This is a genomic window from Kribbella sp. NPDC051586, assembly GCF_044453965.1.
Lineage (GTDB): Bacteria > Actinomycetota > Actinomycetes > Propionibacteriales > Kribbellaceae > Kribbella.
The window spans coordinates 1318408-1374353 of the sequence record NZ_JBITDF010000001.1 but is presented as its reverse complement, the minus strand read 5'-3'; the positions used below and the strand labels follow the sequence as shown (position 1 = coordinate 1374353).

At 68.5% G+C, this 55946-nt stretch carries 58 protein-coding genes, 2 tRNA genes and 1 pseudogene (2 of these 61 only partly in view); 32 read left to right on the top strand and 29 right to left on the bottom strand.

The annotated features are described in order from the left end of the window. On the top strand, positions 1 to 632 hold the 3' portion of the coding sequence (locus tag ACIA58_RS06835; RefSeq protein ID WP_396402623.1) for an ABC transporter permease. Its footprint begins 94 nt before the window's first position; 632 of the gene's 726 nt are visible here — the last part of the coding sequence; its start codon lies off the left edge, out of view; its stop codon occupies positions 630 to 632. A gap of 4 nt (positions 633 to 636) precedes the next feature. On the opposite strand, the gene ACIA58_RS06830 is transcribed toward ACIA58_RS06835, so the two are convergent. From ACIA58_RS06830 to ACIA58_RS06820, 3 genes are read right to left on the bottom strand one after another with little or no spacing between them, the layout of a single operon-like run. Further along, the gene (locus ACIA58_RS06830) at positions 637 to 1641 is read right to left on the bottom strand and encodes an S-adenosylmethionine:tRNA ribosyltransferase-isomerase (RefSeq protein WP_396402622.1); all 1005 of its coding nucleotides are present in this window, start codon (positions 1639 to 1641) and stop codon (positions 637 to 639) included. After that, positions 1638 to 2357, bottom strand: a complete 720-nt coding sequence (locus ACIA58_RS06825; RefSeq protein ID WP_396402621.1) for an SDR family NAD(P)-dependent oxidoreductase — start codon at positions 2355 to 2357, stop codon at positions 1638 to 1640. The genes ACIA58_RS06830 and ACIA58_RS06825 overlap by 4 nt, the downstream gene beginning before the upstream one ends. 40 nt (positions 2358 to 2397) lie before the next feature. Continuing rightward, positions 2398 to 3981 (bottom strand): FAD-binding oxidoreductase, encoded by a 1584-nt coding sequence (locus ACIA58_RS06820; RefSeq protein WP_396402620.1) that lies wholly within the window; start codon positions 3979 to 3981, stop codon positions 2398 to 2400. A 118-nt stretch (positions 3982 to 4099) separates the two neighbouring features. On the opposite strand from ACIA58_RS06820, the gene ACIA58_RS06815 reads away from it, so the two are divergent. Genes ACIA58_RS06815 through ACIA58_RS06805 form a run of 3 tightly spaced genes read left to right on the top strand, consistent with a single transcriptional unit; the run spans position 4100 to position 7282 of the window. After that, positions 4100 to 4720: a TetR/AcrR family transcriptional regulator gene (locus tag ACIA58_RS06815; protein ID WP_396402619.1), complete on the top strand. Its 621-nt coding sequence runs from the start codon at positions 4100 to 4102 to the stop codon at positions 4718 to 4720. Then, positions 4717 to 6291 (top strand): glycerol-3-phosphate dehydrogenase/oxidase, encoded by a 1575-nt coding sequence (locus tag ACIA58_RS06810; protein ID WP_396402618.1) that lies wholly within the window; start codon positions 4717 to 4719, stop codon positions 6289 to 6291. Before ACIA58_RS06815 ends, ACIA58_RS06810 begins: the two co-directional genes overlap by 4 nt. A 40-nt stretch (positions 6292 to 6331) precedes the next feature. After that, positions 6332 to 7282 (top strand): DUF4328 domain-containing protein, encoded by a 951-nt coding sequence (locus ACIA58_RS06805; protein WP_396402617.1) that lies wholly within the window; start codon positions 6332 to 6334, stop codon positions 7280 to 7282. Here the strand turns inward: ACIA58_RS06805 and ACIA58_RS06800 are convergent. Continuing rightward, the gene (locus ACIA58_RS06800) at positions 7270 to 8025 is read right to left on the bottom strand and encodes a protein phosphatase 2C domain-containing protein (protein WP_396402616.1); all 756 of its coding nucleotides are present in this window, start codon (positions 8023 to 8025) and stop codon (positions 7270 to 7272) included. The two genes, ACIA58_RS06805 and ACIA58_RS06800, sit on opposite strands and share 13 nt — an antisense overlap. Positions 8026 to 8029: 4 nt before the next feature. Beyond that, the gene (locus ACIA58_RS06795; RefSeq protein WP_396402615.1) at positions 8030 to 8926 is read right to left on the bottom strand and encodes an NAD-dependent epimerase/dehydratase family protein; all 897 of its coding nucleotides are present in this window, start codon (positions 8924 to 8926) and stop codon (positions 8030 to 8032) included. A gap of 111 nt (positions 8927 to 9037) precedes the next feature. Here ACIA58_RS06795 and ACIA58_RS06790 point away from each other — a divergent pair, with 111 nt between their 5' ends. Further along, complete coding sequence (locus ACIA58_RS06790; protein WP_396402614.1) at positions 9038 to 9640, top strand: pentapeptide repeat-containing protein; 603 nt, start codon at positions 9038 to 9040, stop codon at positions 9638 to 9640. Positions 9641 to 9732: 92 nt separating this feature from the next. Here ACIA58_RS06790 and ACIA58_RS06785 read toward each other — a convergent pair whose 3' ends face one another. Continuing rightward, the gene (locus tag ACIA58_RS06785) at positions 9733 to 10383 is read right to left on the bottom strand and encodes a VanZ family protein (RefSeq protein WP_396402613.1); all 651 of its coding nucleotides are present in this window, start codon (positions 10381 to 10383) and stop codon (positions 9733 to 9735) included. A 245-nt stretch (positions 10384 to 10628) separates the two neighbouring features. Between ACIA58_RS06785 and ACIA58_RS06780 the strand changes: the two genes are divergently transcribed. The 4 genes from ACIA58_RS06780 to ACIA58_RS06765 all read left to right on the top strand — a co-directional run bounded on the left by ACIA58_RS06780 (position 10629) and on the right by ACIA58_RS06765 (position 13854). Then, entirely contained in the window at positions 10629 to 11456 is an 828-nt protein-coding gene (locus ACIA58_RS06780) for an endonuclease/exonuclease/phosphatase family protein (protein ID WP_396402612.1), read from the top strand. A 127-nt stretch (positions 11457 to 11583) separates the two neighbouring features. Further along, complete coding sequence (locus tag ACIA58_RS06775) at positions 11584 to 11997, top strand: hypothetical protein (RefSeq protein ID WP_396402611.1); 414 nt, start codon at positions 11584 to 11586, stop codon at positions 11995 to 11997. 1 nt (position 11998) lies between these two features. Next, the gene (locus ACIA58_RS06770) at positions 11999 to 13225 is read left to right on the top strand and encodes a sensor histidine kinase (RefSeq protein WP_396402610.1); all 1227 of its coding nucleotides are present in this window, start codon (positions 11999 to 12001) and stop codon (positions 13223 to 13225) included. After that, the gene (locus tag ACIA58_RS06765) at positions 13222 to 13854 is read left to right on the top strand and encodes a response regulator (protein ID WP_396402609.1); all 633 of its coding nucleotides are present in this window, start codon (positions 13222 to 13224) and stop codon (positions 13852 to 13854) included. The genes ACIA58_RS06770 and ACIA58_RS06765 overlap by 4 nt, the downstream gene beginning before the upstream one ends. On the opposite strand, the gene ACIA58_RS06760 is transcribed toward ACIA58_RS06765, so the two are convergent. The 3 genes from ACIA58_RS06760 to ACIA58_RS06750 all read right to left on the bottom strand — a co-directional run bounded on the left by ACIA58_RS06760 (position 13851) and on the right by ACIA58_RS06750 (position 17101). Then, complete coding sequence (locus ACIA58_RS06760) at positions 13851 to 14462, bottom strand: FMN-binding negative transcriptional regulator (protein WP_396402608.1); 612 nt, start codon at positions 14460 to 14462, stop codon at positions 13851 to 13853. The two genes, ACIA58_RS06765 and ACIA58_RS06760, sit on opposite strands and share 4 nt — an antisense overlap. 88 nt (positions 14463 to 14550) lie before the next feature. Beyond that, a complete protein-coding gene (locus tag ACIA58_RS06755; RefSeq protein WP_396402607.1) occupies positions 14551 to 15189 on the bottom strand; it encodes an SDR family NAD(P)-dependent oxidoreductase in 639 nt (212 codons plus the stop codon). A 55-nt stretch (positions 15190 to 15244) separates the two neighbouring features. Continuing rightward, positions 15245 to 17101 (bottom strand): glycoside hydrolase family 127 protein, encoded by a 1857-nt coding sequence (locus tag ACIA58_RS06750; RefSeq protein ID WP_396402606.1) that lies wholly within the window; start codon positions 17099 to 17101, stop codon positions 15245 to 15247. A gap of 161 nt (positions 17102 to 17262) precedes the next feature. Here ACIA58_RS06750 and ACIA58_RS06745 point away from each other — a divergent pair, with 161 nt between their 5' ends. From ACIA58_RS06745 to ACIA58_RS06720, 6 genes are read left to right on the top strand one after another with little or no spacing between them, the layout of a single operon-like run. Continuing rightward, a complete protein-coding gene (locus ACIA58_RS06745) occupies positions 17263 to 18303 on the top strand; it encodes a LacI family DNA-binding transcriptional regulator (protein ID WP_396402605.1) in 1041 nt (346 codons plus the stop codon). Then, on the top strand, positions 18300 to 19226 hold the full coding sequence (locus tag ACIA58_RS06740; RefSeq protein WP_396402604.1) for an ABC transporter permease: 927 nt from the start codon (positions 18300 to 18302) through the stop codon (positions 19224 to 19226). Before ACIA58_RS06745 ends, ACIA58_RS06740 begins: the two co-directional genes overlap by 4 nt. Further along, positions 19226 to 20092 carry an ABC transporter permease gene (locus ACIA58_RS06735; RefSeq protein WP_396402603.1) on the top strand — a complete coding sequence of 289 codons (867 nt, stop codon included), beginning with the start codon at positions 19226 to 19228 and terminating at the stop codon, positions 20090 to 20092. The genes ACIA58_RS06740 and ACIA58_RS06735 overlap by 1 nt, the downstream gene beginning before the upstream one ends. 35 nt (positions 20093 to 20127) lie before the next feature. Then, entirely contained in the window at positions 20128 to 21639 is a 1512-nt protein-coding gene (locus tag ACIA58_RS06730; RefSeq protein ID WP_396402602.1) for an ABC transporter substrate-binding protein, read from the top strand. Beyond that, entirely contained in the window at positions 21636 to 22649 is a 1014-nt protein-coding gene (locus ACIA58_RS06725) for an ABC transporter ATP-binding protein (RefSeq protein WP_396402601.1), read from the top strand. Before ACIA58_RS06730 ends, ACIA58_RS06725 begins: the two co-directional genes overlap by 4 nt. Next, the gene (locus ACIA58_RS06720; RefSeq protein ID WP_396402600.1) at positions 22642 to 23391 is read left to right on the top strand and encodes an ABC transporter ATP-binding protein; all 750 of its coding nucleotides are present in this window, start codon (positions 22642 to 22644) and stop codon (positions 23389 to 23391) included. Before ACIA58_RS06725 ends, ACIA58_RS06720 begins: the two co-directional genes overlap by 8 nt. Here ACIA58_RS06720 and ACIA58_RS06715 read toward each other — a convergent pair. Next, a complete protein-coding gene (locus ACIA58_RS06715; RefSeq protein ID WP_396402599.1) occupies positions 23388 to 24167 on the bottom strand; it encodes an LLM class flavin-dependent oxidoreductase in 780 nt (259 codons plus the stop codon). The two genes, ACIA58_RS06720 and ACIA58_RS06715, sit on opposite strands and share 4 nt — an antisense overlap. A gap of 37 nt (positions 24168 to 24204) precedes the next feature. Beyond that, positions 24205 to 24756 (bottom strand): TetR/AcrR family transcriptional regulator, encoded by a 552-nt coding sequence (locus ACIA58_RS06710; RefSeq protein ID WP_396402598.1) that lies wholly within the window; start codon positions 24754 to 24756, stop codon positions 24205 to 24207. A gap of 54 nt (positions 24757 to 24810) precedes the next feature. Here ACIA58_RS06710 and ACIA58_RS06705 point away from each other — a divergent pair, with 54 nt between their 5' ends. The 5 genes from ACIA58_RS06705 to ACIA58_RS06685 are packed head-to-tail and all read left to right on the top strand — an operon-like array spanning position 24811 to position 27482. Further along, on the top strand, positions 24811 to 25203 hold the full coding sequence (locus ACIA58_RS06705) for a nuclear transport factor 2 family protein (protein WP_396402597.1): 393 nt from the start codon (positions 24811 to 24813) through the stop codon (positions 25201 to 25203). 39 nt (positions 25204 to 25242) lie between these two features. Next, positions 25243 to 25938, top strand: coding sequence for a VOC family protein (locus tag ACIA58_RS06700; protein ID WP_396402596.1), 696 nt, complete (start codon positions 25243 to 25245; stop codon positions 25936 to 25938). A gap of 10 nt (positions 25939 to 25948) precedes the next feature. Then, positions 25949 to 26425 carry an NUDIX hydrolase gene (locus ACIA58_RS06695; RefSeq protein ID WP_396402595.1) on the top strand — a complete coding sequence of 159 codons (477 nt, stop codon included), beginning with the start codon at positions 25949 to 25951 and terminating at the stop codon, positions 26423 to 26425. Between the two features lie 41 nt (positions 26426 to 26466). Beyond that, positions 26467 to 26997 (top strand): DinB family protein, encoded by a 531-nt coding sequence (locus ACIA58_RS06690; protein ID WP_396402594.1) that lies wholly within the window; start codon positions 26467 to 26469, stop codon positions 26995 to 26997. Positions 26998 to 27029: 32 nt separating this feature from the next. After that, positions 27030 to 27482, top strand: coding sequence for an NUDIX hydrolase (locus ACIA58_RS06685; RefSeq protein WP_396402593.1), 453 nt, complete (start codon positions 27030 to 27032; stop codon positions 27480 to 27482). 51 nt (positions 27483 to 27533) lie between these two features. On the opposite strand, the gene ACIA58_RS06680 is transcribed toward ACIA58_RS06685, so the two are convergent. Beyond that, on the bottom strand, positions 27534 to 27965 hold the full coding sequence (locus tag ACIA58_RS06680) for a phosphotransferase (RefSeq protein WP_396402592.1): 432 nt from the start codon (positions 27963 to 27965) through the stop codon (positions 27534 to 27536). Positions 27966 to 27972: 7 nt separating this feature from the next. Between ACIA58_RS06680 and ACIA58_RS06675 the strand changes: the two genes are divergently transcribed. Then, a complete protein-coding gene (locus tag ACIA58_RS06675) occupies positions 27973 to 28320 on the top strand; it encodes a VOC family protein (RefSeq protein WP_396402591.1) in 348 nt (115 codons plus the stop codon). 50 nt (positions 28321 to 28370) lie between these two features. Here the strand turns inward: ACIA58_RS06675 and ACIA58_RS06670 are convergent. The 6 genes from ACIA58_RS06670 to gyrB all read right to left on the bottom strand — a co-directional run bounded on the left by ACIA58_RS06670 (position 28371) and on the right by gyrB (position 34446). Beyond that, positions 28371 to 28446: transfer RNA gene (locus tag ACIA58_RS06670), tRNA-Ala, on the bottom strand. 10 nt (positions 28447 to 28456) lie between these two features. Further along, on the bottom strand, positions 28457 to 28588 hold the full coding sequence (locus ACIA58_RS06665; protein ID WP_233714837.1) for a DLW-39 family protein: 132 nt from the start codon (positions 28586 to 28588) through the stop codon (positions 28457 to 28459). 51 nt (positions 28589 to 28639) lie between these two features. After that, positions 28640 to 28713, bottom strand: a tRNA-Ile gene (locus ACIA58_RS06660). Positions 28714 to 28810: 97 nt separating this feature from the next. Next, a complete protein-coding gene (locus tag ACIA58_RS06655; RefSeq protein WP_396402590.1) occupies positions 28811 to 29686 on the bottom strand; it encodes a DUF3566 domain-containing protein in 876 nt (291 codons plus the stop codon). Continuing rightward, positions 29686 to 32343 (bottom strand): DNA gyrase subunit A, encoded by a 2658-nt coding sequence (gene gyrA / locus ACIA58_RS06650; RefSeq protein WP_396402589.1) that lies wholly within the window; start codon positions 32341 to 32343, stop codon positions 29686 to 29688. Before gyrA ends, ACIA58_RS06655 begins: the two co-directional genes overlap by 1 nt. Positions 32344 to 32385: 42 nt before the next feature. Then, entirely contained in the window at positions 32386 to 34446 is a 2061-nt protein-coding gene (gene gyrB / locus ACIA58_RS06645) for a DNA topoisomerase (ATP-hydrolyzing) subunit B (protein WP_396402588.1), read from the bottom strand. A 365-nt stretch (positions 34447 to 34811) separates the two neighbouring features. On the opposite strand from gyrB, the gene ACIA58_RS06640 reads away from it, so the two are divergent. Genes ACIA58_RS06640 through ACIA58_RS06630 form a run of 3 tightly spaced genes read left to right on the top strand, consistent with a single transcriptional unit; the run spans position 34812 to position 36606 of the window. Next, entirely contained in the window at positions 34812 to 35450 is a 639-nt protein-coding gene (locus tag ACIA58_RS06640) for a hypothetical protein (RefSeq protein ID WP_396402587.1), read from the top strand. Then, positions 35447 to 36052, top strand: a complete 606-nt coding sequence (locus ACIA58_RS06635) for a hypothetical protein (protein ID WP_396402586.1) — start codon at positions 35447 to 35449, stop codon at positions 36050 to 36052. The genes ACIA58_RS06640 and ACIA58_RS06635 overlap by 4 nt, the downstream gene beginning before the upstream one ends. Beyond that, positions 36049 to 36606, top strand: a complete 558-nt coding sequence (locus ACIA58_RS06630; protein ID WP_396402585.1) for a hypothetical protein — start codon at positions 36049 to 36051, stop codon at positions 36604 to 36606. Before ACIA58_RS06635 ends, ACIA58_RS06630 begins: the two co-directional genes overlap by 4 nt. Here the strand turns inward: ACIA58_RS06630 and ACIA58_RS06625 are convergent. The 6 genes from ACIA58_RS06625 to dnaA form a co-directional block, all read right to left on the bottom strand. Continuing rightward, positions 36596 to 37942, bottom strand: a complete 1347-nt coding sequence (locus ACIA58_RS06625; RefSeq protein WP_396402584.1) for a hypothetical protein — start codon at positions 37940 to 37942, stop codon at positions 36596 to 36598. The two genes, ACIA58_RS06630 and ACIA58_RS06625, sit on opposite strands and share 11 nt — an antisense overlap. Before the next feature lie 48 nt (positions 37943 to 37990). Further along, positions 37991 to 38542, bottom strand: coding sequence for a DUF721 domain-containing protein (locus ACIA58_RS06620; RefSeq protein ID WP_396402583.1), 552 nt, complete (start codon positions 38540 to 38542; stop codon positions 37991 to 37993). Further along, the gene (recF, locus tag ACIA58_RS06615; RefSeq protein ID WP_396402582.1) at positions 38535 to 39674 is read right to left on the bottom strand and encodes a DNA replication/repair protein RecF; all 1140 of its coding nucleotides are present in this window, start codon (positions 39672 to 39674) and stop codon (positions 38535 to 38537) included. The genes ACIA58_RS06620 and recF overlap by 8 nt, the downstream gene beginning before the upstream one ends. Before the next feature lies 1 nt (position 39675). After that, complete coding sequence (gene gnd, locus ACIA58_RS06610) at positions 39676 to 40599, bottom strand: phosphogluconate dehydrogenase (NAD(+)-dependent, decarboxylating) (RefSeq protein ID WP_396402581.1); 924 nt, start codon at positions 40597 to 40599, stop codon at positions 39676 to 39678. Positions 40600 to 40624: 25 nt separating this feature from the next. Then, positions 40625 to 41770: a DNA polymerase III subunit beta gene (dnaN, locus tag ACIA58_RS06605; RefSeq protein ID WP_396402580.1), complete on the bottom strand. Its 1146-nt coding sequence runs from the start codon at positions 41768 to 41770 to the stop codon at positions 40625 to 40627. Positions 41771 to 42238: 468 nt separating this feature from the next. Then, on the bottom strand, positions 42239 to 43900 hold the full coding sequence (gene dnaA, locus ACIA58_RS06600) for a chromosomal replication initiator protein DnaA (RefSeq protein ID WP_396402579.1): 1662 nt from the start codon (positions 43898 to 43900) through the stop codon (positions 42239 to 42241). Positions 43901 to 45457: 1557 nt separating this feature from the next. On the opposite strand from dnaA, the gene rpmH reads away from it, so the two are divergent. The 8 genes and pseudogenes from rpmH to ACIA58_RS06560 all read left to right on the top strand — a co-directional run bounded on the left by rpmH (position 45458) and on the right by ACIA58_RS06560 (position 51292). After that, positions 45458 to 45595, top strand: coding sequence for a 50S ribosomal protein L34 (rpmH, locus tag ACIA58_RS06595; protein WP_130386492.1), 138 nt, complete (start codon positions 45458 to 45460; stop codon positions 45593 to 45595). Between the two features lie 26 nt (positions 45596 to 45621). Next, a complete protein-coding gene (gene rnpA, locus ACIA58_RS06590) occupies positions 45622 to 45963 on the top strand; it encodes a ribonuclease P protein component (RefSeq protein ID WP_396402578.1) in 342 nt (113 codons plus the stop codon). Then, positions 45963 to 46292, top strand: a complete 330-nt coding sequence (gene yidD, locus ACIA58_RS06585) for a membrane protein insertion efficiency factor YidD (protein WP_396403316.1) — start codon at positions 45963 to 45965, stop codon at positions 46290 to 46292. Before rnpA ends, yidD begins: the two co-directional genes overlap by 1 nt. A 66-nt stretch (positions 46293 to 46358) precedes the next feature. Then, positions 46359 to 47282 (top strand): annotated as a pseudogene (gene yidC, locus ACIA58_RS06580) (membrane protein insertase YidC); the annotation flags it as partial. A gap of 316 nt (positions 47283 to 47598) precedes the next feature. Further along, complete coding sequence (locus ACIA58_RS06575; RefSeq protein ID WP_396403315.1) at positions 47599 to 48111, top strand: protein jag; 513 nt, start codon at positions 47599 to 47601, stop codon at positions 48109 to 48111. Positions 48112 to 48157: 46 nt separating this feature from the next. After that, entirely contained in the window at positions 48158 to 48793 is a 636-nt protein-coding gene (rsmG, locus tag ACIA58_RS06570) for a 16S rRNA (guanine(527)-N(7))-methyltransferase RsmG (protein WP_396402577.1), read from the top strand. A 521-nt stretch (positions 48794 to 49314) separates the two neighbouring features. Further along, a complete protein-coding gene (locus ACIA58_RS06565) occupies positions 49315 to 50250 on the top strand; it encodes a ParA family protein (RefSeq protein WP_396402576.1) in 936 nt (311 codons plus the stop codon). A 79-nt stretch (positions 50251 to 50329) separates the two neighbouring features. Continuing rightward, complete coding sequence (locus ACIA58_RS06560; protein WP_396402575.1) at positions 50330 to 51292, top strand: ParB/RepB/Spo0J family partition protein; 963 nt, start codon at positions 50330 to 50332, stop codon at positions 51290 to 51292. A 328-nt stretch (positions 51293 to 51620) separates the two neighbouring features. Here ACIA58_RS06560 and ACIA58_RS06555 read toward each other — a convergent pair whose 3' ends face one another. The 5 genes from ACIA58_RS06555 to ACIA58_RS06535 form a co-directional block, all read right to left on the bottom strand. Next, a complete protein-coding gene (locus tag ACIA58_RS06555) occupies positions 51621 to 52496 on the bottom strand; it encodes a class I SAM-dependent methyltransferase (RefSeq protein WP_396402574.1) in 876 nt (291 codons plus the stop codon). Positions 52497 to 52536: 40 nt separating this feature from the next. Then, positions 52537 to 52890: a DUF3817 domain-containing protein gene (locus tag ACIA58_RS06550; RefSeq protein ID WP_396402573.1), complete on the bottom strand. Its 354-nt coding sequence runs from the start codon at positions 52888 to 52890 to the stop codon at positions 52537 to 52539. Further along, positions 52887 to 53723 carry an SURF1 family protein gene (locus ACIA58_RS06545; protein ID WP_396402572.1) on the bottom strand — a complete coding sequence of 279 codons (837 nt, stop codon included), beginning with the start codon at positions 53721 to 53723 and terminating at the stop codon, positions 52887 to 52889. The genes ACIA58_RS06550 and ACIA58_RS06545 overlap by 4 nt, the downstream gene beginning before the upstream one ends. Positions 53724 to 53731: 8 nt before the next feature. Next, entirely contained in the window at positions 53732 to 54679 is a 948-nt protein-coding gene (locus tag ACIA58_RS06540; protein ID WP_396402571.1) for a D-alanine--D-alanine ligase, read from the bottom strand. 144 nt (positions 54680 to 54823) lie between these two features. Continuing rightward, positions 54824 to 55946 carry the 3' portion of a PLP-dependent aminotransferase family protein gene (locus tag ACIA58_RS06535; RefSeq protein ID WP_396402570.1) on the bottom strand. 188 nt of this gene lie beyond the right edge of the window, so only the last 1123 of its 1311 coding nucleotides appear in the window; its start codon lies beyond the right edge, outside the window; it ends in the stop codon at positions 54824 to 54826.

Below are 55946 nucleotides of genomic sequence, written 5' to 3'. Positions count from 1 at the left end.
TTCCGCTGATCTTCTCCGTGCAGCCTCTGATCACCGTCTTCGCGCTGTCGTCATCGGCCTCGGAGCCGCTGCGACACGAACACGTGCTGCTGTACATGCTCGGCATCCCGGCCCTCGTCCCGTCCCTGGTCGCCTCGTACTCGGTGGTCGGCGAGCGCGGGCAGGGCACGCTCGAGCCGCTGCTGACCACGCCGATCCGCCGCGAGGAACTGCTGCTCGGCAAGGCACTCGCCACATTCGTCCCCGCGGGCATCGTCGCGTACGCCGTCTTCGCGCTGTTCCTGATCTGCGTCGAGCTCTTCGCTCAGCCTGGTGTGGCGGCAGCGCTCATCCGCCCGTCCGACGTGGTCGCCCAGGTGGTGTTCACGCCACTGCTGGCCGGCTGGTCGATCTGGGTCGCCATATTCATCTCCACGCGATCCAACGACATCCGCGTGGCGCAGCAACTCTCCACCGTGGCCAGCCTGCCGTCCGTGGCGCTGGCGATCCTGATCGCCCTCAACGTCATCGAAGTGTCCCTGCTGACCGGAGTAGTCGCGGCAGTAGTTCTGCTTGCGCTCAACCGCATCGGCTGGCGCGTCGCGTCAGCGGTGTTCGACCGCGAGCGTCTGATCATCGGGACGAAGGCATGACCCATCAGCCCCGCAGCAGCAGGGCGCTGTCCCCGAACTCGTGCCAGAGGTAGTTCTCCTGTACTGCGGCGTCGTACGCGCGCTGCACCAGTTCAGTACCGGCAACAGATTCCAGCAGAAGCAGATGCGACGCCTCAGGCGCGTGCCAGCCGGTGATGAGCCCGTCTACTACGTGCGGCGGCCGGTCCGGGCTGAGAACCAAGTCAGTCCAGCCGTGGGTGGGGTTGACCGAGCCGTCGTACGCGGACTCGATGGCTCGGACAGCAGTGGTGCCTACGGCGATGACGCGTCCGCCGTTCGCCTTGACCCAGTTGACCAAACGAGCCGTGTGCGCGGGTACGTCGTACCGCTCGGGCTGGGGCGCCTCGTGGCTCTCCAGTGAGGACACACCGCAGTGCAGCAGGATCGGCGCGATCAGTACGCCCTGCGACGCCAGATGGCTCACCAGCTCGAAGCTGAACGGCCTTGCCGCGCTTGGCATCTCCGCACTGCCCGGCTCGCGCGCAAAGACAGTCTGGTACGCCGCCAACGGCCAGCGCCTGCCGATGTAGTTGTAGGTGATCGGACGCCCGTGCCGCTGCAGATACCCGAGTACGTCAGGCACCGGTGGCCTGGCGATCCACAGGCGATTGCTCTCCGGCTCGTACGGCGCCAGCAAGGTCAGCACGCCTTCCGGCAGCTTCACCTGGTCGCCCGGCGTACCGTCGAACTTCGGTGCACTGCCGTTCCGCAGCTCGACCACCCAGGTGCCGTCGTCGAGCGCCGTCGAGAAGTGCACGGTGACCGCTGGACCGTCGACCGCCGCGGGCAGTGTGCCGGAAGTGTTGACCAGCAACAGGTCTCCGGGCCGCAGGTGCTCTCCGATCCGGTCGAAGCGGGTGTGCGAGATGGTCGACCCCTCCGCGACCAGCAGCTTCACCTCGTCCCGGCGCAGGCCCCGGGCCTCCGGTGGTTCGCCGGCGTTCAGCGCGTCCGGGAGGACGAACCTGGTGTGTGGGTGCACTTTCACGACGTCACCGCCGGCGCGAACTCGGCCGCGCGGTACCGGCCACTGGCGGGCCGGCTGTCCAGCAGCTTCAGGAACGCAGGTACTGCGGTCGCCGGCTCAGGCCGGTCCGAGATGTCTTCGCCCGGGAACGCGTCCTGGTGCATCGCCGTCCGCAGATCACCCGGATCGACCGCATACACAGACAGCGTGGGGTGCTCGGCCGCCAGTACTCGCGTCGCGTGGTCGAGTGCGGCCTTGGCCGATCCATAGCCGCCCCAGGTCTCGTAAGCCTCCACTGCGGCGTCGGAACTGATGTTGATCAGTACGCCGGACGCCGCGGTGAGTGCGGGCAGCAGCGCCTGCGTCAGCGCGATCGGTGCGAGTACGTCGACCTCGTAGACGCGACGCAGTTCGTCGAGGTCTGCCGCCTCGAGCGCCTGCAACGGGCTCGGGCCGAGGTAGCTGGCGTTGTTGACGAGCAGGTCGAGCCGACCGAGTTGATTCACCACGTCGACCAGATCGAACCTGTGCTCGGGATCGGTCACGTCGCCGGCGAGCGGGACGACGTCGGTGCGGTTGGCGAGGGCATCGGCCGCGTCCTTCAGCGGACCGGCGCCGCGGGCGTCGATCACCAGCGTCCAGCCGCGGTCGGCCAGCCCGTGGGCCAGCGCGAGCCCGAGTCCGGCGGACGCACCGGTGATCAGCGCGACAGGACGGTTCGAGGTATCAGGAGTCATGTCGACACCGTCATACCTCAAGCAAACTTGAAGTCAAGCGTCAGATCAGGATGCCCGGGTTGAGGACGCCGTCGGGGTCGAGGGTGTGCTTGACGGCCTGCAGGGCTTCGACCGCGAGCGATCCGATCTCCGAGTGGTACGCCGTCCGATGGTCGGTGCCGACGCCGTGGTGGTGGGAGATCGTGCCGCCGGCGTCGGCGATCGCCTGGTTGGCGGCGTACTTCGCGGTCCGCCATTGCTCGACCGGGTCGGCGGCTTGTGCGCAGATCACCGTGAAGTAGAGCGAGGCGCCGGTTTCGTACACGTGGGAGATGTGGCAGAGGACCAACGGCGGTGTCGTGCTCAATGCGCCCACGAGTGCTTCGGTGACTGCGGTCTTCAGTGCGGGGATGCGGGACCAGAAGGCCGCTGTCTCGAGGGTCTCGACGAGGGCGCCTTCGTCGAGGAGCGGATCGCGGAGGTACGGCGCGCGGTAGCGCCCGGTGCGCCAGGTCTCACCAGGGCCTTCGCCGAGGTTCTGCCCGCCGGCTGCCGTCAGGGCGTCCGCGGTCGCGGGGTTGTACGGGCCGTCGAAGCCGATGATCGCGAGGACGCCGCCGGATCCGCCGCCGAGGACGTCCGGGTCGGCGAGGTTCACCGCGGTCTCCACCTCGTCGGACAAGCGCAGCACGGTCGGGAGCGGTCCGTCCTGCGCGAGGCGTCGTACCGCGGTCAGACCGGCGTCGAAGCTGTCGAACCGCCAGCCCTCGAAGTGGCGCTCGGTCGGGCGGGGGCGAATCCGCACGACGACCGACGTGATGATGCCGAAGGCGCCTTCGGAGCCGAGGACGAGCTGGCGGAGATCGGGCCCGGCCGCGGACATCGGCGCTCGGCCGAGCTCGATGGTGCCGCGGGGCGTGGCGAGGGTCAGGCCGACGACCATCTGGTCGAAACGGCCGTACCCCGCCGAGGACTGTCCGCTGGAGCGCGCGGCCGCGTAGCCGCCGATCGAGGCGCCTTCGTAGGACTGCGGGAAGTGGCCGAGGGTGTACCCGCGCTCGGCGAGCAGGCGCTCTGCCGCGGGTCCGCGTACTCCTGCCTGCAGGGTGGCGGTCCGGGACACCTCGTCGAGCTCGACCAGCTGATCCAGCCGGAGCAGGTCCACGGTGATGAAACGGCCGGACGGAGCGAGGCCGCCGACGACGGAGGTGCCGCCCGAGTACGGCACGACGGCGAGGCTGACGAAAGCACAGCCGGCGAGCAGGGCGGCCACCTCGTCGTGCGTGCCTGGGTAGACGACCGCGTCCGGCATGTCCGAGGCGTCGCCGGCCCGGAACCGCAGCAGATCCGTCGTCGAATACCCCCGCGTGTGCGCCCAGCGAGAGTCCAAGTCGGACTTCACGTGCTCAGAGCCCACGATCGACGTAAGGAAGGCCAACTGCGGACCGGTCAACTCGGGCCGATCCACAGCACTTGGTCTCGACGCGGCGGCCGGAGCGGCTGCGCCGTCTGGCTCAGCGGGCGGGCGGTGGACGCCCAGTTGCTTCAGGGCCTCGAGGGCTGCGGTGGGCAGTTCGACTACCTGGGCGGGGTCGCCCCAGCGGCCGGGCGTGAGTTGTGCCACCGGGAGGTCTGATTCGGTCACGGGTGGCTCCCTTTCGGCGGTCGTGCGGGGTAGCGTCCAGGGGAGGTGGAACCCCCTGGCTCCCACCTCCCCTGGACAGTTCCGGGATGCCCGAGTCGCTGATACACTCTGACATGTGATGTCTCAGCGTAGCAGCGAATCAGAGCAGGAGACCAGCACCCGTCCCACGCCCGCGAATGCGATCGGCGAGGAACGGATCCTGGATGCGGCCTACGAGCTGTTGCTGGCGATCGGGATGCGCCGGATGACGATGGCCGACATCGCCCGGCACGCGGAGGTCTCCCGCGCGACCCTGTACCGCCGCTGGCCCAACGTGCAGGCCGTCGTCGCCGCGCTGATGACGCGCGAGTGGACGATCGCGCTGGTGTCCGCGTTCCAGCCGGACGCCGCCGACGGCCGGGCCCGCCTGGTCGAGGGCGTGGTCGAGGTCGTCGCCAAGACCCGGGTCCACCCGTTGATGCGCAAGATCATCGAGCTCGACCCCGAGTTCCTCACGCCGTACCTGCTCGAGCGCCGCGGCAGCAGCACGGTCGCGCATCTCGCGCTGGTCGAGGAGGGGATCCGCCAGGGGCAGGCCGACGACTCGATCCGCGACGGCGACCCGGTGTGGCTGGCCCGGCAGATCATCCTCGTCTCACTGGCATCCGCGGTGTCCGGGCCGGTGATGGCGGAGAAGGACGAGTACACGAAGCTCGACGAGGAGCTGCGGATGATGCTGACCAGGTATTTGACCCCATGATCGACCGGGGCGGTGGGGCGGGGAAGGCATTCAGCACCGTGGGCAACGCGAGTCTCAACGCGGCCCGGCGGTCCCGCGAGCTCGACTGGCTCGGTGCGACGGGGCAGGTCGACGTGCTCGTCGTCGGCGGTGGGGTCACCGGTGCCGGCGTTGCGCTGGACGCGGCCGCCCGCGGACTCACGGTTGCCCTGGTGGAGAAGCACGACCTGGCCTTCGGGACCAGCCGCTGGAGCTCCAAGCTGGTGCACGGCGGCCTGCGCTACCTGGCCTCGGGCCACGTCGGGATCGCGTACGAGAGCGCGGTCGAGCGCGGCATCCTGATGAAGACGACGGCGCCGCACCTGGTGCACCCGATCCCGCAGATCGCGCCGTGGTTGCCGCAGGCAAAGTTCGCGCAGGCCGCGATGCTGCGGTCGGCGTTCCTCGGCGGCGACGTCCTGCGGACCTTCGCGCGGACCAGCGACGACTACCTGCCCCACTCCCGCCGGGTCAGCTCGGCCGAGATCCTGCGGTACGCGCCGACGCTCAGACCCGAGGGGATGCGCGGCGGCTTCCTGACCTGGGACGGCCAGCTGTACGACGACGCCCGGCTGGTGGTCGCGATCGCCCGGACCGCGGCGCAGTACGGCGCTCGCATCCTGACCAGGGTCGCCGCCACCGAGGTGACCGGGCGCGGCGCCGTCCTGGTCGACCAACTGACCGGCGACCGACTCACGGTGGACGCCCGGACGGTCATCAACGCGGCCGGGATCTGGGCCGATCAAGTTGCCTCCGGCATCAAACTCCGGCCGAGCCGCGGCACCCACCTGGTCCTGCCGCAGTCCGTCTTCGGCGGCCTGTCCGCCGTGCTCACCGTGCCCGTGCCGGGCGAGCTCCGCCGGGTGGTGATGGCGATCCCGGCGCCCGACGACCGGGTGTACGTCGGCCTCACCGACGAGGACGCGCCCGGCCCGGTGAACGACGTACCGCACGCGACCGAGGCCGAGATCGACTTCCTGCTCAACACGATCAGCTCCGCGGTCCAGCAGCCGGTGACGCGGGCGGACCTGCTCGGCACGTACGCCGGGCTGCGGCCGCTGCTCGACACCGGCCACCACAAGGGCGAGGACAAGACCGCGGACATCTCCCGGCGGCACGCGGTGATCACCAGTCCGGACGGCGTGGTGACGATCGTCGGCGGGAAGCTGACGACGTACCGCCGGATGGCGCAGGACGTCCTCGACAAGGCGCTCGCGCAGTCGCACCTCGAGGTGCGGCGCCATTGCGAGACGCACCGGATCCCGCTCGTCGGGGCAGCCGACCGCGTGCGGCTGGCCGCGGTCCGGGCCCCGGCGCGGTTCGTGCAGCGGTACGGCGTCGAAGCACCGCAGGTGATCGCCGGCCCGCCCGAGTTGCAGCGGCCGATCGCGCCAGGCTTGCGCACGACGTACGCCGAGCTGCAGTTCGCCGTCCGGCACGAGGGCGCGCTCACCGAGGACGACGTACTCGACCGGCGGACGCGGATCGGGTTGTCCGCTGTGGACCGGGAGCTCGCGTTGCCCGCCGTACGGGAGACTTTCGCCGCCGTGTGAGTTGGGCGTGGGGTTAACTTGGCTGCGGGGAGGTGGAAGGGTGACTCAGCCTTATCCGGGGCCGAACAGGGGACCGTGGCCGTACCCGGTGCCGTACCAGCCGCTGCCGTACCAGCCGCCGCCTCGGTACCGGCCGCTGCGGAAGGTCGCGATCGTCAGCATCGTGCTGATGGGGCTGACCGCGCTCGCGGCGGTGATCCAGTCGGTGCTCCTCTGGCGGTCGTACGACGACGTCAAGCGTCTCGTGTACGGGTTGCTCTCCGAGGAGGAGATCGATCGCGGCGTCGAGTCGATCTCCGGCACCGGCCCACTGCTGAACCTGGTCAGCTACCTGCTGATGGGGACCGGGATCGCCTTCCTGATCTGGCTGTGGCAGGCCCGCGAGAACACCGACTTCCTGCACTCACCCTTCGCACCGCGCCCCGCGATCCCCGCTGACCCGATGCGCGGTCCGCACCGGCGGGCCACCGGCTGGGTGGTGGGGGCCTGGTTCTGCCCGATCGTGCAGTTCTGGTACCCGTTCCAGATCGTCCAGGACGTCACCAGGGCCAGCGAACCGACCGGCGAGGGCCGGCCGCGGTCCGGCCGGGTCCGCGCGTTGCTCTACAGCTGGTGGGCGACGTGGACGGCGTTCTGGGTGATCCTCGTCGGCGGTGGCGCCGTCGCGGTGATCGGCTTCATCGTGTGGTTCGTCCGCCTGATCCAGGTGTCGGAGAGCAGCGACGCGAGCAGTCCGTACGTCGACATCTACGACATGCAGGACTTCATGGTCCGGGTCGCGCTGGGTGTCGACATCGGCTTCACGGTCGCCACCGTCCTGCTCATCGTGGCCGCTGTCGCCGCGTCCCTGCTGATGCTCCAGGTCACCGGCTGGCAGCACACCCGGGCGATGCCGCCACCGATCCAGGACCTGCCGCGCCCGGTCGGGCCGCCGCAGTACGCCCCGCGGTACCACCGGCCCGGCCCGAACTTCCCGACCTACGGTCCCTGAAGCAGTACGACGCTCGCATCGTCGTACTGCTTGCCGCTCGTGGTGGCTGCGGCGTCGTGCGCCCGCACCCGCTCGACCAATCGACGGGGGCCTTCGCTGCTCAGTACGTCGAGCAGCTCCTCCCACGAGTGCCCGTACCGCTCGGTGTAGCGCGACGCCCCGTCGGTGAGGAGTGCGATCGCCTCGACGTCCGCGCGGTCCGTGGTGCCGACGACGGCCTCGTACGCCGCCTTGGGCTCGGTGCTCGCCACCCAGAAGCCACCGGGCTGGTTACGCAGCCGTCGTACGGTCTCGAGGGAGCGGTCGGGGAGAAGGTCGATGCGGTCATCGCTGTGGACGGTGATCCGGCCCTCGGGCGAGCGCATCACGACGGGTGAGTCGGCGAGGACCAGATGCTCCACGTGGTCAGGCCCGAAGCGGACCATCGCGACCGTGGACGACGGGCTGTCGGGATTGGCGACGTCGCAGGTGCCGGCGTGGGACGCGCGGACCGCCGTGATCGCGCCGGCGAGGAGGTCGGTCAACGGGGCGGACGAGTGCGTCAGGAGTGGGGTCGCGAGCTCGGTTGCCAGCCGCATGACCAGCCAGGCGACCGTGTGCCGGCAGCCAGAGTCCACCCGCACCCGAGGAGGACTGGCGCCGTCGAGGACGACGGCGAAGTCAGGTCCGGTCAGGACGAGGTCCTCGTTGACCGCAGGTGGTCGCCGGTCCGGCGCGGCCTCAGTGAGCGAGCGGATCTCCACGGCCCTATTGTCCAGAGGTAGCCGCCCAACTGTCGGCGAGGGACTGGTCGAGGGCGATCTTCGGCGACCACCCGAGCTGCTCCCCGATCAGCGTGGTGTCGGCCTGCTGCCACGGTGCACCGAGCGCGGTCTCCTGGTCGGCATCGTCCACGATGGTCGCCGGTTGGCCGCTCAGCTCGAACAGCTGGCCGGCTACATCGCGGGCCAGGGTCGCCCGCCCGGTGCCGACGTTCAGCACGGGCGGCAGGGTGGCGTCCGCGAGCGCGACCGCGAGGACGGCTTCGGCCGCGTCCCGGACGTCGACGAAGTCGCGCCAGACATCGAGCGAGCCGACCTCGATCAGGTGCCGCGCCCTGAGGTCCTGGATCACCCGTCCGGTGAGCGTGCTCGCCGGCGCCCCCGGCCCGATCACGTCGAAGATCCGGAGTACGACGGCATCCGCGCCGCCGCGCTGCGCCCGCAGGACGAGCTCCGAGCCGGCCAGCTTGGTCAGCCCGTACGGACCGAGCGGCCTCGGCACGGTCTGCTCGTCGAGGCTCGTGCCGTGCGGAGCGCCGCCGTACTCCGCCGCGGAGCCGAGCTGGACGAACCGGGCGTGGCCGGCGTTGTCCCGGAGCGAGGCGAGCAGGGCCTCGACGGCGATCACGTTCGCCCGGACCAGCTCGGCAGGCTCGCCGAGGGTGGCGCCGACCGCGTTGATGACCACCGTCGGCTTGTACATCCCGATCTGGGTATCCAGCGCGTACGGATGCATCGCGGCCAGGTCGCAGCGCCGGTACGGCTCGCTCCGGGTCCGGCTCAGGCCGCGGTACTCGACCCCGCGGTCGTCGAGCAGCGCGCAGATCCTGGCGCCGAGGAATCCCCCCGCGCCGAACACCATCACCCGCTCTGTTCCGGTCACCCCTCCATCGTGCGGTTCGTATTTGTCGGTCGCCCTACCGTTCTCCGTCGTCAGCATCACAGTGTCGGCACGGCGTGACAGGCTGAGGGCCCGAACAAGCGAGGGAGAGTCATGGCTGACCGACGACGAGGCGTGCCGACCGAGTCGACGATCCGGGACTGGGACGACGCGGACCCGTCCGGGCAGACCTACCAGCGGGTGCTGTTCGTCGACTCCGACCTCACCGAGGTGGACAACCGCGGCGGGGTGTTCGAGGAGTGCACGTTCCGCGGGGTCCGGTTCAACGCCTCGACCCACACCGACGCCGCGTTCGTGAACTGCACGTTCGTCCGGTGCTCGCTGTTCGACACGACGTTCACCCGCTGCAAGATGGTCGGCAGCTTCTTCGACGACTGCAGCTACAACCTGCTGAAGGTGAACGGCGGGGACTGGTCGTTCACCGCGCTCCCGGGCGCAGATCTGAAGGGGACCGATTTCAGCGGGGCGAAGTTCCGCGAGGCGGAGCTGACCGGGATCCGGGCGGCGAAGGCGTCCTTGCGGGACCTCGATCTGTCCGGAGCGAGCCTCCAGCGGGCCGATCTCACCGGCGCCGACCTGCGCGGATCGGACCTGTCGACCCTCGATCCACTGACCGTCACGCTCCGGGATGCCCGGATCGACATGACCCAGGCGATGGTCGTCGCGGCCTCGCTCGGGTTGGACGTCCGGCCGTGATCGACCGGGGCGGTGGGTGGGGAAGGTATCGGCACAGTTATCCCCAGGTAGTCACGCGGTCATCCCCCGTTCTATCCACAACCTGTGGATAACTATCCGGATAACTGTGTGTTCGTTCTGTGATATCTGACCGGCGCGCCCGGCCGGTTCGCCGGGACGAGGGTCCCGCGCCGATGCCGGGCCGGCCGCCGCGAGCGGCGTACGACGAGCAGCGCGGCGTGCTCCACGACGTACGGCGGGGTGACGACCAGGTAGCGGCTCCGGAGCAGGCTCTGCAGGCCGGCGACGAGCCCGACGCCGCAGAAGGCGCCGATCGAGTTCGCGATCAGGTCGTGCAGCTGGCACGAGCGGCCGAGCTGCGGGACCAGCGCCTGCACCGCCTCGACCGCGGCGGACATCCCGATCCCGGCGGCGATGCCGTCGCCGGGGCGGCCGCTGGCCAGCGTGAGCATGCCCGCGGCCGGGACGAACAGGATGATGTTGAGCAGGCCCTGGAGCGACGTCAGGCCACCGGTCGTGGTCAGGTGCGTGCCGCACTCGCCGACCTGGCCTAGGCGGTGCGCGGTCGGGCTGAGCGTCGCCGCGATGACCAGCGCGAACGCGGCCGGCATGCAGAACGCGGCCAGCCGGGGGATCAGGTCGCCCGGTCGGCGGAGTGCGGAAATGGCGATCGGCAGGGTCATGCCGGTGAGCACGAGCCAGGTGTCCAACAAGTGCGGGATACCGCGATAAGTCTCGAGCACGCGTCCGGACCCTCCCGTGGTCGACGGCTGCCTCGAACTCTCTCCTCGTCGATGTCGTTGCCTGACTCGACAATCTGCTGACCACTCCCGCTGCCGCCAGACCTGTCCGGACATCTGCACGCACCCGCAAACTCCCCGTGACAGTCCGTGCGCAAACTGTCACGGAAGAAAGGGGCTCGGGGCAACGATCGTGTGCCTGCCGGGGGCAGCTGGGTACCGGGGGCGCCCAGCCGGAAGGAGCAGCCGTGGTCGACCCACAGCTTCGCGCGATGACCTGGAACATCTGGTGGCGGTTCGGCCCGCGCTGGCGCGAGCGGCAACCGGGGATCCTCGCGACGATCGAACGGTTCGCACCGGACGTGATCGCGCTGCAGGAGGTCTGGAGTGCCGACGGAACGACCCAGGCGGACCAGTTCGCCGACGCGCTCGGGTTCCACGCTGTCTTCGCGGCGCCGTCGTACCCGCGGACGCCCGAGCCGGTGCTGACGCCGGATCACGACGGCGTGGAGCTGGGCGTCGCGCTGTTGAGCCGGTGGCCGATCATCGAGCACGACGCGATCCCGATGCGGGCGCGGCATCGGTCCTGGGATCCGGTCGTACTGCGGACCCGGGTGGCTCATCCGGCCGGTCCGCTGCCGATCGCGGTGGCGTGCCTGGAGCATGCGACCACCTTCAGCGACGACAGGCTGGCCCAGGCGGAACAGCTGGCCGACCTGGGCACGGACCCGTCCTCCGATGGGCCATGCCCGTCGCTGGTGATGGGCGATCTGAACGCCGCGGCCGACAGCGCCGTACTGCGTCCACTCCGCGACGTGATGATCGACGCCTGGCCGGCGGGCAACGGTGAGCCGGACGCGGTCACGCTGCCGTCCACCCATCCGTCGGCGCCGCTCGAAGCCGGCCCGGAGCTGGTCGATCAGCGGATCGACCACATCTTCTACCGCCCCGGCCACGAGGACCAGCTCGTCAACGTCGAGTCGGCCGTTGTCGCCGGCGACGCCGTGGACGGCTCGTTCCCCTCCGACCACCGGGCCGTCGTGTGCGATTTCCGCTGGCGGAACCGGCCGGGCTGAGGCGCTGTACGACTGCCGGGATCAACCGATCGGTTGAGGGAGGTGCAGCCGGGCGGGCGATGTGGGGACCGGGGTCCGAACGGGAGAGTCGAGGTATCGAGATCGACCCCCGAAACGGAGAACGAAGATGACCACCCCGGTGAACGTCGAACACCCGCGGAGCGTGGCCGCGTTGCGGAGCGTGCAACTGCTGGTGGCCGGCTACCTCGCGCTCAGCGTGCTGACCCTGATCGCCATCATTGCCCTACGCAACCACACGACGATCGTGAACGACGCGGTCTGGACCCGCGGCACCATCGTGGTCGCCAGCGCCGCGCTGACCTTCCTGTTCGCCCGGCGGGCGGCGCAGGGATCCCGGAAGGGATTCCTCCGGCTCCGGATCGTGTCGGCGGTGATGGTGGTCGCGATCGTCGCGATCATCTCCCTGCCGGGCACCTTCCCGCTGTGGATGAAGGGCGAGCAGGCCGTCTGCGGACTCCTGCTGCTCGGCGTCGCACTACTGGTGAACGGCAAGCACCTCCGTTCAGTGTTCACTTGCTGACATGAAAGAGCAGGTGTGGCCGCGGCGGTTGACGGTGGTGCCGTACGTGTTGCTTGCGTGCGTCGCCGCCGTCACCATCATGATCAAGCGCGAACAGCCCCGGTCGTTGACCGTGGACCTGGTGCTGTGCGGGCTGATCGGGCTGTGGACGGTCGGGATGTTCACGCTTCGTCCGGGCCGGCGGACCGAGACCCGTCCGATGGCGATCTTCGTCGCCGGGTTCGTCCTGCTGCTGGCTGTGCTCGTGGTCCGCGATCCGTGGTTCGGGTTCCTCACCCCGGCCGGGTATTTCTACACCTTCGCCCTGCTGCCGTGGCCCGGTGAACTGATCGGGATCGGGGCCGTCGCGGTCATCGCGGGCTGGGCGCAGTCGTACGACGTCCCCAAGACGAACGTGCTCGGCCTGCTCGGCTGCGCCGCGGTGATCGGGGTGAACGTGATCGGGATGTGCCTGGCGTCGTGGCTCGGCCGGCGCGGCGAAGTACTCAGCCAGCAGCGGCAGGACGCGGTCGACGCACTGACCGAGACCAACCGCCGGCTCGAGGAAACCCTGGCCGAGAACGCCGTCCTCCACGACCAGCTCCTCACCCAGGCCCGCGAGGCCGGCGTCATCGACGAGCGGCAGCGGATGGCCCGCGAGATCCACGACACCCTCGCGCAGGGACTGACCGGGATCGTCACCCAGCTCCAGGCGGCCGAGAACGCCGACGACTGGCGGCGCCATGTGTCGACCGCGGTCGGGTTGGCCCGCGAGAGCCTGACCGAGGCGCGGCGGTCGGTGCACGCGCTGCGTCCACAGCCGCTCCAGTCGGCCACGTTGGGCGAGGCGATCGCAGACGTCGTACGGCGCTGGTCGGCGTTGCACGGCATCGACGTACAGCTCACCACCACCGGCACGCCGCGGGTGATGACACCGGAGGCGGAGTCGACTCTGCTCCGTGCGGCTCAGGAGGCGCTCGTGAACGTGGCGAAGTACGCACAGGCGACCCGGGTGGGGGTGACGCTGTCGTACATGGAGAAGGAGGTCGCGCTCGATGTCCGCGACGACGGCGTCGGATTCGATCCAGCCCGCAGTACCCCGTCTGTGCCGTCTGTGGCCGGTGGGTTCGGGCTCGTCGCGATGCACCAGCGGGTCGAGGCGCTGAACGGGACGCTCTCGGTCGAGTCGGAGCCGGGTCTCGGTACGGCGATCTCCGCGACCGTGCCGCTGTCAGGAGCGTCGGCATGATCCGGCTGCTGATCGCGGACGACCACCCGGTGGTTCGGGACGGGCTGAGCGCGATGTTCGCGGCCGAGCCCGGGTTCGAGGTGGTCGGTCAGGCGGGCGACGGCGCGGAGGCGATCGACCTGGCCGAGACGCTGCGGCCGGACGTGATCCTGATGGATCTGCAGATGCCTGGCGTGAACGGGCTGGCCGCGATCAGCGCGCTCACCGAGCGCGCGGTGGCGTCCCGGGTGCTGGTGCTCACGACGTACGACACCGACGGGTACGTCGTACCGGCGATCGAGGCGGGCGCTACCGGGTATCTGCTCAAGGACGCGCCGCGGGACGAGCTCCTGCGCGCGGTACGCGCCGCCGCCGACGGGACCTCCGTGCTCGCACCGTCGGTGGCGAACACGCTGATGAACCACGTCCGTATGCCGCCCACCCCGGACATCGTCAGCCCGCGCGAACTCGAGGTCATCGAGTTGGTGGCCGCCGGCAACACGAACCGCGAGATCGCCGCCCACCTGTTCATCAGCGAGGCGACGGTCAAGACACACCTGCTCAACATCTACGCCAAACTCGGCGTACCGGATCGGGCCTCCGCTGTCGCCGAGGCGTTCAGGCGGGGACTGCTGAAGCCGTCCGGTTAGGGCCGGTGCCTGGCGACCGCGACGGCGCTGGGTTCTTCGCCGTCGGCGCGCAGGCCGTCGATCACTCCGTCGATGTCTGCGGCCGGGCGGTTCTGGCTGAGTTTGAACTTCGCCTCGATCCGGTGGATCGCCAGCTCGACGCCGACGATCGCCCGCAGTTGCCCCTGCAGGTACTTCGGCGGCGCATCGTCGACCGACCACGGCGCGGCGCGGCCCAGTTCGTGCTGATCCGACAACCGCCGTACGACGTCCTCGACCCACGCCGGATCGTCGTGGACGGTGAGCTCGCCGTACACGTGCGCGGTGAGGTAGTTCCAGGTCGGTACGACGCGACCGTGCTCCTGCTTGGACGCGTACCAGGCCGGCGAGACATAGGCGTCCGGTCCGCGCATGATCACCAGCGCGTCGCCGATCACCTCGCGCTGCCAGTGGTCGTTGTTGCGGGCAACGTGTCCGAGCAGCACGTTGCGCTCGCGGTCGTAGCTGAACGGCAGCATCGTCGCCACCAGCCCGTCCGGCGTCATCGTGATCAGATCGGCGGCGCCGTGGCCGGCCAGCAGCTCCTGTACCGCCTCGTCATCGGGTGCGAAGTGCTTGGGAACGTACACAGCAGAAGTCTGCCCACCTACCCCGGCAGAACGACAGGTCCAATCGGCGCGACCTTCACCAGGCCAAGTCAGATCACGTCAGATCACGTCAGATCACGACTTCGTGGATCCAATCCGCGGGCGCCTGCGTGTGGAGGCGCCAGTAGTGCTGTGCGATCTCGTCGGGATCCCAGCCGGTGCCGGGGCCGACTCCGCCGCTGACCGTGACGGTCGCGGCGTGGACGCCGGCGGCGCCGTACTGCTGGTCCAGCAGCGTCACGAGCGTGCGGACACCGGCCTTGCCCAGCGAGAGACTCGCGTAGTCGGGCTTCGGCAGCGGCATCCCACCGGTGATGAGGAACGAACCGTTGCCGCGCTCGGCCATCGCAGGGACGACGTGCGCGGCGGTGGTCATCGCCCCGATCACGTTCACCGCCCAGGCGTCGCGATGCTGCTGCGCGGTGAGGTCGCCCACCCGGTCGGCCTGGATGAGCGCTGCGTTGTAGACGACGACCTCCGGTACGCCGTACGCCTCGACGACCCGATCCAGCGCCGCCCGCAGCGCGACCTCGTCCGTCACGTCGGCGGTCACCGGCAGTACGTCAGCGCCCGCGAGCTCCTCCGCCGCCGCCTTCACCGTCGCCTCGGACCGCGCGAGCAATCCGGCGCTCATCCCCTCCCGCACGAACCGGCGCGCCACCGCGAGACCGATCCCGGGTCCGACTCCGACCACCACAACTCCAGCCATACCCTCGAGGATAAAGGTGACGCGTCACCGACGCGGCAGGAGGGTCCCGAGGTCGTCAGCTCGTAGGTATCCAGACGCGCATCGGGTAGAGGCCTCGGTTCGCCCAGGTGTAGTAGGGGATGAGGGTCAGGTCGACGTTCCCGGGCGACCTGGGTGACGTGCTGTGGGAGCGGTAGGGCTCGGGGGACTCGGGTACCGCCGCTCCCTTGGCGTGCAGGGTGGTGACGCCGCCGAGCAGCTCGGAGCGGGCGGTGGTGATCGCCGCTGCCGTGTCGAGCCGGAGGTCCTCCAGCGGTACGCCGGGTTGCTGGTCGGGTTGCTCCAGCGCGTAGACGAGTGGGCCGCGCGCGACGGTGACGCAGCCGCTGGTGGAGTCGACTCGGTCGTTGGAGACGAGCAGCCTTGGCTCCATCGGCAGGTGCAGCAGTACTTGGTCACCTGGCCGGAAGACACGCCGTACGCGGGCGTAGTCGCCCGCTGCGACCGGCTTGTCGTCGACAGTCGCATCTGTCGCCCACTCGGGGATGCGCAGCGCCAACTCGACTTCAGCGGCCGGCGCCTCCGTGACTGTCACTGCGACCCGGCCGTCCCACGGATAGTCGGTGTCGATGTCTACCGCGAACGATCCGGCCCGGAGCGTGCTCCCGGCGTACTGATGGATCTGCAGGCCGTCCGCAGTCCCAGTGGCGAGGTACGCCGGCAGGCTGGCGAGTGTGCGCATCACATTGGGCGGGCAGCACGCACAGTTGAACCAAGGCCGCCGTCCGTACGCCGGTGCGCGCTGCACGTCACCACGCGCGCCGGTCCGCCGGTGCAGCGTGTTCACGTAGAAGTAGTCCGCATCCTCGAGCGACACCGCCGGGAGGATCGCGTTGTACAGCAGCAGTTCGATCTGGTCGGCGTACGAGGACTCACCAGTTGCCAGGAGCAACCGCCAGGCCCACTGCAGTACGCCGATCGCGGCACACGTCTCGGCGTACGCGCGGTCCGGTGGCAGCTCGTAGTCGTCCCCGAACGCTTCACCGTCCCACCGCGACCCCACCGCGCCGGTCACGTGCTGCTTGTGCCGCCGCATGTTCTCGTACTGCCGACGTACCGCATCCAGCAGCTCCGCGTCACCGGTCTCGATCGCGACATCCGTTGCACCGGTGGCGAAGTACACCGCGCGTACGGCGTGGCCCTCGAGCGGACCGGCCTCGCGGACGGGTACGCGGTCGGAGTAGTGCGCAGGGTCGCCGTAGTGCGAGGGATCGAAGCCCGGTTTGGTTGCCTTCCCGTGACCCCTGGCGTCGACGAAGTGCTTTGCGAGGTCGAGATACGGGCGTACCCCGGTCTCGCGGTACAGCTCGACGAGGGCGGACTCGATGACCGGATGCCCTTCGAGTTCTGACCGTCCGTAGGGCCCAAAAGTGTGAGCGAGGTGGTCGGCAAACCGCGTGGCTACCTCCAACAGCGCCGTGTCGCCGGTGCTTCGGGCGGCGGCTACTGCGGCTTGGAACAGGTGCCCGGCGCAGTAGAGCTCGTGGCTGTTCCACAGGTGGGTGTACGGCTCCTCGCCGCGGACCTGGATCGCCGAGTTGAGGTAGCCGTCGTCGCGTTGCGCCGCGGTGATGGTCCGAGTGAGCTCCGCCAGTTGGTCCGGCTGCGAACCGTCCCACGCCACAGCCTCCAGCCACTTGTAGACGTCGGAGTCGCGGAAGCTCCCACCTTGTGCGTCGCCGCTCGCCTCGCCGGCGGCGATCCGCAGGTTGCCGAGATTCCCGGCGGCTTCGAGCCGCTCCCGGCCGAGCGGGATCGCGGCGCGGTTGGCGGCCATCCGGCCGGCCCAGAATCCGCCCGTCACCCGGGCCGCCGACAGCGGGTGCAACGTCACGGCCGCGACCGTGGTCGGTACCGCGGGGGAAGGCTGCATGCGCCGGACGCTAGACCTCGCCAGGACCCGGACACCAGATGCTAATGGGGATTAGCTGCTAATACCCAGCTAATCAATGTGAGCTCTTGACACCTGCTCGAAACGCTGGCGAAACTTCCGGAACCGCAGTGGTAGGGCGTATTAGCAGGAAGGAACCCAGGTTGAGCCGCACACCGGCCAAGAGACCCACGCAGGCCGACATCGCCCGGCTCGCGGGGGTCAGCCAGGCGACCGTCTCGCTGGTGCTCAACGAGCGCGACGCGAGTATCCGGATCAGCCCGGCGACCCGCGAGCGAGTGCTGACCGTGATGCGCGAGTGGGGGTACGTCGCGAACGCGTCGGCCCGCTCGCTGGCCGGCGGCCGCAACAAGATCATCGGCGTCTACACGTTCGAGCCGGTGTTCCCGACCAGCGGCGTGGACTTCTACTTCCCGTTCCTGCTCGGCATGGAGCAGGAGGCAGCCGAGCTTGGGTACGACCTGCTGCTGTTCACCAGCGCCGGCGGCGAGCGGCAGATCTTCCGCGACGGCTCGACCCGGCTCTGGCACGCGGACGGCGCGCTGCTGCTCGGCCGCGATCCCAACGCCGAGGAGATCGAGCGCCTGCGCGACTCCGGCTACCCGTTCGTGTACGTCGGTCATCGTGAGGTCTCGGGCCCACCGGTGTCGTACGTCGCGGCCGACTACGCCGGTGCGACCCAGCAACTCACCGAGCGGCTGTTCGAGCTGGGTCACCAGCGCGTGGCGTACGCACGGATCGGCAACGGCGGCGCCCAGCCCAGTCGTGATCGCGAAGGCGGCTTCCGGCAGGCAACGCCGTCCCAGCACCTCGCCGGACCGGTGTGGACGCTCGACAGCGTTGCGGAGGTGGACGGCCTGGTGGAGGAGTTGCAGCGCGGCGGCATCACCGCAGTCCTCGCGGAGCAGCAGCTACTGGCCGAGGAGCTGCTGGTCTGCGCGACTCGGCGCGGTCTGAGCATCCCCGCGGACCTGAGTGTCGTCGAGCTGGGCGATTCGACCGGTGCGCGGCACGACGGCACTCCGTGGACCGGGCTGATCGTGCCGCGCGAGCTGATGGGCCGTCAGGCGATGGCGCTACTGGTGCAACTGCTGGAAGCACCCGACTCCGGTGCACTCAGCGAAAGCGTCCGGTGCGGGTTCGCGCCCGGTGCGACGGTCGGACCTCCCAAGGAGCTTCCATGATTCGCGTTGTGGTCAAGCGACTGCTGATCGGCGTGCTGGTGATGTGGGGCGCTGCGTCGCTGATCTTCCTGATCGTCCGGGTAGCGCCGGGTGACCCAGTCTCGATTCTGCTCGGTCCGGATGCGACCCAGGACCAGATCACGGACCTCACCGCTTCACTCGGGCTGCAACGACCCCTGGCCGTGCAGTACGTCGACTACCTCGGTCACGCCGTACGGCTCGACTTCGGTGACTCGTACCGGCTCGGGCACCCCGCGATGGCCGAAGTACTCGAGCGGCTGCCGGCCACTGCGGAGCTCATGCTGGCGTCCACGCTGATCGCAGTGGTGTTCGGCCTGATCCTCGGGCTGCTCGCGGGCGGTCGGCCGGGCAGCGTGGTCGACCGGGTGGTGTCTGCGTCGGCGATCGCGCTGCAGTCGTTCCCGACGTTCTGGATCGGCATCATGCTGATCCTGGTGTTCGCGCTGGCGCTGCGGTTGCTGCCGAGTTCCGGCTCCGGTACGCCGCAGCACCTGATCCTGCCGGCCATCACGATGGCGCTTCCGTTCACGGCGATCGTCGCGCGGCTGACGCGGACCAGCGTGGCCGAGACGTTGCGCGAGCCGTACATCCAGACGGCGAAGTCCAAGGGCCTCACCGACCGTCAGGTGCTGCTCGGGCATGCGCTCCGCAACTCACTGCTGCCGGTCGTCACGATCGTCGGCCTGCACATGGGCGGTCTGATGGGCGGCGCCGTGATCGTCGAGAACGTGTTCGCCTGGCCGGGGCTCGGTTCGCTGGTCGTCGATTCGGTGACCAATCGCGACTACGAGGTCGTGCAGGCGGCGACGTTCGTGATCGCCGGCATCGTGATGCTCTTCAATCTGGCCGCCGACCTCGTCTACTCCCAGCTCGATCCGCGCATCCGCCTGGAGGGCAGCTGATGGCCACGCTCGCGGTGACTCGTCCGCTCGCCGTCCGCCGGGTCGGTTCCTGGCTCGGCAAGATCCCGTACGTCGTCCTCGCGATCTACGCACTGGTCGCGGGGATCGGCCCGCTGGTGATGGACTACAACCCGATCCGCACGTCGCTCGACGACCGGCTGCTCAAGCCCGGATCGCATCTGTCCACCGGCGGTACGGCGTGGCTCGGCACGGACGGCCTCGGCCGCGACGTGCTCGCCCAGGTGGTCTACGGCGCCCGGACGTCGATCCTGATCGGTATCGCGACGGTCGTGGTGTCCTGCGTCGTCGGCGTCACGATCGGCACCGTCGCGGGGTACTTCCGCGGCTGGCTCGACACGTTCCTTGCCAGGGGCATCGACATCCTGCTCGCCTTCCCGGCGATCCTGCTCACGATCGTGATCGCCGGCGCGTTCGAGCGCAGCGTACCGGTGGTCGTGATCGCACTGGCCGCGACCGCGTGGATCTCGTTCGCCCGGGTGACCCGCAGCGTCGCGCTGTCGTTGCGGGAACGCGCCTGGGTCGATGCGGCCCGGGTGCTCGGCGTACGCCGCAGGTCGATCCTGTTGCGCCACGTCGTACCGTTCACGATCGGTCCGGTGGTCGCGCTCGCCACGCTCGAGTTCGCGCTCGTGGTGCTCGCCGAGGCCGGCCTGAGCTTCCTCGGCATCGGGCTGCCGCCGTCGGCGGTGTCCTGGGGACAAACCATTGCCAACGGCAAGCAGTACCTCGACAGCGCATGGTGGATCTCGGCCCTGCCCGGCTTCGCCCTGTCGCTGCTGATCGTCAACATCGGCATCCTCGGTGACCAGCTCACCGCCCGTTACGGACGCGGACATCTCCACTGATGACGCGTCGACTCCCGCGGAAGGCAGACAACCTCATGATCCCTCTGACACGGCGGGCGGCACTGACACTCGGGGTCGCCGCCACGATGGCCCTCACCGCCTGCTCCAGTGCCACGAGCGGCGGCGGCTCGGGCTCCGGCGGCGGCGAGGTGGTCATCGCCGGCACCTACCCGGTGGACAGCATCGATCCCGGCGGCCCGCAGGGCGGCGGCACCGGGCCGCAGATGGTCGAGCAGCAGATCTTCAGCCGGCTGGTCCGCACCAAGACGGACGGTTCGGTCGAGGGTGATCTGGCAACCTCGTGGAAGCCCGATGCGACCGCGAAGACCTGGACGTTCACACTGCGGAAGGGTGTGAAGTTCAGCGACGGGTCCGCGTTGAAGGCTGCCGATGTGGTGGACTCCTTCAAACGGTTCACCGGCCTCAAGGGGACGAACGCGGCGAACTTCCCCGGCTACACGATGACGGCGCCGTCCGACGACACCGTCGTACTCACGGCGACCAAGCCTGACGCCGCGATCCCGCGCAAGCTGGCGGTGTTCTTCGTGCTGCCGTCGGGTGTCGGCGCGAACGACACCGCGTTCTTCGACAAGCCGGTCGGGACCGGGCCGTTCAAACTGGACAAGTTCAGCCCGAACGAGATCGTCCTGGTGCCGAACGCGTCGTACTACGGTGGCGCGCCAAAGGTCACCAAGGTGACGATCAAGAAGATGCCCGAGCTCGCGGCCCGGCTGACCGCGCTACGCACCGGCGAAGCGGATGTGGTCTGGGGGATCCCGGACGACCAACTGTCCGAGGTGCAGAAGGACTCGACGCTGAACGTCCAGATCGTGCAGAGCTCGGCCGTCTACACGATGTGGTTCAACTCGTCGACGCCGGCGTTGAAGGACGCTGCCGTACGCCGGGCGCTGTGGCAGGCGGTCGACTTCCCGACCATCATCAAGAAGCTGTACCCGCAGACGGGCTCGCTGTCGGACTCCGTGGTGTCCAAGCAGACCCTCGGGTATGTCGCGCAGACGCCGGTCAAGTACGACCCGGCCGCGGCGAAGGCGGCGCTGACCGCGGCCGGCTTCGACTTCGGGACGAAGCTGCGGCTGCAGTTCGCGAACGCGGAGTTCCAGCAGTTCAACCAGGCGGTCGTGTCCGACCTCGCGAAGATCGGCGTACAGGTCGACCTGCTGCAGAAGGAGCAGGCCGTCTTCACCAAGGACCTGCTCGCGCTCAACTGGGACGTCAACTTCCAGCAACTGTCGAACCCGATGCTCGACGCGGCGAACACCGTCGGCCGGCTCTACCCGTGCGCGGCCAAGCGCAACGGCTACTGCAACCCGGCGCTGGACAAGCTGATCTCCCAGGCCGCGGCCAGCACGGACGAGCAGCAGCGGGTGAAGCTGTACGGCGAGGCGGAGAAGATCATCTGGGACGACGCGGTCGGCATGTTCCCGATGGCCGTGAAGTACGCCTACGCGTGGAACAAGCGCCTCAGCGGCTTCACCCCCGACCCGAACGGCCTCCCCGACTTCTCCAAACTGCAGGTCAACTCTTGATCCGCGACGACTTGTCCGTAGCCGCGCCGGACACTGCGACCGAAACCCTGCTGAAGGTGTCCGGGCTGGCCGTCGACCTGCCTGGGCGGTCGGGTGCGGTGCGGGTCGTCGACGAGGTGTCCTTCGACATCCCGTCGGCAACCACGGTCGGCCTGATCGGCGAATCGGGCTCGGGCAAGACAATGACAGCCAACGCGCTGATAGGCCTGCTCCCGGACGGCGCTCGGGTGGGCGGCTCGCTCAGTTGGCGCGGCGAGGAGTTGCTGACGGCAACTGCTTCTCGTCGCCGGGCGCTGCGCGGGCACGAGATCGCGATGATCTTCCAGGACCCGCTGGCCGCGCTCAACCCGACCCAGACCATCGGGCGTCAGGTCGGCGAGATCCTGCGCCGGTCCGGGCAGTCGCGGTCCGCGGTGCGCGATCGGGTGGTCGAGTTGCTCGACCGCGCGGGGATCCCTTCGCCGGCGGAGAAGCTTGGCAGCTTCCCCCATGAGTTCTCCGGCGGCATGCGCCAGCGCGCCGTGATCGCGATGGCCCTGGCCGGCAGTCCGTCGCTGCTACTCGCCGACGAGCCGACGACCGCGCTCGACGTGACCGTGCAGGCGCGGATCCTTCGGCTGCTCCGCTCCATCCAGGAGGACGCCGGCCTCTCGATGCTCCTGGTCAGCCACGACCTGCGGGTGATGGCACACGTCGCTCATCAGGTCGTCGTCATGTACGCCGGCCGCGTGGCCGAGCGCGGCGCGACGTCCGCCGTACTGCGGCAGCCCGCGCACCCTTACACCAGGGCATTGGTCGACAGCGTTCCCGCAGTACGCACGAAGACTGCGCTGGCGCATCCGTTGCCAGGCACGCCGGCGACGCCCGCGAACCGGCCGGCCGGGTGTGCGTTCCATCCGCGTTGCCCGCTGGCGCGTGAGCGGTGCCGGACCGAGCAGCCGGCGTTGCGGTCGGTTACACCGGGGCGTTGGACCGCGTGCCACTTCGCCGAGGAGGTGCTCGATGCTTGAGGTCCGGGATCTGCGCGTCACGTTCGGCCCGCGGCGCAAGCCGTTCGTGGCTGTGGGCGGCGTGAGCCTGACCGTTGGCGACAACGAGACCGTCGGGCTGGTCGGGGAGTCCGGGTCGGGCAAGACCACGGTGGCCCGATCGATCGTCGGCCTGGTCCGGCCTGCGTCGGGTTCGATCACGTACGACGGGCGCGCGGTGCCGCCCGGTACGCGACGGCCCGGAGAGCTGCAGCGTGCGATCCAGATGGTGTTCCAGGATCCGCGGTCGTCGCTCAATCCCCGGATGACCGTCGCCTCGATCATCGGGGAAGCCTGGCGCACCCACCCGGCAGCGACTGGCTCGGCCGATCTTGACCAACTGCTCGCGGATGTCGGACTCGACCCGTCCGTCGCCGGTCAGCGCGCCGGTCAGCTCTCAGGTGGTCAATGCCAGCGCGTCAGCCTGGCGCGCGCACTGGCCGTGAAACCGCGGTTGCTGGTCTGCGACGAAGCGGTCTCGGCGTTGGACGTCTCGGTCCAGGCCCAGATCCTCCGTCTCCTCGACGACCTCCGCCAGCGGCACAACCTCTCGATGCTGTTCATCTCCCACGACCTCGGCGTCGTACACCAGATCGCGGACCGGATCGCCGTGATGCGCCGCGGCGTACTCGTCGAGGAGGGCGCGGCCACCGACGTACTGGGCTCACCGCAGCACGAGTACACCCGGAGCCTGCTGGATGCGGCGTTGGAGCTGAACAGCTAGCTCCGCAGTCCGGCTGCCTCGTCGTAGTCGCGGCGCCAGTCGCCCGTGGGCGGCAGGATGATGCGCTCCACGCCGGCTGCTTCGTAGGCGGCCAGCTGTTCTGCTGGATCGGGGCCGAGCTGGGGTGCCACCACGGTCGCCTTCAGTTGCTTGCCATCGGCAAGTTCGTTGATGCGGTCCAGGTTCGCACGGACCTCGTCCGGTGTCGCCGCGATCGTTGCCCAGCCGTCGGCGTACCGCGCCGCCCGGCGATATGCGCGCGGACCGTTGCCTGCGACAAAGATCGGCGGCACCGGCGAGCCGGGGGAGAGCGTCACGTCCAGGTCCGGCCCGATCGTCGCGGACTTGCCGGCAATCAGATCGGGCAGTACGGCGAGTGCCTCGTCCGTCAGCCGTCCACGCTCCGCGAACTCCACGCCGGCCGCCCGCCAGCCGATGTCACCATGTGCCGGATTGCCTGTGCCCACGCCGACGACCAGCCGGTTGTTCGACACGAGCTGCAGTGTGTTGATCTCCTTCGCCGCCCACGCAACCGGCCGCAGCGCCAGCAGCATCACGTTGTACCCGATGGTTAACCGCTCGGTCACCGCGGCCGCGGTCGCGAGTACGACGGCGCTGTCGAGCAGCGGCGCACTCGCGACCAGATGATCCGTCGACCACACCGAGTCCAGCCCGACGCTCTCGGCGTACCGCGCGCTCTCCCGCACATCCCCGAGGATCGGGCGCTCGGGATCCGGCGTCGACGTCGGGAGGATGACTCCGATCTCAAGGCTCATACTTCGGGCCAACCCCGGCCCGGACGACCGTATTCCGTCAGGCGTTGGTCAGCGAGTGCACCGCCGGGCCGAGGAGCTCCACGATCTTGTCGGGGTCGGCGTCGGCGAGGTGGTCCAGTTTGAGCAGGTGGCGCCCGAGCACGACACCGATGAGTACGGCGCTCACCACATCGGCTCGGAGCGCGCCGTCGGGGCCAGGGATCGCCTTGCTGATGTTGCTCCCGCGGACCTGCGCGTTGCCTCGGACCTCGTCGGCCGCGTCGGGATGGGTCAGCATCGAGCGCAGCGCGGCGAGTGAGGCGACCGGCTCCTCGATCAGCGACTGCCGGAGGCGCTCGAGCAACTGCGCGGCGATCTCCTCGGGCGTGCCGCCGATCACCGGCCTGTTGTCCGTCTCGGCCGCACGCGCGAACAGCTGCTGCTTGCTGCCGAAGTAGTGCATCACCAGGCCCGGATCGACCTGCGCGGCCGCGGCGACGGCGCGGATCGTCGTGCGGTCGTACCCGGTCTCGGCGAACAGCCTTCGTGCCTCGGTGAGGATCCGCTCCTGCGTCTCGATGCGCCGGCGGTCGCGGGTGGTCTCGTTCACCGAATTCATTCTACAGGTGTTGAATGTCTGTGGCTTTCGTTCTACGGTCGTTGAATGACTCCTTTGGAAGTACTTGACCTCCGCCGCCGCCACCTCGTCGACCGCGACTTCGAATCGTTCGTGGAGCTCTTCGCGGAGGACGGCGTGATCGAGATGCCGTTCGCCGTCGCAGGCCTGCCCGAACGGTTGGTCGGCCGCGAAGAGATCCGCAAGTTCTCACTGCGCGCCGCCGAGCACCCCGTCGAGATCATCGACCTCCGCACTGTCCAGCTGCACGAGACTGCCGACCCGGAGGTCGTGGTCCTCGAGCTGATCACGGAGGCGCGGCACACGACTACTGGCGTGCCGTTCCAGGCCCGCTGCATCCAGGTCTTCCGGATCCAGGACGGCAAGATCAAACTCTTCCGCGACTATGTCGGCGCCCAGACCGTCCCCGATCTGAACTGATCCCTCGACATGCCGGCCGGGTTCGGGTTCGGTGGTCGGGTGAGTCTGACGATTCGGAACGTCGTGTTCGCGTGCCCGGGGAACACGCCGGAGAGCTATGACCTCGGGGCGCGGCCGGTGGCGAACTTCTATGCCGAGCTGCTCGGGATGGAGATCCTCCACGAGGACTGGTTCATCGTCGGCGGCGAGGCGTCCGCCCTGCGTCTCGGGTTCGGCGACGGGCCGATCGATTACCAGCCGCCGGGGTGGCCCGATGGGGCGCAGCAGATGCACCTCGACATCGCCGTACCCTTGTTCGTCGCGCCGCCTGGGGCTCGGCTGCTGCGGGACAGCGGTGAGTGGCAGGTGTACGCCGACCCGATCGGGCACCCGTTCTGCTTGTACGAGCAGCCGGTGGACGGTGCCCGCGTCGTACGCATCGTCATCGACTGCCCGGACCCGCCTGCGCTTGCCGCGTTCTACAGCGCTCTGCTCGACCGGCCGGAGCGCGAGCTCGACACTCCTTCCCGCGTAGTCCTCGCCGGGGCGCCTGGGTTGGCCTTCCAACGCTCGGACTCGCCGGCGCCACGCTGGCCCGACCCTGCTTATCCCCAGCAGGTGCATTTGGATCTGCTCACCACCGACGTACCCGCTGCCCGGGCTCACGCGATGGACGTCGGCGCGCAACCTCTGCAAACGACCGGTACCTACCACCACGTGTTCGCGGACCCGGCCGGTCATCCCTTCTGCATTTAGAGTCCCGTGGGTGAGTAGACGACTGGCGGCGTACGCCGTGTGCATCGAAGACGGGCGGGTCCTCCTGGCGCGGTACGTCTCGCCGCGCGGCAACGGCACCTGGTGGACGCTCCCCGGCGGGGGTGTCGAGCCGTGCGAGGACCCGTTCGACACGGTGGTCCGCGAGGTCGCCGAGGAGACCGGCTGCACCGCTGTCGTCGAGCGACTGCTCGGCGTCGACTCCCGGATCATCCCCGCCGCCGAGCGGAACCACCCCGGCCCCGAGGACCACCAGAACATCGGCATCTACTACGCCGCCCGCATCACCGCCGGCACCCTCCGCCCAGAACCCAACGGCGAAACCGCCGAATCCGCCTGGACCCCGGTCGGCGAGGTCGCCAGCCTCCACCGAGCCGCCATCGTCGACATCGGCCTGGCCCTCGCCCGAACCCGCCCACCCACGGGCCACGTCCCACCCGTCGCCGTCGGCGGTTTGATCGAACAATAGGCAGGTTGTCGATCCACGGACCGGTGAAGCATCGGACCATCGTGACCGACATCGTGATTGAGAAAGTGCTCAGACCGGAGCGGGTTCTCGCCGGGTCGTGGCTGGAGGTAATTGCCTCGAACCTCGACTACCACCGGGCGACGTTCCTGTGGAAGTGCGAGGGTCTGTCGGACGGTCAGCTGCGGCAACGATCCGTGCCCTCGTCTGACTTGACGCTGCTGGCTCTCATGCGCCACCTGCAGGGCGTCGAGCGCTACTGGCTGCAACATCGTCTCGCCGACGCCTCGCCGCAGTACCACCCCTACAAGATGTACGCCGCCGCCGACGGCTCCGACTGGTTCGACGAGTCGGATCCCACGCCGGCGAAGGAGGTGTACGCCGACTACCTGGCGGCCTGCGCCGACTCCAGGTCGTTGTTCCCACCGAGCAACGTCACGCGCATCGTCGCCAACCCCGAGTTCGGCAGTACCGACCTTCGCTTCATCCTCACCCATGTCATCGAGGAATACGCCCGCCACACAGGCCACGCCGACCTCCTCCGCCAATCCCTCGACGGCGCCACCGGAGAATAGTGCGATAGTCGTCGGTTGTGTATGAGCTTCCTGTGTTGAATACGGACGGGTCGGTGCTGCTCACCTTCGAGCCGCTGGATGAGGACCAGCTCGGCAGCTTGGATCCGTCCGTGCCGTTGACCGCGTCGCTCGTTGTGCTGTGGTGCGGCCACGAGTGCCTGATGGTCTTCAACCGGTACCGCCAAGCGTGGGAACTGCCCGGCGGCATGCTCGATCCAGGCGAGTCCGCGCGCGAAGCCGCAGTACGCGAACTCGCTGAGGAAAGCAGCCAACGCGCAGACTCCCTCGACTTCGCCGGCGTGGCAAAGATCCGGGTCGCACCCGACGACCGCCTCGAGTACCTCGCGATCTACCGCGGCCAGGTCGCCTCGCCCCAGCCCTTCACGCCGAACGACGAGATGTCCGACGCCGTCTGGTGGAACCCGAGCGAACAACTGCCCGACCTGTTCCCAATAGACGCCGCACTCGCCCACCTCTGCCCCTAGAACTTCCTTGCACCTCCTGCTCGTCGCGGAGTCCCCTGAGCGCGCGTCGGCCTAGCCTCGTTCCCAGAAGCTGTCGGAGTCGTCGAGGCCGATGTAGTACGCAATCCGCGGATCGTCGGGATCGCCGCCGTACCGCTCGACGAAAGAACGCGCCGCGGGCACGAGTCCGTACCGCGGATTCCGTCCATTCGCGAGGCTCTTGTACATCAGCGCGAGGTCGACGTACCTGTCACCCATGCCGAGCTTGCCCACGTCGAGCATGCCGGCGAACTGCAGGGTCTCCGGATCGAGGAAGACATTCGGCGCCGCATAATCTCCGTGCGTAACAACGTCGCGCGCGCCCGGAAACGGCGAGCCGAACGGCGAACTGGGCAAGGCGTGCAATTCACGGAGCCCAGTCGCGATCGCGGTCAGCACGGCGGGGTGGTCGGCAACCGCCCAGTCGTCGGACACATCCCGACCACGCAGCTCCGTCGTCAACATCCAGCCGTTGCCCCGGTCAACGATTCGCGGTGAGTTGGCCGACTTCTATCACCGGTTGCTGGGCTGGCCGATCGTCGACGTCGGCCCGAAGGGTGGCTGGGCCCAGCTGCAACCGCCCGAGGACGAGACGGGACCAACGATCAACATCGAGGAGGACCGTGCGCACAGACGGCCGATCTGGCCGAGCCAGCCCGGCCACCAAACCGCCACCATGCACCTGGACATCGGTGTCGACGACCTCGACGCCGCCGTCACCTGGGCCATCGAAGCAGGCGCAACCCAGTCAGAACACCAGCCGCAGCAGAACGTCCGCGTAATGCTCGACCCACACGGCCACCCGTTCTGCCTGTCCTGACCAAGAACGACCGGCCGACGATGGCCCCCTAGCACCGCCTGGGGAGGATTTGGTGGAGACGAGGGGACTTGAACCCCTAACCCCTGCCTTGCAAAGGCAGTGCTCTGCCAGTTGAGCTACGCCCCCGTGAGGGTGGTCAGCGACCCGGGGTTACCGAGTCGACGGCCTCGGCCCAGAGGTCCTTGTCGGCGCGGGACTGCTGGGTCTTCTTGTAGGCGAAGTATCCACCGATGCCGGCCAGCAGCACCAGCAGGAGCTTCTTCAGCACTGGAACTCCTCGGATCGCGCCACAACTGAGGCTGGGACATAAAGGTGAGGGTGGGCCTAACTGGACTTGAACCAGTGACCTCTGCCTTATCAGGGCAGCGCTCTAACCGTCTGAGCTATAGGCCCGCGTACTGCGGTGTCGAACCCGGGAGAGATTACCGCACCAAGTGCCCTACTCCCAAACCGGTTCCGGCCGGGCCGCACCGGGCCCGGCCGCAGCCGATCAGTCCTCCGACGCCAGCGTGACTTCGAGGCCGCCGAGCAGCGTGGCGGCGATGTTGTACAGGAAGGATCCGAGCGTGGCGAGCGCGGTGATGATGAGCACATCGGCGCAGGCCAGCAGCGTGGTGAAGCCCATCACCTTGCCGGTGTTGATGTAGTTCTCGACCCGGAACGGCTCGGCGGTCGGCGTGCCCAGCACCTCTTGCACCGTGCTGTTGATGTTGTCGAACACCCCGGCCGCGCCGATCGCGGACCAGATGATGAAGACCGCCACCCAGGTCACGATCCCGAAGGCGATCGACAGCAGGAACGCCGTCTTCATCACCGACCACGGGTCGATCCGGGACATCCGCAGCCGCGCCTTGCGGGTCTGTGGCCGACTCGAGGTCTTGGCGTCCTTCTCGGCGAGCCGGGACTGCCGGGCCTCTTCGCGATCCGCCTTGTCCGACTTCACCGCGGAGGCCTTGTCGACCACGGCCTGACGCGCCGCGCTCACCCGGTCACCGAACGACTCGGTCTTCGCCACGGGATTCTCGTACGGCGCGGCGGCCGCGGGGGTCGCCGTACCGGGGGAGGCACCTGGGGACCATGGCTCCGGGCGGCCCGGCGTGCTCGGGGCGGGGCGAGCCGCGGGCTGCTGGGGAAGCGACGGAGCGCCGGCGCTCGGAGTGGCCGGCCGCGGCTGCGGACGGTACTCCGACGAGGACGGGCGCTGGCCGTTCGGCGTCCTCGGCGGGCTGCTCGGCACACCGTTGGAACGACCGTTGGAGGCCGGGTTGGCCGGGGCAGCAGACGGCTTCCCACCCGGCGCCGTGCGCTGGGATTTGGAGCTGTCGGCCGCACCTTCAGGCCATGTCGGCCTCGCGCGGTTGGTCATCAGTCACCCTCCTGGCCGGCTTCGTCGTCTTCGACGGTAGCCGCGCCGTCCACGTCCGTCGAACGTTCGTCATCATTCTGGACGCTCTCAGAGGTGGTTTCGGTTGTCGATCCGTCCACATTCTGGGCACTTTCGGTGACGGTACCCTCCTCGGCCGCCTCCGATTCCTCCAGAGCGACGGTCAGATCGGTGTTCCGAGCGATCGCGACCACGGCGTCGGACTCGCCGACCCCGGCGAACCGGACGCCCATCGTGTCGCGGCCCTTGACCGGCACGCTGTCGACCCGGCTGCGGACGACCTGGCCGCTGGCCTTGATCGCGAGCACCTGGTCCTCGTCGACGACGATGATCGCGCCGACCAGCGAACCGCGCTCGTCGTTCAGCTTCACCGCCTTGATGCCGAGACCGCCGCGGCCCTGCTGCCGGTACTCCGACACGCGCGACCGCTTGGCGTAGCCGGCGTCGGTGACGGTGAAGACGAACTGGGTGTCCTCCTCGGAACCGGCCCGGATCACCGACATCGACAGCAGCTCGTCGCCGGAGCGGAACTTCATGCCGGTCACGCCAGAGGTGGCCCGGCCCATCGGCCGCAGCTGCTCGTCGTTCGCGGTGAAGCGGATCGACTGGCCCTTGCGGGACACCAGCAGCAGGTCGTCACCGGCGGTGGCCAGGTCGGCGCCGATCAGCTCGTCGTCCTCCTCGCGGAAGTTGACCGCGATGATGCCGCTCTGCCGCGCCGAGTCGTAGTCGCGCAGCGCGGTCTTCTTGACCAGGCCCTTCTTGGTCGCGAGCACCAGGTAGTCGGACTGGTCGTAGTCGCGCAGCGTCAGAACCTGCGCGATCTCCTCGTCCGGCTGGAACGAGAGCAGGCCGGCGACATGCGAACCCTTGGCGTCCCGGGCCGACTCGGGCAGCTGCCACACCTTGGCCCGGTAGACCCGGCCCTTGGTGGTGAAGAACAGCATCCAGTGGTGGTTCGTGGTGGCGAAGAAGTGGTTGATCTCGTCCTCGGCCCGCAGTGCCGCGCCGCGGACGCCCTTGCCGCCCCGGTTCTGCGTCCGGTACAGGTCGGTCTTGGTCCGCTTCGCGTAGCCGCCACGGGAGATCGTGACGACGACCTCCTCGTCCGGCACCAGGTCCTGCACCGACAGGTCGCCGTCGGCGGCGATGATCTCGGTACGCCGCTCGTCGCCGTACCGCTCGACGATCTCGCTGAGCTCGTCCTTGACGATCGTGCGCTGCCGCTCGGGGCTGGCGAGGATGTCCTCGAGGTCGGCGATGATCGCCTCGAGCTCCTGCAACCGCTCGATGATCTTCTGGCGCTCCAGGGCGGCCAGCCGGCGCAGCTGCATGTCCAGGATGGCCTGGGCCTGGATCTCGTCGATGTCGAGCAGCTGCATCAGGCCGGTGCGGGCCTCTTCGACGTCCGGGCTGCGCCGGATCAGCGCGATGACCTCGTCGAGGGCGTCCAGCGCCTTCACGTACCCGCGGTAGATGTGCGCGTTCTTCTCGGCCTCGCGCAGACGGAAGCGGGTCCGCCGCTGGATGACCTCGATCTGGTGGTCGATCCAGTGCTTGATGAACAGGTCGACACTCAGCGTCCGCGGTACGCCGTCGACGAGCGCGAGCATGTTGCAACCGAAGGTGTCCTGCAGCTGCGTGTGCTTGTAGAGGTTGTTCAGTACGACACGCGGCTGCGCGTCCCGCTTCAGCACCACGACCAGCCGCTGACCGGTCCGGGACGAGCTGTCGTCGCGGATGTCGGCGATGCCGTTCATCTTGCCGGTGTTGACCAGCTCGGCGATCTTCAGCGCCAGGTTGTCCGGGTTGACCATGTACGGCAGCTCGGTGACGACCAGGCTGGTCCGGCCCTTGGCGTCTTCCTCGATGTCGACCACCGCGCGCATCGTGACCGAACCACGGCCGGTGCGGTACGCGTCGTCGATGCCCTTGTAGCCGACGATCAGCGCGCCGTTCGGGAAGTCCGGGCCCTTGATGTTCTGCAGGCAGGCGTCGAGCAATTCCTCGCGGGTCGCGTCCGGGTGCTCGAGCGCCCAGTCGACCGCGGCCGCGACCTCGCGCAGGTTGTGCGGCGGGATGTTCGTCGCCATGCCGACCGCGATACCCGACGAGCCGTTGACGAGCAGATTCGGGAAGCGGGCCGGCAGGATCACCGGCTCCTGCGACTTGCCGTCGTAGTTGGGCCGGAAGTCGACCGTGTCCTGGTCGATGTCGCGGACCATCTCCATCGCCAGCGGCGCCATCCGGCACTCGGTGTACCGCATCGCGGCCGCCGGGTCGTTGCCGGGCGAGCCGAAGTTGCCCTGGCCCTGGATCAGCGGCGCCCGCATCACCCACGGCTGCGCCAGCCGGACCAGGGTGTCGTAGATCGCCGAGTCGCCGTGCGGGTGGTACTGACCCATGACGTCACCGACGACGCGGGAGCACTTGTTGAAACCACGGTCCGGCCGGTAGCCGCCGTCGTACATCGCGTAGAGGATGCGGCGGTGCACCGGCTTGAGGCCGTCGCGGACCTCGGGCAGCGCGCGGCCGACGATCACGGCCATCGCATAGTCGAGGTACGACTGCTGCATCTCGGTCTGCAGGTCGAGCGGCTCGACCCGGTCGTGGCCCGGCGAGGTGGGGGTCTCGGTCATGAATAAGTCCCGTTCAGATCAGTACGTCGGAGGGCAGCAAGATCAGATGTCGAGGAAGCGAACGTCCTTGGCGTTGCGCTGGATGAAGCTGCGCCGCGCCTCGATGTCGTCGCCCATCAGCGTCTGGAACGTCTCGTCGGCGCGGATCGCGTCGTCGAGGGTGATCTGCAGCAGCACCCGGTTGGCCGGATCCATCGTGGTGTCCCACAGTTCGTTCGCGTTCATCTCGCCCAGACCCTTGTAACGCTGGATCGGGTTCTCCTTGGGCAGCTTCTTGCCGGCCTCGGCACCGGCCTCGAGCAGGCCGTCGCGCTCGCGGTCGGTGTAGGCCAGCTCGTCCGGCTGGTTGCTCCACCGGATCTTGTACAGCGGCGGCTGCGCGGCGTACACGTGACCGCGCTCGATCAGCGGCCGCATGAACCGGAACAGCAGGGTGAGCAGCAGGGTCCGGATGTGCTGGCCGTCGACGTCGGCATCGGCCATGATCACGATCTTGTGGTACCGGAGCTTCTCCTCGTCGAAGTCCTCGTGGATGCCGGTGCCGAGCGCGGAGATGATCGCCTGGACCTCGTTGTTCTGCAGGACCTTGTCGATCCGCGCCTTCTCGACGTTCAGGATCTTGCCGCGGATCGGGAGGATGGCCTGGAACTTCGGGTCCCGGCCGCCCTTCGCGGAGCCACCCGCCGAGTCACCCTCGACGATGTAGACCTCGCACTCCTCCGGGTTGGTCGACTGGCAGTCGGCCAGCTTGCCCGGCAGACCGCCGCCGCCGAGCAGACCCTTGCGGTTGCGGGCCAGGTCGCGGGCCTTGCGGGCCGCGATCCGGGCGCTCGCCGCGGCGGACGCCTTGCGGATGATCTCGCGGCCCTCGGCCGGGTTCTGCTCGAACCAGGCGCCGAGCTTGTCGTTGACGACGCGCTGGACGAAACCCTTGACCTCGGTGTTGCCGAGCTTGGTCTTGGTCTGCCCCTCGAACTGCGGCTCGGCGAGCTTGACCGAGATGATCGCGGTCAGGCCCTCCCGGATGTCGTCACCGGTGAGCCGGTCCTCCTTCTTCTTGATCATCCCCTGGTCCTCGCCGAAGGAGTTGACCAGTGAGGTCAGCGCGGCCCGGAAGCCTTCCTCGTGGGTGCCGCCCTCGTGGGTGTTGATCGCGTTCGCGAAGGTGTGCACGGACTCCTGGAACGATCCGCTCCACTGCAGCGCGACCTCGAGGCTCATCGTGTCGTCGGCGGTCGCCGCCTCGAACGAGATCACGTCGCGGTGCACGGTCTCGCGGATGCCGGTCAGGTACTTCACGTAGTCGACCAGGCCGTCGTCGTACCGGAAGGACTGCTCGAGCGGGTTGCCGTCCTCGTCGAAATGGTCCGGGCGCTCGTCCCGGATCACCAGCTCGAGGCCCTTGTTCAGGAAGGCGTACTCGCGGAAGCGGGTGGCCAGCGTCTCGTAGGAGTACGTCGTGGTCTCGAACACGTCGGGGCTGGCCCAGAACGTGATGATCGTGCCGTTGGAGTCGGAGGTGCCGATCTCGGCCAGGTCGGCGTCCGGGACGCCCATCGTGAAGGTCTGCGTGTACAGCTTGCCGTTCTTCTTCACGTCGACCTGGAGCCGGCTGGACAGCGCGTTCACCACGGAGACGCCAACGCCGTGCAGACCGCCGGACACCTTGTACCCGCCGCCGCCGAACTTGCCGCCGGCGTGCAGAACGGTCAGCACGACCGTGACGGCCGGCTTGCCCTCGGACTCGACGATGTCGACCGGGATACCGCGGCCGTTGTCGTCGACGCGCACGCCGCCGTCGGCCATCAGCGTGACGACGATGCGGTCGCCGAACCCGGCCATCGCCTCGTCGACCGCGTTGTCGACCACCTCTGTGACGAGGTGGTGCAGGCCGCGCTCGCCGGTGGACCCGATGTACATACCCGGGCGCTTGCGGACCGCGTCCAGTCCCTCCAGAACCTGGATCGCACTCGCGTCGTACTCACGCTCGACGACGTTCGACGGGATCGCGTCGAGCATCGCGGGGAGTTCCTCGCCGGGTGCGGGGATGCCGATGGGGTCGGCGGACTGGTTGGCGTCGATCTCGATCGGCTCGTCGGTCACCGGTGGTTGTCCTCCTCGGACCCCGCGTTCGCGAGGCATCGCGGCACAGTAGAGCCGCCCTCTACGGTGGGAGTAGAGGCGCGGCTCGCCCTACGTCGTCCATTCTACCTGTCGACCGAAGCAGAACCTGCCACCAGCCGCCCGAAACTCGCATCAGGGCGTCTTTTCTCCCTCATCTCCATGTCCCCTCTCGCGGGAGGGGGTCAGAAAAGCGCTCACGGCCGCTCAGTGGCCTTCGGGTGTTTCGCGACTGACCGCTCCGGCGCCGACCGGTCCAGACCGGTTGACCCACTCCGGGGCGGCCCTGGAAGTCCCGTGGGCAAGCGGTGCCCGGCGCGCACCCACCGCCCCTTAGGATCGCTGCCGTGGAAAGTCTCGACGAGGTCATCGATGCGATGATCGCCGACCGGGTGATTCACCGGCACCGGCGAATCTGGCTGCTGGTGATCGCCCTCGTCGTGGTGGCCGCCCTGGTGATCCTGGCCACCGGCGGCTGGAAGGAGAAGAAGGGCCGCACGGTCCCGACCCTGACCGCACCGACGACAGTGACGGCCGGCCGATTCGAGTACAGCTTCACCAAGGCCGAGATCGTCCAGAAACCCAAGACGGAGTACGACGAGGCCGAGTCGAAGCTGAAGGTTTACTTCGACGCGAAGAACATCGACACCGAAGAGCACGAGAGCGTCAGGATCGACAGTCAACTGATGCTGTTCGTCCCGGGCCACGGTGAAGAGAACGTGGACTCGGACGGCGCCAGTTGCCACGACGACAAGATCGGCTGGGTCCTCGTCTACGGGCTGCCGCCGGAGAGTTGCAGTATGACGTTCAAGGTCGCGGCCGACTTCAAGGCCGACGTCGTCGAGATCGGCGTTCTGCAGGAGCACTACGAGTCCGACAACGAAGCCCTCGGTGCGAACGACAAGCCGTACTGGCACAACGAGGACGCGGCTGCGGTCGTCAGGCTCTCGCCGAAGGTCGTCATCGACGACGGGGAGAACAAGTGAAGCTCTACCGCCCCGCCACGATCCTCGTTGGTGTGCTGTTCGTGCTGATCGGCGGACTGACCCGGCTGGCGACCCCCGAGCATGTGTACGACGAGCAGAACATCAAGGTCGTGCACGGCACGATCGGCGAACCGCTCGACTACGAAGGCACCGGATCGACGGTGAAGGTGACCAGGATCAAGTTCGCCCGCTCGGTGCTCGACAGCTCGGACAGTGACGGCAAGAAGCCGCTGGAGACCAACGGTATCTACGTCGCGATCGAGTGGGACGCGATCCGCGGCGATCGCAAGCCGGACCTGACGAATGCGACCCTGCGGGCCGACGGCGGCAGCGTCTACATGCCGGTCGAGGGCCTCAGCCACAGCGGGCTCGACTTCCCGGACGCCGGCTACGCGAAGACCGGCACGGTCGTCTTCGAGATCAACCCGGCAGACATGACAGGTCTGACGCTGGAACTCCGCCCGACCATGCTCTTCAACGTCTACAACTCCGACATCACGGTCGATCTCGGAGTACCGACCGAGGCGATCGCCCAGCAGATGGTCGACGGCGCCGTCGCGCAGTACATCGTCGAGGACGCGATCACCCGGGTGGCGTCATGAGGATCGCGAGCAAGGCCTCCCGCCTCGCCGTTCAGGTCGGGCTGCTGGTGGCGCTGGTCGCCGCCGGCACGTTCGTGATGCTGCGGCCGTATCTGAGCGACGAGGAGCGGATCTTCGACGAGGGCCGGATCAACAAGGTCGTCAGCCAGGGTCCGGTCACGGTCGGGCACGTCGAGTGGAAGCTCGACTCGCTGAAGGCGTACACCACGTTGCTCGACAAGGACGGCGAGAAGATCAGCATGGGCGAGCCCGCCGGCTCGATCATCATTGTGGCCACGATGACGGTGACCCCACGCCCGGGTGTCTTCCTGAAGGACCGCGGGTTCACGTGCGACGCTCTGCTGCGGGACGACCGCGGGAACACGTGGGACACCGAGCAGCCGTTCGACTACCCGCTGCCGACGTACTGCGGCGACGACGACCACCCGTTCACGATGGACAAGCCCGCTCAGGTCGCGAAGGTGTACCTCGTACCGAAGTCCGCCGTACCGCACTTGACCGGCGTCACCGTCGAGCAGCTCGACGAACGCATGCGGGTCCTGATCACACCCTGACCGGAGCCGGCTGTTCGGCCTTCGGCTCCGCCTTGGCCTTCGCGGCCGCAGCAGCCTCGGACCGGCGCTGCGTGCCGACCGAGATGCACAGGTCGAAGGCCGCGGCCAGCAGTGCGATCCGCAACGGCTCGAAGAGGATGCTCCTGATCAGGTCGGCGATCTCGAAGTTCATCAGGCCCCAGTACTGGCCGTGGATACCGATCAGCCGCTGGACCGCGACGAAGGCCCAGTCATTGCCGAGCAGCCAGAACGTGTAGACCATGCAGACCACGCCGAGGAACACCGGCCCGACCCGGACCACGAGCCGGAACGCGTTGATCGCGGGGTAGAACTTCTCGCGCAGACCACCGAGCACCAGGTCCGGCGCCTTGTACGTCAGTTCGACCAATCGGCCCCGCTGTGGCGCCGCGGGCTGCTCGGCCTGCCCGCCGAGGCGGCGCTCCAGCCGGGTGCCGCGGAAGACCCCGCCGCTGGACAGCACACGGTGGCCGAACACGACCGTGGTGATCGCCAGCCAGGTCAGCGGTTCGGCGACGCCCAGCTTGAACAGCGGCCAGAGCGACTCCCAGAAGAAGCCCCACAGGAACTCGATACCGGCCGGCAGCGGGATGTGGATGCCGGCGAAGAAGTCCTTCAGGCCGTCCCACCAGTCCAGCGACCAGTACCAGAAACTGCGATCCTTGAACCAGACCTTGCCCTCGGCAATTGCATACGGCGTGATCACGAAGGTCAGAAGTACAAAGAACGCCTCGGCCCAGACCTGAGCAAACTTCACCGGACGGCTCGGCCAGCGGTCGTCGACGGCCTGCAGCAGCCGACGCAGCACCAGAAGAATCACCAGGGCCGGCAGATACCCGTGCCAGGCGTGGATGCCGAGCTTGAAGAACCCCGAGCCGGGCTGTGTCCCGTTCTGCACCAGGTAGGTCGCGCTGAGCGAGTTGACCTGCTGGTCGAAGAAGCCCCAGGCCGACCAGACCGCGACGAGTGGCAGCAGGGTGATGGCCAGCAGTTCCAGCAGACCGCGCTGCGTCGGGTCGGACGTCTCCTCGGACTCGCTGCTCGCCGCGTCACGCCAGCGGTACAGCGACATCGCGCAGGTGCGGATCATGCCCACGGCCGCGGTGATCTGGAGCAGTACGCCGACGGCGAACAGCCCGGTTCCGAGACTCGAGTGGGCGTGCTTCGCCAGCCAGATCGCGCCCTGCACGCAGACCGTGAATCCGACGAAGCCGGCCACCCACCACGTGGTCATGGGCAGCAGGTTCTTCCACCAGAGCCGGAACGTATCCCCGATCAGGTGGACCATCTCGCGAAAACCGTCAACGAGCGTGCGCATCGCGCCCGATCCTAGAGCTTGGCCGGGTCGCGGGCACAACCAGTGTCGTCAGCCGTAGGTGTCGCGGGGGCCTCGGCCGCCGCGGATGGTTCGGGGGCCTTTGCGCCAGGAGGGGGTGTGGGGGCCTTGGACGTTGACGCGGGTGACGGTGCCTTCGCCGAGTTCGGTGTTGAGGCGGCGGACGAGGTCGGGGGCGAGGAGTTTGAGTTGGGTCGCCCAGGCGGTGGACGACGTACGGACGGTGAGGACCGTGTCCTCGTACGACTCGGGCTTGCAGTGCTCGGCCATCTCGGCGCCGACGATGGACGGCCAGCGGGCCATCACGCCGTGGACAGCGACGTCGACCTCCCAGCCCTGGTCGCGCATCAGCCGTCCGAGGGTGTTGGTCAGCTTCTGCGGATCCCGGTCGTCCGGGCGGGCGCTGCTGATCTGGGCGCCGTCGATCCGCGGCCGGCGGCGGCGTTTGACCGGCATGATGCCGCCCTTGGCCGCCTGTTGCTTCAGCCGTCCCGCCAGAGACTTCGCGAGATCCAGCCCCTGCTTGTCGTGATCGACTTCGCTCTCAGGGCCGCTCTCAGAGGAATCCGGGGGTTCAGGCACGCTGAACGACCCCTTCGCCTACGGCGAAGCGCACACCGTTGAGCTCAGCGGGGACGTCGGCGCCGACGGCCGCGGTCACCAGCACCTGTTCGGCCGGCGCGACCAGCTCGGCCAGCCGGTCCCGGCGCTGGGTGTCGAGCTCGGCGAACACATCGTCGAGGATCAGCACCGGTTCACCCCCGTCCGCGCGGAGCAGTTCGTACGACGCCAGCCGCAACGCGAGCGCGAACGACCAAGACTCACCGTGACTCGCGTACCCCTTCGCAGGCAAGTCCCCGAGCCCGAGTACGACGTCGTCGCGATGCGGACCCACCAGCGAAACGCCGCGCTCGAGCTCGTCCCGCCGCTTGTCGTGAACCGCCTCGAGCAGTACCTCGGCCAAGTGCTCGCGCGAAGTCACGCCCGGCTCGAGCAGCACGGACGACTTGTACTCCAGCCGCGCATCACCCTTGCCCCGGGCAACAGCGTCGTACGCGCTGGACACCAACGGGCGCAGTGATTCCAGCAACTCCAGCCGGGTCGCAAGCAGTTCGGACCCGACGCGGGCCAGGTTCGAGTCCCAGACCTCGAGCGTGCGCAGCTGCCCTTCGGCGGCGCTCGTCCGGTTCTGCCGACGGGCCTGCGAGGCGCTCCGCAGCAGCGAGTTCCGCTGCTTCAGCACCCGGTCGTAGTCCTGCCGGACGCCGGCCATCCGCGGCGACCGCAGGGTCAGCAACTCGTCCAGGAACCGGCGCCGCTCGGACGGGTCGCCTTTCACCAGCGCCAGATCCTCCGGCGCGAACAGCACGGTCCGCAGCAGGCCGAGCACTTCCCGCGGTCGCGGGACCGGCGATCTGTTGATCCGGGCCCGATTTGCCTTCCCAGGATTGATTTCAAGCTCGACGACCACGTCCCGGTCGTACTGACTGCGGATCTCGGTCCGCACGATCGCCCGGGTGGCGCCGGCCCGTACCAGCGGTGCGTCGTTCGCCACCCGGTGCGAGCCGAGCGTGGCGGTGTAGTGGATCGCCTCGACCAGGTTGGTCTTGCCGTGGCCGTTCGGACCGACGAAGGCCGTCACGCCCGGGGTGAGCTCGACCTCCGCCTGCTGGTAGGACCGGAAGTCGAGCAGACCCAGGGCGGTGACGTACACCTCAGTGCTTGATCGGGGGCGTCGCGTACGACGGGTCGGCCGCCTCGGCGCCCTTCACCGCGTGGCCGCCGAACTGGTTGCGCATCGCGGCGATCGCCTTCATCGCGGGCGAGTCGTCCTGCCGCGACGAGAACCGGGCGAACAGCGCGGCCGCGATGGCCGGCACCGGTACGGCGAGGTCGATCGCGGCCTCGACCGTCCACCGGCCCTCGCCGGAGTCGTCGGCGTACCCGCGGATCTTCTCCAGGTGGTTGTCGTCGTCGAGTGCGTTCACCAGCAGGTCGAGCAGCCACGAGCGGATCACGGTGCCCTCGCGCCACGACTGGAACGCCTGCGGCACGTTCTCCACGATGTCGGACGCCTCGAGCAGCTCGTAACCCTCGGCGTACGCCTGCATGATGCCGTACTCGATGCCGTTGTGGACCATCTTCGAGAAGTGGCCCGCGCCGACCTTGCCGGCGTGCACGAAGCCGAACTCGCCCTCGGGCTTCAGCGCCTCGAAGATCGGCATCACGGTGTCGACGGTGTCCTTGTCGCCGCCGCACATCAGCGCGTAGCCGTTCTCCAGGCCCCAGACGCCGCCGGAGACACCGCAGTCGACGAAGCGGATGTTCTTCTCGGCGAGCTGTGCGGCACGGCGGGTGTCGTCGGTCCACCGGCTGTTGCCGCCGTCGATCACGATGTCGCCGGGGGAGAGCAGCTCGGCCAGCTCGGTGACGACCGGGTCGATGGCCTGCACCGGCACCATCACCCAGACGACCTTCGGCTGGCCGTCGGCGGTGAGCTTGCCGACCATGTCGGCCAGGTCCTTGGAATCGGAGATGTCCTGGTTGTGGTCGAACCCGACCACGGTGTGGCCGGCGTTGCGAATCCGCTGGCGCATGTTGCCGCCCATCTTGCCGAGACCGACAAGGCCGAGCTCCATCTGAATCCCCTTGTTCTGTTGGCTTTCAGCTGTTCAGGCGGACCGGCATCAGCACGTACCGGAACTCGCTGATGGGTTCGCCGTCGAAGTCCCGCACACCGGTCAGTTCGGCCGGCTTCGTCGCCTGCGTGAACGCCAGGTGCGCGACCGGCGTACCGATCGCGCCCAGACCGTCGAGCAGGTACGTCGGGTTGAAGCCGACCGTCACCGGATCGCCGACGACCCGGGCCTCGAGCGACTCCGACGCCTGCGCCTCGTCACCGCTGCCGGCGTCGAGCGTCACGCTGTCTTCCTCGAAGGTCAGCCGGACCGGAGCATTCCGCTCGGCGACCAGGGCGACGCGCTTGACCGCCTCGACCAAGGTCGCGGTGTCGATCCGCACCCGGGTCGCGATCGCGGAGTCGGTCGGGATGATGCCGCGGACCTTCGGGAACTCGCCGTCCAGCAGCCGGGTGGTGGCGCGCCGGTTGCCACCGGACACCTCACCCTCGAAGCCGACGATGCCGTCGCCGCTGCCAGGGGCGGCCAGCGACACGATCACGTCGGAGCCGGTCATGGCCTTCGCGGTCTCGGACAGCACCCGGGCCGGCACGAGCGCGGCCGCGGACGCGTCGGGGGACTGCGGGTTCCACTCGAGCTCACGGATGGCGAGCCGGTAGCGGTCGGTGGCGAGCAGGGAGATCGTGGAGCCCTCGATCTCGACCCGGACACCGGTCAGCACCGGCAGCGTGTCCTCACGCCCGGCCGCGGTCACCACCTGGGAGACGGCCTGGGCGAAGACGTCGGCCTTGACCGTCCCGCTGGCGGCCGGAAGCTCCGGCAGAGCCGGATATTCCTCTGTGGGAAGCGTCTGGAGCGTGAACCGCGAACTGCCACAGGTGACCTGTGCCTTCGCGCCGTCCACGGCGACGTCCACGGGTTGGTTCGGAAGACTCTTGGAGATGTCGGCAACGAGCCGGCCGGAAATCAGGCACTTGCCGGAGTCCGCGACCTGCGCGGGCACAGTGACCCGGACCGAGGTCTCGTAGTCGAAGCCGGACAAGGTGATCTGCCCGTCCTCGGCCTCGACCAGAAGGCCGGCAAGGATCGGAACGCTGGGACGACTGGGCAAGCTGCGCGCGGCCCAGGCCACCGACTCGGCCAGTACGTCGCGCTCGACGCGAAACTTCACCGCTGGGTGCCTCCTGATTCGGCTGTGTGCCAGGCAGATCCTGCCACGGACAAAGGTGCTGTGCGCCCATCGGGCCTGACGTGGCGCTTCGGGCGGGTCGCGTCGGCGTCGTACTCATGTTGCGTCAGATGGTGTTTCAGGTGCTTACGGGGACAGCCTGACAGGTCTGTCCAACCGGCGCGAGATCGGGGTTTTCCCCAGATCGGGCCGCCCGTTCGTTTTGTGGACTGGGACCTCTCTACAGATTCCATAGTGTTCTTCGCACCGGTGGATACTGTGGAAAAGCGGCGACTTCGCAGGTCAGACCCCATATTGGCCTGGGGACGGCGTGTGGACGAGTCTCGGTCGTGTTGGGGACGCCTGCGGATGACGGATTCTGTCCCCACAGCCAATCCACACGATCTGCCTGTGTGTCCACGGCAATACCCACAGTTTTCCACAGCTGTGTCCCCAGCCTGTGCGGTTCTTTTACTGCTGCTTCGCCTGGTGTTTGATCCGGTTCGTCAGCTCGGTGACCTGGTTGAAAACACTGCGCCGCTCGGACATCAACTGCCGGATCTTGCGTTCCGCGTGCATCACGGTGGTGTGGTCGCGGCCGCCGAACTGCTGGCCGATCTTCGGCAGGGACAGATCGGTGAGCTCGCGGCACAGGTACATGGCGATCTGCCGTGCGGTCACCAGCACCCGGCTCCGGCTCGAGCCGCACAGGTCGTCGATCGACAGACCGAAGTACGACGCGGTCTGGCCCATGATCATGCTGGCCGTCACCTCGGGCTTGCTGCCTTCGGGGATCAGGTCCTTCAGCACGATCTCGGCCAGGCTCAGGTCGACCGGCTGCCGGTTCAGGCTGGCGAACGCGGTGACGCGGATCAGTGCGCCCTCGAGCTCACGGATGTTGGTCTGCACCTTCGACGCGATGAACTCCAGCACCTCCGGCGGCGCGGTCAGCCGCTCGGTGGCCGCCTTCTTCCGCAGGATCGCGATCCTGGTCTCGAGGTCGGGCGGCTGGATGTCGGTGATCAGGCCCCACTCGAACCGGTTCCGCAGCCGGTCCTCCAACGCCTCCAGACGTTTCGGCGCCCGGTCGGAGCTGATGACGATCTGCTTGTTCGCGTTGTGGAGCGTGTTGAAGGTGTGGAAGAACTCTTCCTGGGTCTGGATCTTGCCTTCCAGGAACTGGATGTCGTCGATCAGCAGTACGTCGACATCGCGGTACCGGCGCTGGAACTGGGACGCCTTGTCGTCGCGGATTGCGTTGATGAAGTCGTTGGTGAACTCTTCGCTGGACACGTACCGGACGCGGGCCCCGGTGTAGAGACTGCGGACGTAGTGCCCGATCGCGTGCAGCAGGTGGGTCTTGCCCAGGCCGGAGTCGCCGTAGATCAACTGCGGGTTGTAGGCCTTGCCCGGCGCCTCGGCGACCGCGACCGCGGCGGCGTGAGCGAACCGGTTCGAGCTGCCGATGACGAAGGTCTCGAAGGTGTACTTCGGGTTCAGCCGGGCTTCGCCTTGTGCTTCGGTGGCCGACTGGGTCGGCGAACCGTTCGGCGGCGGGGCGACTGAACCGATCGGCTGACCGAACGACTGCTGCGGCTGCGGCGCCGGCTGCTGGTACTGCTGCGGTGCTGCCTCCGGACGCGGCTGGCCGTACTGCGATCCGTTGGCCGGGTCGGTCAGTGCGGACTGGATGGTCGGCTGGTACGCACCGTCGGTCTGCAGTGGCTCGCGTACGGGGGGCTGCTGCTGGGGGTGCGGCTGTTGGGGCGGCTGCTGCTGGATGTGCTGCTGTTGCTGCGGCTGTCCGTACGGTTGGGGCTGCTGCTGGGCGGCCTGCTGTTCGCGCAGTTCGGGGTCGAGGGACGGGTCGACGGTGACGGCGATCCGGATGTCCCGGCCGAAGCTCTCGGTCAGGATCCGCTCCAGGTCCGGGCGGAGCCGGGTCTCGAGCTGACCGCGGGTGAAGTCGTCGGGCACCGCGACGATGGCGGTGCTTTCGTGCAGCGTCACCGGGCGCGAGTTGGTCAGCCAGGCGCGCTGGTTCGGCGGGAGGCCCGCGAGTACGCGGGTCCAGGCATCACCAAGATCCGTCACCGGTGCTGCCACCTCCTGCTGAGCCACTTGCTGAGGCATCTGCTGGGACACCTGCTGGGACACCTGCTGCTGAGGAACCTGGTGCTGTGGTGCCTGCTGTTGAGGGGCCGGCTGAGACGCGTGTTGTTGAGGTGCCTGTTGTTGCGGAGCTTGCGGTTGAGGAGCGGGCGGTTGAGGAGCGGGCTGCTGGGGTGCGGGCTGTTGGGGCTGAGGTGCGTGGTGCTCCGGGGCCGGTGCCTCGGCCGGCCGGTGCTCGGTGGACGGCTGCTCGGCGCTCGGGTGGTCAGCTGCGTCCTGCTGAGTGGGCCGGTGGTCCGGTGACCACTGGTTGGCGGTTGCGTTGTCCGCACGTCCATCACCCTCGTTCGCTGCCGGGCCCGCTAGGTCTCTGCTGCCTGTACCCCATTCGGGAGCGCTGCCCCAGGTGGTGTTGTCACCGGGATAGCGGACATTGCCGATGGTCGGGGCCGCACCGAAGTACGTCGCACCCGCCGTGGGCTGTGGTGGACCGGCCGGAAGATCGGTCGCCGCGCGCTCGAGCTCGGACCGGTAACCGTACGGACCCGGTGGCGGCGCCGGCCGGTAACCGGGCGCCGGCTGCGCGGGCATCGGGATCGGCAGGGACGGACTGAGGTAGTCGCCCGGGTCCATCCGCGGAGTCGGTGCGGCCTCGGCGCGGGGTGTCTCTACCTGAGGTGCTGGGCTGGTCCCGGCTCGAGGAGCGCTCTCCGTCCGCGGCGCGGTCTCGGCCTGGGGCGCGGTCTCTACCCGGGGCGCGGCCTCCGCCCGGGGCTGCGGCTCGGGTGCGGGTGGGACCTCGGTGCGGAAGTTCGCCTCCGGCTCGGGGCGGAGGCCGGCGTCGGGCTCGGGGCGCAGATCCTGTCGGCGGTCCCCGCTGTAGTCGGTCCGGTACTCGGCTGACGTGTATTCCGCCGGTGTGACGTCCGCACTGGCGGAATGGTCCTCAACCACGCGTTGCTCCCCGATTCATCGCTGCGGTGGGCGCGTTCCGGGCGGACCCGGGTGGCGCGACCATTCGACCCGACACCGTGCGGCCGGTGAGTCGTCGTGCTGTTCGGCTCAGCGCGGTAGCTGACTCCGCACTTCGGCGGCCGCACTGTCCACACGGTTGTCCACAGTTGTGAACGACCGCAGGAGCAGGTTGGTTACCAATCGCGGGGTGTGGGACCTCTGGTGTGAGGGAGTGACGCTAACAAGTCGGAGTAGGCAGCTTCAAGCCGTCATCCACAGGCTATGAACAGGAAATTGGGGGCAACTTGCGGCGTGTCGGGTGGACGCCGGAGCGTAGTCATGGTTTGTCATCGCTCTCAGTGGCGGTCCGGGCCGGAGGGTGACGAGGACCCGGTGAAGCGGTTGCCCACTATCCTGTCCACAACCTTGTGGAAAAGTCTGGGGATACCTGGTTTGACCTGTCCACAGGGCGCCACGTACCGTGGATCAGTCGGTGTTGAGCCGGCCGTTTCGTGCTGCGCTCCCCGCGGATTCCTCCGATGGTGTGCAGGACAGCCACCTTGGACAGATCCAATCAGTGGATTTGTCGACATTCTGTGATCTCGAGTAACCGGAGTCATTCCAGTGAGCAAGCGGACGTTCCAGCCGAACAACCGTCGTCGGCACAAGAAGCACGGCTTCCGTCTTCGGATGCGCACCCGTGCGGGTCGCGCGATCATCGCCGCCCGCCGTGGCAAGGGTCGTCAGCGCCTCGCGGCCTGAGCGACCTGCTCGACGGTGACCACCTCGTGCTGCCAGCGTCGAACCGGCTCCGCCGGTCCGACGATTTCCGCCGCGCCGTCCGGTCCGGACGTCGCGCGGCGCGGCGCGCGGTGGTTGTCCACCTGTTGGCGGAGGACGGCTGCGCCGACCCTCCACGCGTCGGATTCGTTGTGAACAAGGCGGTGGGCAACGCGGTTCTGCGGAACCGGGTCCACCGCCGTCTGCGTGCTGTCCTGGCGACGCGTCTGGCCGATCTGCCGACCGGCAGCCTGGCTGTCGTCCGTGCCCTCCCGTCGTCCGCCTCGGCGTCGTACGACGAGCTGGCCGCGGACGTCGACGGCGCACTGACCCGGCTGCTGAAGTCATGATGCGGTTCAATCCCGTGCGGAGCGGGATCATCGGTTTCCTGAAGTTGTACCGCCTGCTGATCAGCCCGCTGTACGGGCAGGTGTGCAGGTTCTACCCCAGTTGTTCGGCGTATGCCTTGGAGGCGGTCGAGCGCCACGGTGCGGTGCGCGGTAGCTGGCTGGCGATGAGACGACTCATCCGCTGCCACCCGTGGAACCCCGGAGGCTACGACCCCGTTCCACCCAAAGATGTCGACCAGCGCGGAGAGCGTGAGGACCCCTGTGTTCACGACTCCGCCAATCAGCCCGGACCGTCAGCCGACGCCGGGCCTGTGCAGCGAGGTGCATGAGTGACTCTTCTGGCCATCCCCGGGCTCGCCGTTTGGGACGGGATCGTAGATCTGTTCAACACGGTCATGACGCCGCTGTACTGGGCCGTTTCGGCTCTGCTCGTCGGTTGGCACTGGCTGCTGAGCCAGGTGCTCGATCCGGACGGCGGCTGGGCCTGGGCACTGTCCATCGCCGGCCTGACCATCGTCATCCGGACCCTGCTGATTCCGCTGTTCGTCCGGCAGATCCGCTCCAGCCGGAACATGCAGCTGCTGCAGCCGAAGATGAAGGAGCTGCAGAAGAAGTACGGCCACGACCGGGAGAAGCTCGGTCAGGAAATGATGAAGCTGTACAAGGAGACGGGCACCAACCCGTTCTCCTCGTGCCTTCCGCTGCTGCTGCAGTCGCCGATCTTCCTGGCCCTGTTCCGCGTGCTCGACTACGCCGCGAAGGGCCAGGCGCACAGCTCGATCATGCAGCCGTACGTCTCGTCGCTGCAGCACGCCAAGATCTTCGGCGCTGAGATCTCGCAAACCTTCCTGAAGGCGAGCGGCCCGGGCGAGAACAACGTCAAGGTCGTCGCGATCGTGCTGATCATCCTGATGACGGCGACGATGTTCACCACGCAGCTTCAGCTGATGCGCAAGAACATGCCGAAGGAGGCCCTGACCGGCCAGGCCGCGCAGATGCAGAAGGTCATGCTCTACGTCTTCCCGGTCTTCTTCCTGATCGGTGGCTTCAACTTCCCGATCGGTGTGCTGATCTACTGGTTCGTCTCGAACCTGTGGACGATGGGCCAGCAGTTCTACGTGATCCGCCGCAACCCGGCCCCGGGCACTCCGGCGTACGACGCGATGCAGGCCCGCAAGCGCGAGCACAACGTGCGGCACGGCATGCCGGCCGACGACGGTGTTCCCGGTACGGCGGGCGCCGCGACCGAGACCGTGACCGACCGCCGGCCGGCCCAGCGCCAGCAGCCGAAGCGGCAGTCGCGCAGTGACCGCAAGGGCGGCCCGGCAGTGGGCGGTTCGGAGTCGACGGCAGTCAGCAACGGGCAGACGGCGAGTGCTCCGGAGGACACGCCGCGACCGCAGGATGCACCCAAGAAGACTCAGGCCGGTGCTGCCAAGAAGCAGCCGGCCGGCAAGAAGGCGACGGGGTCGAAGCGCCAGCCCGCGGCGAAGTCTGCCGCGCAGAAGAAGGCGGCGCAGAAGCGCTCCGGTGGTTCGCGCTGACCCAGGCGCACCGATTCCCTTCCTGCTTGTACGACGTGGGTCCCCGTGGGGCGGATCTCGATATCGCGAAGGAGTGGCCGTGACTGACGGCATGCAGAACACCGAGGCGGCGGAGCAGTCCGCCGGCACGAACAGCTCAGCCGACGATCGTCTGAAGGCCCTCGAGGCCGAGAGTGACATCGCGGCCGACTACCTCGAGGAGTTGCTCGACATCGCCGATCTCGACGGCGACATCGACATGGACATCGACGGCGACCGTGCCGCGGTGTCGATCGTCGGCGCGGAGCTGAACAACCTCGTCGGCGAGAACGGCAAGGTGCTCGAGGCGCTGCAGGAGCTGACGCGGCTGGCCGTCTACCGGGAGACCGGTGAGCGGTCGCGGCTGATGCTCGACGTCTCGAACTACCGGGCGAACCGGAAGGCCGAGCTCGAAGAGGTCGGCCGCAAGGCGGTGGAGGAGGCGAAGGCGACCGGTACCCCGGTGCGGCTGGACCCGATGACGCCGTTCGAGCGCAAGGTCGTGCACGACGTCGTTGCCGCCGCCGGCCTGACGTCGGAGTCGGAGGGCGAGGAGCCCCGCCGCCGCGTGGTGGTCCAGCCATGATCGCCCGGCCGTGACAGAAGACGTTTCACGTGAAACACCGCCGCTCGTGGAGAAGCTGTTTCCACGGGCGGCGGTCCGGCTTTCGGCGTACGCCGAACTGCTCGCGACCGAAGGCACACTGCGCGGACTGATCGGCCCACGGGAGGTCCCGCGGCTCTGGGACCGGCACCTGCTGAACTGTGCCGTGGTCGAGCGTCTGGTCCCGGAGGAGGCATTGGTAGCCGACGTCGGTACCGGAGCAGGCCTGCCGGGGATCGTGCTCGCGATCGTGCGTCCCGATCTCCAGGTGGAGCTCGTCGAGCCGTTGCTGCGGCGCACCACCTTCCTCCAGGAGGCGGTCGACGCTCTCGAGCTCGACAACGCGACGGTGGTCAGGTCGCGGGCCGAGGATCTGCCACGGGCGTCGTACGACGTGGTGACCTCCCGGGCCGTTGCTCCTTTGGGCAAACTAGCGCGGTGGTGTCTGCCGCTGTGTGTCGAGGGCGGCCTGATGCTCGCGATGAAGGGGTCGTCCGCAGAGGAGGAATTGGACGCCTCAGAACACGAACTGACGAAGCTCGGCGCAGAGCTTTGGCACATTCATCAACTCGGCGGCGATGAACTGGCCCTCCCCACGACTGTGGTGAGTATTGTGGCCGGACGTGCTGCAGGGGGATCCCGGCACGGAAGACATGGGAGGTGAGCGGGTTGGTGAGTCGTGCCCTCGGATGGCCCGAGAAGAGCACCGGTGAGCCGAGGTCGTCACAGGGCATCGGCTGGCCGACCGACCCGGAATCCGCCGTTCGTGTCGTCACCCAGGAACCGGCTCCCGATCTCACCCCTGCGCCGGCGGCTCCTGTTCAGACAGCTGCTCCCGACGAGTCCCCGGACCCGATCGTGGCGACGCCGCCGATCGACAGCTCTGGGCTTCGAGCGGTCGCCGCGGCGGGTCTCGACGTACCTGGGGACTCCGACGACGACGCCGTTTCACGTGAAACGCCACAGATGCGGGATGATGGTCCCGAGCCCGAATCGGCGTCACTGGTGGACGCCGAGCCGGGCCTCTCGGACTCTCCACCGCCTGTGGATGACCACCGCATGAAACTGCCCCTGCAGACGGGAATTCGTCCACAGCAGCCTGTGGACGGAGCTGGGGGTAGACCCGCCCCGACCCCTACAGACATCCTCTTCGGGCCAAGTCCCGCACCTATTGGAATGGGCGCTATGACTGCCGCACAGATCGCCGCGCGGGCCACGTCGGACGAGCTTCAGCGACGACTTCTCGAGACTCCGATCGCCGCCGCGACCGAACGGACCCTGCTGGTGAACGAAGGACGCACGATGGGCCGCGAGTTTCCGCTGCCCGACCAGACCCGAGTCTTCGTGGTCGCCAACCAGAAGGGTGGCGTCGGCAAGACGACGACAACCGTGAACGTCGCCGCGGGGCTCGCGTTGTACGGCGCGAAGATCCTGGTGATCGACCTGGACCCACAGGGCAACGCGTCGACCGCGCTGGGCATCGATCATGCCGAAGGCACCCCGGGTGTCTACGAGGCGGTCATCGAGGGCGAACCGCTCGGCAAGCTGACCCAGCCGTGCGCGGAGCACCCCGGGATCCAGGTCATCCCGGCGACCATCGACCTGGCCGGCGCCGAGATCGAGCTCGTCAGTGTCGTCGCCCGGGAGAGCCGGCTGAAGAACGTCCTCGACGCCTACCTGGCCGAGACCGAGGCCGCGGGGGAGAAGTACGACTACGTCTTCATCGACTGCCCGCCGTCGCTCGGCCTGCTGACCGTGAACGCGCTGACGGCCGCGCGTGAGGTCCTGGTCCCGATCCAGAGCGAGTACTACGCGCTCGAGGGTCTGTCGCAGCTCCTCCGCCATATCGACATGGTGAAGTCGCACCTGAACCCCGGCCTCGACGTGTCGACGATCCTGCTGACGATGTACGACGCCCGGACGAAGCTGGCCGGCGAGGTCGCGGCCGAAGTACGAGGTCACTTCAAGGACGCCGTACTGCGCACCGCCGTGCCGCGCTCGGTGCGGATCTCGGAGGCGCCGAGCCACGGGCAGACCGTGCTCGCATACGACCCGGCCTCGGCCGGCGCGCTGTCGTACCTCGAGGCATCTCGCGAGATCGCGATGCGAAACAACGCCTGATCGTTGGATCGGTGTGGCACCGTTTCACGTGAAACGAGAAAGCCGGCAGTAGCTCAGGATTCGACCTCGAGGGAGCGCGATGAACACCCGACTCGGACGCGGACTTGGCGCGCTGATCCCCAGCTCGCCGGCCGCCGGCACCACGACTCTCGGCAGCAAGTCGAGCTCGATCCCGGGAGCGCCGCCGGTCACCGCACCGACGCAGCCGCAGGGACCGGAGCTGGCCGCGGTGCCGGGCGCGTCGTTCGCCGAGATCGAGGTCGAGAAGATCACGCCGAACCCGAAGCAGCCGCGCAGCGTCTTCGACGAGGAGGCGATGGAGGAGCTCGTCCACTCGGTGAAGGAGATCGGGCTGCTGCAGCCGATCGTCGTTCGCAGGCTCGAGGGTGACAAGTACGAGCTCGTCATGGGCGAGCGTCGGTGGCGGGCGACGCAGCAGGCCGGGTTGACGACGATCCCGGCGATCGTGCGGGAGACGTCTGACGACGCGATGCTGCGCGACGCACTCCTGGAGAACCTGCACCGCAGCCAGCTGAACCCGCTGGAAGAGGCGGCGGCGTACCAGCAGATGCTCGACGACTTCGGCTGCACACAGGAAGTCCTCGCGACCCGGATCGGGCGGTCGCGCCCGCAGATCTCGAACACGCTCCGGCTGCTGAAGCTCCCGGCCGGGGTGCAGCGCCGGGTTGCCGCCGGGGTGCTGTCCGCCGGTCACGCGCGAGCTCTCCTGGGTCTGCCCAGTGGTGATGCGATCGAGCGCCTCGCCCAGCGGATCGTCGCCGAGGGCCTCTCGGTCCGCACCGTCGAGGAGATCGTCGCCCTGGGCGACATGAACGCCGAGGACCCCACACCGGCCCGCCGCCGCAACAAGCCGGTGGCTCCGCGCCTGGTGGACCTGGCCGACCGCCTCTCCGATCGTTTCGAAACCCGCGTCAAGGTGGACCTCGGCAAGACCAAGGGCAAGATCACCGTCGAGTTCGCCTCCCTGGACGACCTCGAACGAATCGTCACCCTCATGGACCCCAACAAACAGACCGACTAACGCCTCGCGTCCGAGGTGCCGCGTCCCGGGTGATGCGAGGTGCGTTGCGCCGGGGTGATGCGGTGTGCGGCGCGGTGTCGTCAGTGCCTGTGGTGTGGGTTAGCTGTGCACCCATCTCGGCGCTCCGTTGCGGCCCTGCCGGGTACGCCGCGTGTGGAGACCAGCCGCGCAAGCCGTCGCGGTGCGAGACAGGCCGCTGGCGTATGTCGTCGCCGTGGAGCGCCGGCGTGACGATGCCCCCGTGGAGCGATCCGGGCAAGGTGTGGTGCGAGGCGGGCGGTTATGGCGGCGGGGTCCTGAAGGGCTGGATTCCTCTGTGAGCGGGATTCTAAGCGTCCTCGGCGGATCTGCTCCGGACATCAACTTCGAGGGCGGCGCTCAGGGACGGCGGCGATTTGTCGACAAAGTTACTTGGGGACTTGCTGCAATGTTTCATGTGAAACATTGCGGGTGGCTTTGATGAGGTAGGTCGCGGGGAGCTGGGTGGAGGCGGGGCCCAGATCCGCGTACATCGCCGGGTCGGGGGCCTCTTGGAAGGTGGTGAGGGATAGGCCTGCCGCGAGTAGGGCGGTGATGATGTCGCTGGGGGGCCAGATGAAGGCAGTGAAGGGTGGGGTGACGGGGTGTCGCGGGCGCCGGTGGGGAGCTTGGTGTTTTCGATGGTGGCGCGTGGCGTGGAGCGGGAGAAGTAGTCGGCGGTGACCGCCAGATGGTTCGGGCCCTGGACGGCGAGGATCTCCCAGACCGGGTGATGCTCGGCGAGGAGGATCGACCCGCCAACGGCCAGGCGTGACGCGACCAGGGAGGCGAACACGGTGAGGTCGGGGACCCAGCAGATCGCGCCCCAGCTCAGGCAGATGAGGTCGAACTCGGTCAGCCTGGCCGGTAGGGCGAGCATGTCCGCGCGCTGGAATTCGACCGGGATGCCGGTGGCGGCGGACTTCGAGCGCGCCGTCGAGAGTGCGACCGAGGAGATGTCGACGCCGGTGACCACGGCGCCGAGTTGGGCCCAGGAGAGGGCCTCGTCTCCACACGAACAAGCGAGCTGGAGGATCCGGCGGCCGCGGACGTCGCCGGCGGCTGCCAGTTCCTCCGGGCTCAGCGTCGTACCGCCGGCCGCGAAGTACGACGCGGGGCGGCCAGGGCGCGCGTTGTGGATCTGGTCCCAGCTCGCGCGGTTCGACTCCGCGATGTCATGCAGCATGCAGCGACGCTAGGGCCGAAACCCCAGCGGTACAACGGGATTAGCGACCGAGCAGCTCGTGCGACGTCTTGCGCTCGGCGTAGAACGACAGGAACGGGATGGTCCCCGCCAGCGCCATCATCACCAGTCGCGGGAACGACCAACGAACCCGGCGGAACAGGTCGAAGGTGAGCAGCAGGTAGACCATGTACAGGAACCCGTGCGTCGGGCCGATCACGTTCATCGCGCCGGGGCTGTCCGCGAAGTACTTGAGCGGCATGGCGAGGAACACCAGCAGCAGGAGCATCACACCGACGACGTACGCGATCACGCGGTAGCGCATCAGCGCGCCGCGGATGGCCGGGGTCAACGGCTGCGAGCCGGCGGAGGTGGCGGGGTCGGCTGAGGAAGTCACGCTGAAACGGTACCGCTTGGCTCCACACGCTCTTCGGCCCGGTCTGAAGGGCCGCCGGACGAGGCGTCGTCGTCCGGATCCGGCTCGCCGTCGGAGCGATGCGCGTCGAACACCATCCGCCCCCACATCCACAACGTGAAGGCCGCGAAGATCCACCACTGGAAGGCGTACGCGATGTTTCGCAGTCCGGCGTGGTCGGTCGGCGGCGGAGGCGGCTGTACGACGGCCGGCGCCGGAGACGGCATGCCGCCCGACACGGACTCCTGTACGACGAAGGCGTCGTACACCCGGTAGTCGACCAGATGGACGATCGTCGGGATCCGCAGCGACGACAGCACCCGCCCCTTGGCAGCATCGTCCGAGGAGTCCTCCGCCTCGGACGCGATCACTGTCCCGGTCAGCTGCACTGGCCCGGTGGGCGCCTTCGCAGCGGGGTCGCTCACCGAAGGAACCCAGCCGCGGACGACCATCACGGCATCCGTGGACGAGAGCTTCACCGGCGACACGACCCACAAGCCGTCACGCGAGTCCTGCACACGGTCCGCGATGAACAGCTGATCCGCAGCCGGTCCCCACGTGCCGTCGACCGTCACGCGGCGACTGACCGCCTTGGCCGGCAGGCCCTCGTCGATCGAGAACAACGACTGCAGCGCGACCGGCGCAACCTCGGCTCGGTGGGCCGTCGCCGCAGCCGTCTTCGAGTGGTACACGCCCAACTGCCAGACGCCCATCACGGACATCCCCGCGGCGATCGCCAGCGCGAGCAGCAAAAGCGCCAACCAGCGCGGTGTCAGAACGGTCCGCCAGAAAGGCCGGCCGCCGGAGTCAGGCATCACAACCTTCAGCGGGCAGCTGCTGTCGCCAGCAGATCGCGGCACAGCACACCAAGCTCGATCCCAGCAGCCTCGGCAGCCAACGGGACCAGCGACGTCTCCGTCATTCCCGGCGCCACGTTCACCTCGAGGAACCACGGCACACCCGCCGCGTCGACCACGAGGTCCGACCGCGACAGGTCCCGCAGCCCGAGCGCCTGGTGCGCCTGCACCGCGGCCGCAGCGCACGCACCAGCGACCTCAGGTTCGAGCCGAGCAGGTACGACGAACTGCGTCGCCCCCGCCGTGTACCGCGCCTCGTAGTCGTAGAACCCCGAGTCGGGCCGGATCTCCACCGCAGGCAGGGCTCGCGGGCCGTCGCCGGTGTCGACCACGGTCACGGCGACCTCGGTGCCGTCGACGTACTGCTCGATCAACGCCACCGGACCGTATGCGTAGCAGTTCACCATCGCCGACGGCAGCTCCTCGGCCGACCGCACGATCGAGGCGCCGAGCGCCGAACCGCCACGGGCCGGCTTCACGACCAGCGGCAGCCCGATCTGGTGAATCACCGACTCCATCAACGACGCGGCGCCCAGCTCGCGGAACGTGTCGTGCCCGAGCACGACCGACGCCGGCGTACGCAGCCCGGCTGCTCCGACCATCGTCGACGCGACCGGCTTGTCGAACGCAGTACGGCAGGCGGCCGCATCGGCGCCGACATACGGAACGCCGTACAGGTCGAGGACCTGGCGGAGCGCGCCGTCCTCGCCGGTGACGCCGTGCAGGACGGGGAAGACCGCGTCCGGTGGATCGTTGCGGAGCCGATCGACCAGGGAGGCGTCGACATCACGCTGCTCGACCTCGACGCCGACGCTGCGCAGGGCGTCCGCCACCCGCCGGCCGGACCGGAGCGAGACGTCCCGCTCGTGCGACAGTCCACCGGCCAGAACAAGCACTCGACCCAGATCACTCATCACAAATATCCCGATCACTCGTGGGCGACTCCGGCACGGCCGCCGGTCCCGAGGCCCACTGGAACGGTACCGCTAGCGTGTCAGCGACCCACGGCCGCCCGCAGATCCATTGCGCAACCTTTGCGCTCTCTCAAGCTGCTTGGTCTAGCTCAGCTCCGGCCCCGGAGCGTCGTAGTCCCGTCCCGCACCTGGTGGCAACGGGCCGAACGTCTCGCGGAGCTCGAGCTCCTCGTGGATCACCGCGGCGAGCCGGCCGACGCCTTCGGTGATCCGCTCAGGCGTCGGATGGCAGTACGACAGCCGCATGCACTGGGAGCCGAAACCGTCGGCGAAGAAGGCCGTCCCGGGGACGTACGCAACCCGCGCGGTGACCGCTCGCGGCAGCATCGCCTTCGCGTCCAGGCCGTCGGGCAACGTCAGCCAGACATAGAACCCGCCGCGCGGCCGCGTCCAGGTCGTTGCCGCTGGCATCTTTTCGGTGAGCGCCGCGAGCATCGCGTCCCGGCGTTCGCGGTACATCTCGCGGAACTGCTTGACCTGCCCCATCCAGTCATGGCGGACCAGGTACGACGAGATCGCGAGCTGGCTGAACGTCGGCGGGCAGAGCGTCGCGGACTCCTGCGCCAGCACGAGTTTCTCCCGCACCGCGTGCGGTGCAACCGCCCATCCCACCCGGAACCCGGGCGCGAACGTCTTCGAGAACGAGCCGAGGTAGATCACGCCTTCGCGATCGTCGGCCCGCAGGGCGCGCTGCGGCTCACCCTCGAAGCCGAGCAGCCCGTACGGGTTGTCCTCGAGCACCAACAGGTTGGCCCGCTGACAGATCTCCAGCACCCGCGACCGGCGCTCGTCCGACAGCGAAACCCCGGCGGGGTTGTGGAAGTTCGGGATCGTGTAGAAGAACTTGATCCGCTTGCCGGCCGCCCGCACCGAGGCGATCGCCTGCTCCAGCGCCTCCGGCACCACGCCGTCGTCGTCCATCGCGACATGCACGACCTCGCACTGGTACGCACGAAATACCCCGAGCGCACCGACGTACGACGGCGCTTCGCAGATCACCACGTCGCCCGGATCGCAGAAGACCCGGGTGACCAGGTCGACGGCCTGCTGGCTGCCGACCGTGACCACGACGTCGTCCGGATGGGCCTCGATGCCTTCGAGCCGCATGATGTCGCAGATCTGGTCCCGCAGCGTCGGGTCGCCCTGGCCGGAGCCGTACTGCATCGCGACCGCGCCGTTGTCGATCACCAGGTCGCGGACCGCGCCG

What these genes read in the sequence shown, in the direction of transcription:
- ACIA58_RS06825 (WP_396402621.1), bottom strand. Translation starts at nt 2,357, where the DNA reads ATGACTCCTGATACCTCGAACCGTCCTGTCGCGCTGATCACCGGTGCG.
- ACIA58_RS06815 (WP_396402619.1), top strand. Translation starts at nt 4,100, where the DNA reads ATGTCTCAGCGTAGCAGCGAATCAGAGCAGGAGACCAGCACCCGTCCC.
- ACIA58_RS06810 (WP_396402618.1), top strand. Translation starts at nt 4,717, where the DNA reads ATGATCGACCGGGGCGGTGGGGCGGGGAAGGCATTCAGCACCGTGGGC.
- ACIA58_RS06790 (WP_396402614.1), top strand. Translation starts at nt 9,038, where the DNA reads ATGGCTGACCGACGACGAGGCGTGCCGACCGAGTCGACGATCCGGGAC.
- ACIA58_RS06775 (WP_396402611.1), top strand. Translation starts at nt 11,584, where the DNA reads ATGACCACCCCGGTGAACGTCGAACACCCGCGGAGCGTGGCCGCGTTG.
- ACIA58_RS06770 (WP_396402610.1), top strand. Translation starts at nt 11,999, where the DNA reads ATGAAAGAGCAGGTGTGGCCGCGGCGGTTGACGGTGGTGCCGTACGTG.
- ACIA58_RS06765 (WP_396402609.1), top strand. Translation starts at nt 13,222, where the DNA reads ATGATCCGGCTGCTGATCGCGGACGACCACCCGGTGGTTCGGGACGGG.
- ACIA58_RS06755 (WP_396402607.1), bottom strand. Translation starts at nt 15,189, where the DNA reads ATGGCTGGAGTTGTGGTGGTCGGAGTCGGACCCGGGATCGGTCTCGCG.
- ACIA58_RS06750 (WP_396402606.1), bottom strand. Translation starts at nt 17,101, where the DNA reads ATGCAGCCTTCCCCCGCGGTACCGACCACGGTCGCGGCCGTGACGTTG.
- ACIA58_RS06740 (WP_396402604.1), top strand. Translation starts at nt 18,300, where the DNA reads ATGATTCGCGTTGTGGTCAAGCGACTGCTGATCGGCGTGCTGGTGATG.
- ACIA58_RS06735 (WP_396402603.1), top strand. Translation starts at nt 19,226, where the DNA reads ATGGCCACGCTCGCGGTGACTCGTCCGCTCGCCGTCCGCCGGGTCGGT.
- ACIA58_RS06730 (WP_396402602.1), top strand. Translation starts at nt 20,128, where the DNA reads ATGATCCCTCTGACACGGCGGGCGGCACTGACACTCGGGGTCGCCGCC.
- ACIA58_RS06720 (WP_396402600.1), top strand. Translation starts at nt 22,642, where the DNA reads ATGCTTGAGGTCCGGGATCTGCGCGTCACGTTCGGCCCGCGGCGCAAG.
- ACIA58_RS06715 (WP_396402599.1), bottom strand. Translation starts at nt 24,167, where the DNA reads ATGAGCCTTGAGATCGGAGTCATCCTCCCGACGTCGACGCCGGATCCC.
- ACIA58_RS06705 (WP_396402597.1), top strand. Translation starts at nt 24,811, where the DNA reads ATGACTCCTTTGGAAGTACTTGACCTCCGCCGCCGCCACCTCGTCGAC.
- ACIA58_RS06680 (WP_396402592.1), bottom strand. Translation starts at nt 27,965, where the DNA reads ATGTTGACGACGGAGCTGCGTGGTCGGGATGTGTCCGACGACTGGGCG.
- ACIA58_RS06655 (WP_396402590.1), bottom strand. Translation starts at nt 29,686, where the DNA reads ATGACCAACCGCGCGAGGCCGACATGGCCTGAAGGTGCGGCCGACAGC.
- gyrA (WP_396402589.1), bottom strand. Translation starts at nt 32,343, where the DNA reads ATGACCGAGACCCCCACCTCGCCGGGCCACGACCGGGTCGAGCCGCTC.
- ACIA58_RS06630 (WP_396402585.1), top strand. Translation starts at nt 36,049, where the DNA reads ATGAGGATCGCGAGCAAGGCCTCCCGCCTCGCCGTTCAGGTCGGGCTG.
- ACIA58_RS06625 (WP_396402584.1), bottom strand. Translation starts at nt 37,942, where the DNA reads ATGCGCACGCTCGTTGACGGTTTTCGCGAGATGGTCCACCTGATCGGG.
- gnd (WP_396402581.1), bottom strand. Translation starts at nt 40,599, where the DNA reads ATGGAGCTCGGCCTTGTCGGTCTCGGCAAGATGGGCGGCAACATGCGC.
- dnaA (WP_396402579.1), bottom strand. Translation starts at nt 43,900, where the DNA reads ATGCCTCAGCAAGTGGCTCAGCAGGAGGTGGCAGCACCGGTGACGGAT.
- yidD (WP_396403316.1), top strand. Translation starts at nt 45,963, where the DNA reads ATGCGGTTCAATCCCGTGCGGAGCGGGATCATCGGTTTCCTGAAGTTG.
- ACIA58_RS06575 (WP_396403315.1), top strand. Translation starts at nt 47,599, where the DNA reads ATGCAGAACACCGAGGCGGCGGAGCAGTCCGCCGGCACGAACAGCTCA.
- ACIA58_RS06565 (WP_396402576.1), top strand. Translation starts at nt 49,315, where the DNA reads ATGACTGCCGCACAGATCGCCGCGCGGGCCACGTCGGACGAGCTTCAG.
- ACIA58_RS06560 (WP_396402575.1), top strand. Translation starts at nt 50,330, where the DNA reads ATGAACACCCGACTCGGACGCGGACTTGGCGCGCTGATCCCCAGCTCG.
- ACIA58_RS06555 (WP_396402574.1), bottom strand. Translation starts at nt 52,496, where the DNA reads ATGCTGCATGACATCGCGGAGTCGAACCGCGCGAGCTGGGACCAGATC.
- ACIA58_RS06545 (WP_396402572.1), bottom strand. Translation starts at nt 53,723, where the DNA reads ATGCCTGACTCCGGCGGCCGGCCTTTCTGGCGGACCGTTCTGACACCG.
- ACIA58_RS06540 (WP_396402571.1), bottom strand. Translation starts at nt 54,679, where the DNA reads ATGAGTGATCTGGGTCGAGTGCTTGTTCTGGCCGGTGGACTGTCGCAC.